A 42268-nucleotide genomic window follows, 5' to 3' on the forward strand; every position below is an offset into this window, starting at 1 on the left:
CAAGTCCAAGCTGACCTTTCTAAAGTTTTATTGGCCGGTGTTAGAGGTCTTGTCATAATAATTAGTTATTGGGCATCGGGCATGGGGCATGGGGCATCGGGCATGGGGCATCGGGCATGGGGCATCGGGCATCGGGCATCGCCAATTGCGACTCGCACACTCTCCCCCAGTCGAACACTCTCCCCATCTGGCACTCTCCCCCAACCGACATCCGGAATCACGGCCAACCTGTCGAAGAACATACTCAGATACCTTCTAGTAAGACAAGATAAATATCATGGCACTGAAACCCGAGGCTTATTTTGGGGTGACAGATCACGCAACTATTGAAATTCCTCAAGAAAATTTTCGTTCTGTCCTCAGTCAAATAGAAGCTGAACTCCTCTGTAGCGAGACCTATAGCCAGGCTCTAGCTAGCTTGCAAACAATGTTGGGATCAGCAGCCTCCGCTGCCGAAATTTTAATTAGAGCAGTTAGCAGAGAAGCCGTCAAGCTCGCATTTGACCTGTTTCCCCAAGAAAACAAAATTGAACTGCAACTAGCCGAAGAGAGTTGGGCTACTGTAAGTCCCGCCATTGGGACGGAGACAGAATTTAGAGAATTGGAGCCACCAGTACCTGTTCCTGTCTTCTATTGGCGCACCGCTAGTGTGGAAGCGCCCCCCAAAACCGAATCCGACACTGAAAATTCCGCTCAAGACACTAACACTTCTGAAGACAGCAAGCAAGCGCCCCAAGACGAAAATAAAATCGAGTCGGCTGCACCGGAAACTGTCACCGTCCCCGGAAAATCCTTCCCAGGGTTCGGTTTTCCCAAGAAGCCGAAAAAACTCACCAAGGAAGAAGAAGCAGCAAAAGCAGTTCAACAGCGAGAAGAGTGCCTGCGGGAGTTGGGTAGAGAATTGCGCAAGGGACGGCAAATTCGCTCCCTATCCCTCCAACAACTCCACAGTCAAACTCTCGTGCCGCTGCACCACATCGAAGCGATCGAAAATGGGGAAATCGAGAAACTACCCCAAGATATTTACGTTAGAGGTTTTATCCGCAGGCTCGGCGACGCCTTGGGACTAGACGGTAGCGCGATGGCGAATGCTTTGCCCAAACCTGCTCCGAGCCCAATTCCCAGTATGTATTTGTCAGTTTCCGATTCCGAGTCAGCCGAAGGCTTTCAAATGCGTCCGGTGCATTTGTACGTCGGCTACACCGCTTTGATGGCTGGGGCTGTAGGGGGTTTGGGTTGGCTGTCGCAGCAACCCCTGATGCCAGGAGCACAGGCAGTACCTCAAACGCAGGTGACACCGCCAGCCTCAGTTGCACCGGCTCAGAAAAGCCAAGAAAAAGCACCTCAACCAGGTTTGAAGAAGTCTAGCAACGGGGGAATGATTGTGGGGGCTGACATGGCGCCGCCGGAGGTGATTTTTGGTTAGTGTTTGTCGGGCGATTGATCGCCCGACAACATTCCTCGCCTAGGCCCAGTCTCAGAAACCCGGTTTCCTGGCTTACCTGCATATGGATACTTGCTTGAAGACTTGACATCCTCCCCCACCTCAAAGGTAGGGGAATTCCGAAACATCACTATTTGGGTTTCTGCTTCATAGCAACTGCAGCTGAAGAAAGAAAGAGATTTGGTCTTATGTTCGCTCCACAGACGCTCCACGGTGTGTCCCACCGCAAAAAAAAGGAAACAAAGCAATGCTTATTCAGTTAACGTGATTCAGGGATGTTTGCCACCCCTCCCGCTTATCCTGGTGTGCCAATTTTTCTTCGTCGCTGCCAGTCTCGCAGGCTTTGGTGTTAGGCTTTATGTCTCCATTGTCCAGGTCGGCCCGCGACCACAATTATTGTACTATGCATTAAAAAGCCCTCTTAGAAAGACGGGGTTTGGGCCCTCCGCTTCGCTCCGCCCATTTTCTTGATGAGTGGTGGAGAGCGATCGCGATTTAAATTTTAGTTCAATCTCCCACTTTCATCGATCGGTGGAGTCAAATCTCAAATCTCAAATCTCAAATCGTCCAGCCTGGCACCCAAAGTGAATTTTAAACTGCATCAGGAAACTCGATATGTGCGATAAACTATCTATTTGACCACTGCTAAAAGAGGTTTCCGATAAGGTCAGTAACTCAGCCCTAAAGGGATTGAGCTTGTAAGAGAGATCGAAGCAAGCTGTACTGACCCGCCTAAGTCTTAACTGACTACGTTATTTGGGTCACGACACCGGAGAATGCGACGCTAGTTTTCCGCCCTGTCGCTTGTAGTTAAACAGTCTTAAAGTCACTGAGATAGTGCTGCAAGCTTAACAAGCCTTTATAACATTGGCAAAGCGAACGTTACCTAGAAATAGGCCGGAGACAACCATATCTCCTTGAGGGGCAACCATACCCCTCTCCCCGTAAGGGGATTCAAGGCGGTTGAAACCGCCAGGTCGTTTCCCTCTCTAGGCTCAAGCCGCTGAGTTTCGCACTTACCGAGTATTTTTTATGAGTTCCCCAGCCACCGCTGCTTTCTCCGATCTCGATCCGCTATCTACTCAGTCCCCAACAGTCACGAGTTTGGCGCCACCAGACAGTGCTTTGGTAACGGCGGCTCCACTGCCACAAAAATCTTGGACAATAGAAGATAGTGAGAAACTCTACCGAATTCAAGGTTGGGGCGAACCGTATTTTTCGATCAATGCAGCCGGTCACGTTACCGTCTCTCCCAAGGGCGATCGCGGCGGTTCCCTCGACTTATGCGAACTGGTAGAATCCCTCAAACAACGAAATTTGGCTTTGCCCCTGCTGATTCGATTTTCTGATATTTTGGAAGACCGAATCGAGCGCTTAAATTCGTGTTTTGCCAGAGCGATCGCTCGCTACAATTACAAAAATGTGTATCGCGGTGTTTTTCCAGTCAAATGCAACCAGCACCGACAATTAATTCAAGATTTGGTGCGATTCGGTCAACCCCATCACTTCGGATTGGAAGCCGGCTCGAAACCGGAATTAATGATAGCTTTGGCGACTTTAAAAACCCCAGGCGCTTTGTTAATTTGTAACGGTTACAAAGACCGCGAATACATCGAAACTGCTATTTTGGCGCAGCGGCTAGGGCAAACTTCCGTAATTGTGCTGGAGCAAATTGAGGAAGTAGAACTCGCAATCGCCGCGAGCATTGCATTAGGAATTAAACCGATTTTGGGAGTGCGAGCAAAACTCACTACCAAAGGCGTTGGCCGCTGGGGAGGCTCCACGGGCGATCGGGCAAAATTTGGCTTGACAATTCCTGAAATTATCCGCGCAGTGGGCGAACTAAAAAAAGCTGGAATGCTCGATTGTTTGCAGTTACTGCACTTCCACATCGGCTCTCAAATTTCCTCAATTAGCGTCATTAAAGACGCCATTCGAGAAGCCAGCCACATTTATGTAGAATTAGCTAAATTGGGAGCTAATATGAACTACTTGGACGTAGGCGGCGGACTCGGCGTTGACTACGACGGCTCTAAAACCAACTTCCACGCTTCCAAAAACTACAATATGCAAAACTACGCTAACGACGTAGTAGCGGGAGTGAAAGATGCCTGCGACGAGCGGAAAATCCAGGTACCAATTATCATTAGCGAAAGCGGGCGGGCGATCGCTTCTCACCAATCAGTGTTAGTTTTTGACGTACTTGGTACTAGCGATGTCCCCAGAGAAGTACCAGAACCAGTAGACGAAAACGCCCACCAAATTCCGCGCAATCTCTACGAAATTTACCAATCTATCAGTCCAGAAAATTACCAAGAAGTTTATCACGATGCTATCCAATTCAAGGAAGAAGCAGTCAGTTTATTTAACTTAGGCTATTTGGGAATTGCGGAACGGGCGAAAACCGAACAGTTGTACTGGGCTTGCTGCAATAAAATACAGGCGATCGCGCGGCAAAAAGAATATGTATCGGAGGATTTGGAAGATTTAGAAAAGGTGATGGCGTCCATTTATTACATCAACTTATCTGTTTTCCAGTCAGTACCGGACAGTTGGGCAATTAACCAATTGTTCCCAATTATGCCAATTAACAGACTCGACGAAGAACCAACTCAGCGCGGTATTTTAGCCGATCTCACCTGCGACAGCGATGGCAAAATCGACCAATTTATTGATTTGCGAGATGTGAAGTCGGTTTTGGAACTGCATACTCTCAAACCTGGAGAACCTTACTATTTGGCGCTATTTTTGGGAGGTGCTTATCAAGAAATTATGGGCAATCTTCACAACTTATTCGGCGATGCAAATGCAGTTCACATTCAGCTAACACCTTCTGGCTATCATATCGAACACGTTGTGAAAGGAGACACTATGAAAGAAGTCCTCAGCTACGTACAGTACGATGCAGAAAGTTTGGTTGAAAGCATCCGCCGTCAGACAGAAGCAGCTTTGCAGCAAAATAAAATTACTCTTTCCGAGTCCCAACTTTTGCTGCAAAATTATGAGCGGAGTCTCAGCCAATATACTTATCTTCAGTCTTAAAATGTAGGGTGCAACCCAAGCACCTTACCAGAATTGAAAGGTGACATAATAACTGTAAAAGTAGGGTGCGCACTGCGCACCTTACTTTGAGTAATTAGCAATTACCAATTAGCAATTACCAATTATCCACTATGACCGAGAATTTCAGATATCGCGCGCCGCTCTTCTCCGTGGTGAGTCGGTAAAACTTGGCGAGCGTCAGTAATCAGCCAATCGAGAGCCGCCGCTTGCAAATCGATCGCAGCCCCGGTTTTATCAACGCAGTAGCGCCCGAACACCAGTTTATCAACCAACCGCACATCGGAACCCAAACGGGAATACTCAAAAATCACGCTGTTTTCCACAGTCGCGCCCTTGCAAAGCCAACAATTTGGGCCGATCATTGTCGGGCCGACAATTTTTGCTCCATCCTCAATGATCGTCATCCCGCCAATGTAAACAGGTCCAGTAATATCAACCTTATCCCAGTTGACAGCTACATTCAAACCAGCGTAAATGCCGGGGCGCACTTCAATTCCCGGAATCGAAACATTTTTAACTTGTCCCAGCAGCACGCTCTGAATTGCCCGCCAATAGTCAGGAACTTTGCCGATATCCACCCACTCAAAGTCCATGCTAATCCCGTAAAAAGGCGCGCCTTCTGCTACTAGCGCTGGGAATAACTGCGAACCGATATCGTACTCCTGGCCCGAAGGGATGTATTTGAATATTTCTGGTTCAAAAATATAAATACCCGTGTTGATGTCGGTACTCAGAGCTTCTTCTACAGAAGGTTTTTCTTGGAAAGCTTTAATTTTGCCAGACTCGTCTGTTACCACGACTCCATAACTGGGAACCTCCTCGCGGGGAACCGATTTCATAACAATAGTAGCAATCGCCCCTTTTTCCCGATGCCACTTCACAGCAGCAGTCAAGTCTAAGTCAATCAAAGCGTCGCCGCACAGCACCACGAAAGTATCGTCAAAAAACGGCGAGAAGTCCTGAATCCGTTTCATGCCACCAGCCGAACCGAGAGCCTCTCCAATCATTTCTCCCTCCTCAATTCGCCCTTCAAAAGAATAGGCAATTTGTACCCCAAACTTTTGACCGTCGCGGAAGTAGTTTTCAATCACGTCTGCCAGGTGGGAAACATTGACCATAATCTGGTCAAATCCGTGCTGGCGGAGCAATTCAACCAAAAACTCCATCACTGGCTTTTGCAGGATGGGAATCATCGGTTTGGGTATTGTCTGAGTAATGGGACGGACGCGAGTGCCTTTACCGGCCGCCAGAATCATCGCTTTCATTATTAACTTCCTCAACCCTGTGTTAAGTGATATCAGCTCAACAATTAGATGCTAGCGGTTGCGATCGAATCGATCCATCGCGGCAAAATCCTGACCTGTTTATAGGCCACATCGTACCAGGCTATCAATCATTTATTCCTAATTTACCTAGATTTAACTAACCAGAAATCAGAAATAATATCAAGTCCGGGTGAATGCACGTACAATTGGCCCGGGAGCGGGTTCGCCCGGATAGCTCTCAAGAGTTCCAGAGACTGGTAAACCCGCCCCGAAACCCGATCTGATGCCGCTCCAAGCTCAAAGCGCCCGGATTTTGAGGTCTTGGTAAAACTCCTCTTGAAGCAACTCTACTTTAGACTGAGCCGACAGCAGTAAAAGTGCCCAAAAAATGCCCACGCGGTCATAATTTGACAAGTGAACTTCCCCAGTCGATACGGGGAGTTCTGGGTTGACAGGAGAGTGCAAATCGTTATGATGCCAGAGTTCGAGCAATTTGTCCAAGTCGAGCCAACCCTCGTCTATTTCCGGGCCCCGCTGAGCCAGAAACCGCTCGAGTTCGCTAGCAGTTTCTACGAGGTTTTCTTGGTGAGCTAGGTCAAAGATAGCCTGGGCTGCTTGCGATCGCATTTTTGAGGTAGGGCGACGCCGGGGGGCCACTGTCTGCTCCATTGCTGCTTTCATCAGCTGCAACTGCTCAATCATTTCTGGCAGAGTCACCGGGCGTTTTTGCGGTAGTTGAGCTACACCGCGACGGCGCAATTGCCGCTCCAAATGCTGCGGCAAGTGTCGCCCTCCTGAGTGCTCTGCGTCTTCGAGTGCCGGCTCGTCGGCAGAGTCGGGATTCGCGGGGGGTTCTGAGAGGACGATACTTTCTGCTTTGAGCAACACCAGCATTGAAGCGTACAAAAACGCTTGGCCGGAGTGGGATAAATCGGAGAAATCCTTACTCGGATCGGCATCGCAGGCGTTCGTAAGCTTGCTCAAACATCGATCGAACACTTCAATTACCTTAACGTCCCAAGGATCGATTTCTCCCCGTTCTGCTAGGTCAATTAAAATTGCGATCCCCTCGGAAATCGTTTCTAAGCCATTTTGGTCTCGGGAAACGGCCATTCGATTTTAGATTTTAGATTTTAGATTTTAGATTTTCCCTCTCCGGAAACGAGAGAGCATATCAAGTTAATTGGCGGTCATTGAAGCCGCTTTGACCTCAGTCGCTGCTGTTTCTAAACTTGTGGTTTCTGCACTTTCTAACAAAGGTTGTTTGCCTTCTACTTCGGCTTTATAGCGTTCAAGATTTTGTTCTAATTCCTGAATCCGCTGCTCTTTTTCGCGAACTTGGCGCAGTTCTTGGCGCGACGCGAGGGTTCGCTGCATTCTCGACCACAGACTGAACAGCCAGGCTAGAATTGCTCCCAATCCGGTCGCTACAATTAGTTCTACGCACAGCGGAGCTTTAACTTGGACGCCTTTAATAACTTGAATCGCGATCGGCTGTGTATTTTCGATGCTGAAAAATACTAGAGCCAAGCAAATCAGAAAGATGAAGAAGAAATTTAGCGCTCGCATTTTCTCTGTTCCTAATTCTCAATTCAGGTTAAGCAAATTCTTAGCCCTTTGTCAACTGTTTTTTGGCAGATACTGCCAGTTTTTTTGATAATATCAAATCTGGTCAATTAACCATAATATCCGGGGATGGGCGGGTTTATTGGAACTCTGAGAGTTGATTGAAGAGATTGGTTAACCCGCCCCGGGAAGACCTATCCTCTTTAGGTTTGACCGATGTTTTGGGGTTTCTTGCCGATTCCCAACGCTGGCAATATTTGATATTTCAAAGCAATGCCCGCCGCCACAAATAAGGCAATAATCAGCGCCCCAATTCCTACGGGGCTGGGAATCCAGAATATCGCCTCCAAATAGTTAATTTCCCCTGGTTTGAGCTTCCACACTAACTGTTTTCCCTGCTGATAGCTTTCGGGAACCAGCGCACCGGCGACTGTTTCAATACTTTTTGCGCCCCAAGGTGTGTTCAAGCTAAAGTCTAGCTCCAAAAGTCCCCCCGGACTCAGCAGCAGACTGCCGTTAGAAGAAAGCAGAGAAAGAGAGCGCAAATCCAATTCCAAACTCAACCTATTTCGCAGCACCAATAACAAATTATTCTGCTTGACATTCAGGTGAGATTCAAATTTCGGCAAATCGGTTTCTAGCGGACTTGCAACCCGAGATTTTGCGGTTTGTGCGATCGGATTGTAAAATTGGTTGAACTTGTCTTGCAACTCGGCTCCATTATTGAAAGGAATCCTCACTAGAACTTCTGTCTGGGAAAGCCGTTTAGTTTTTCCGTCGAGCAACCTCACCCTGCGTTCTACGCTTTTCAACCATTCTGCAACTGTTTCGCTGCTGAAGCTCGTCAACCTTTCCCCTAGTTTAATGTGCTGCACGATTTCGCCGCGAGTTTGACTCTCAAAGTTTACCCCGACATCGTACTGAACGCATCCAGTCACTAGATTTAAAACGCAAAAAACCAAAGGTAAAAGAAAGAAAAAATTCTTTTTCTTCTTCCCTGTTCCATCCTTGACATTTTGCTCTTTCATGATACATTTTTTCCTATTTTTACCTATTTGCATGAATTAGCAAAGCGTTGAATTGCCGATACTGTTTCTATGTTTGTTTAACTGGTTCCTAGGCTCTGCCTGGGAACCAATGTCCAGAGGCTTTGCCTCGCAAGCTTTCATCCAAATTCGAGGCAGAGCCTCATCATCTGTATTACCAGGCAGAGCCTGGTAACGAGTAAATTAACCGCACTGAGTTTGTTTTGCACGTTAACTGGTTCCTAGGCTCTGCCTGGGAACCAATGTCCAGAGGCTTTGCCTCGCAAGCTTTCATCCAAATTCGAGGCAGAGCCTCATGATATGTATTACCAGGCAGAGCCTGGTAACGAGTAAAACTGCACTGAACTTATTGCCTGGAAGCTACACCCAAATGTTGAAACAGCATACTCGGCAAATATGCCGCACCGCCTACCCATTCGGCTTCGCTGCTCAAATCTGCCAAATTTTTAAAGGCTTCAAAAATGCTGCCTGCGACCATTGTATTCTTGACGCGACCGACTATTTTGCCTTTTTCTACTTTATAGCCTAAGTCCAAATTGACAGAAAATTCGCCAGCTAACTGATTGGACTGACCGGCTCCTAAAACCTGCTCTACTATTAGACCTTCGTCCATGCTAGCTATCAAGTCTTGAGTGGGGGTATTTCCGGGGGAAATGCAAAAGTTAGTCAAATCAGGGCCTGGGCGAGACAATCCGCCACGAAAACCGTTGCCGGTTGATTGTACACCGGCGCGAGCGGCCCACCTGCGATCCCAATAAAATCCGGTGACAGTACCTTTGTCTATCAAGATTTTGCGGGTGGTGGGGGTACCTTCGTCGTCAAAGGGACAAGCAGAAGGGCCTAAAGTGGGGTCTTCAAAAAAGGTAAAGCGTGTGTCAAATAAGGTTTCGCCGATTTTGTCGGCTAGGGGAGAGGCTTTTTGAACTACTGTTTGACCTGAAAGGATGGTATCAAACAAGCTGCCGAGGGTGCTAGCGGCGGCTCTGGGGGTAAATAATACTGGGTAGGAACCGCTGGTGATGGTGGCTGATTGTTCGGCGAGGCGGTATTTTTCGAGGAGTGATTGGAGGATGCTGTTGGTGTCTAGGGGACGATCGCGCGCTAGGTCGTAACTGTATGCTTGCATAAAGTCTTCTCCCTGTACCAAATTTCCCGCGATCGAGCCGCTGACTATTTGGCTGCTTCTTTCGGCATACAGGTCTTGCGTGGTGGCAATTTTCACTCTGCCGCTGCGGACGTGAAAGCCGACATCTACCATAATATCGGGATTGTAGGCGTGAACTTGCTCGATGAGGTTTTTGCCGTTTTCGACTAATTCTTGAGTTGTGGGTGGAGTGTAGGTGGTTTCCGGGCCTTTTAGGTGGAAGTTGGAGGCGAGTTCAAATTCTGCGGGATCGCCGATTTCGGCTGTTTGAATCGCTGCATCGACTAAATCGTCTACCCGCGTTAAATCGGTGGAACTAGCAAAGCCGATTTTGCCTTGGTAAATCAGGCGGAGTGCTACGCCTTGCAGTGCTTTGGTTTGCAGGGATTTGAGGCGATTGTTTTCAAATTCGATGGGGGTGTCTTGACTCGACAGGTAGTATACTTCCGCGGCATCGGCGCGTTGAGAGGCCAATTTCAAAATCTGGTCTACGGTTGAATCGCTCACAATAATCGCCTTTCTGGTGTGGTCTTTTTTTTATTTTAGCAATTATCGCTATTCAACTTCTGACTCCTGCCTCATGCTCGATAATTAATCGGTGTATCCGTGTCAAAATCAGTGTCGTTCCTTACTTCTTCCTTCTCCTATAATTGTAATTCACACTGTTTAAAAACATAGTTAACGGCTGCAAACAGTCGCTCTAAGTCCTGAATTGTATAGAAAAATTTATTTTGAGTAAACATTTCTAATTTCAGCTTGCCAAACTGCCACATTGCCCCATTAGAAACTATACCAAAGATTGTTTGTTCTGGTTCATTGTTAAGTCGCTGCACGGCGACCATTTCTGCCAAACACTGCCCCCATCCTTCATCAAAGGCGCTCTCTTTCTTGGCTTCAACTAATATGAAATAGGGCTTGTCAAAAACTACTGTGCCGAGGGGTGAGCGCTTCGCCAATATATAATCTGGAATTCCGGACAGATTCTCATTATAGACTAAGGTTTGGTGACTCCAGAGGAGAAAATTACTTCGATAATTTTTCCAAACTTCTTTTAATACAGGATAAATGATATTTTCACAAATGGCGATTTCCGAGTTGTCAAATACTCCGTCATTGAAAATCAATTCTAATTCATTCCGAAAAACTTCGCTGACTGCAAATTCTGTTTCGACAATGAAATTATGCCGTAGGCAATTAATTTGGAATTCTTTGGCGACTGCGCTGATACTTTTATAATTGCTAAAAGGCATTGCTGAATTTCTCTCAGTAGGGGTGAGGCGCGCGGCCAGGCGCACCCTAGAGATACAGTTTGTGCGAAGGAAAAAATGATTAATAACTAAGAAATAAGCCGCCTAAAATTAGCCCGATCGCAATTAACGCCACCCAAATAAACCTATTATCTTTCGTATTAACCTGACTCAAATCTACGGGTTCTGGTACGGCGGGCTTGGGTTTAGCGTACTTGATATCAGCGTTCGGATTGGCTTGAAAACTGATTGATTGATTTTCATCTAAAGCTGCCAAATCAGGGATTTTCACCATCCATTCAGGAGGGATAGTGAGTTTGGGAGCTTCGAGAATGTACAGCAAGCGCTTTGCTTGCTGGCGGGTTTCTTGGCGGGGATGGCGGGTGAGCTTGCGGCAAAGCTCGATCGCCTTTTCTGTATTGCCAGAGGCTTCGTAGGCTGTCACTAGCCACATCTGCACCTCACCGCCCAACCGGGAATTTCGATCGACTAAACCGGTAGCTGTTTCTAAACTCTGCACAGCTTGAGCATACCGGCCACTCTCAAAAGCTACTTGCCCAGCTTGGTACTCAGTTTGAACTATTTCTAACTTTTCTGAGGTCACGAGCACCTACCCAATTCACAAATATTACTTCCCAAATTCCCCAAACGCTAGAATTCGCTGTTGTGTTGCGACATACCCGACTCGTTGTCGCGTTTGGAACCCAGCAAGTCTAACTGGTCTACTCTAATTACTGGCATTGAGCGATTAGCTCCTGTACTGCGGTCTTGCCAGCGATCGAACTTCAAAGAGCCTGTCACCCCAATTTGAGCGCCTTTGCGAACGTAATCAGCAGCGATTTGCGCTGTTTTGCCCCAGATTTCTAGAGTAAACCAGTCTGGTTCGTCGTTATTGCGCGATCGTCTTCTCACTGCCAGCGTCAACTTGCACTTAACTGTACCCGACTCAAAATACTTCACGTCCGGGTCGCCGCCGACGCGGCCTACTAAAGTCACAACATTAAGACTCATAAACTTTTTTAGAAATGTGGTCGATCGGTGATGTAGTTAAACAGTCAACACGCGCACTAGCCTCCAAACTGAAATTGGAACAGCGCTTGTGAGAGCTTCATCCTGATTTTACACCCAGTTACCAGAACATATTGATGGTGGATGATTGGCGAGTCTGCGCTCAACCTGATCTCGACAATGTACATTTCTGACTAGACTCAGGATGAAAAACGTAATAGAATCCACCTCGGTTACACTTTTGTAACAACATTATTGCACACAATAGTATTTTAGTTTTGGGGGGGGGTACGAATCAGTGGGTCTTCTCAATCGATTTTCGTTATCTAGAGATATGGGTATCGACCTCGGTACTGCTAACACGCTCGTTTATGTATCCGGCAAAGGTATTGTTCTGCAGGAACCTTCTGTAGTGGCGATCGACCAAGACTTAAAAATACCGCTGGCTGTTGGAGAAGAAGCTAAAAAAATGCTCGGGCGCACGCCAGGGAACGTCATAGCACTGCGCCCGCTTCGCGACGGGGTAATCGCAGACTTCGATACAGCCGAACTGATGCTCAAGACTTTTATCCGCAGGGTTCACGAAGGCCGAAGCTTAGTTTCGCCGCGGATAATTATTGGCATCCCCAGCGGTGTCACCGGAGTCGAAAGGCGTGCTGTCATTGAGGCGGCGACTCAGGCCGGTGCTAGAGAAGTGCGGTTAATTGATGAACCCATCGCTGCGGCGATCGGAGCTGGACTGCCTGTTGCTGAGGCGACTGGCAATATGATTATAGATATCGGCGGAGGTACGACGGAAGTTGCGGTTTTGAGTTTGCAAGGTACGGTGATCAGTGAGTCTGTGCGGGTAGCCGGCGACGAACTCAATGAGGCGATCGTCCAATACATGAAAAAAGTTCACAATTTGGTCATCGGCGAACGCACTGCTGAAGAAATTAAGATTCAGGTGGGTTCTGCATATCCAACTCCAGAGGATGACGACGTAATGATGGAAGTGCGAGGCTTGCACTTACTGTCTGGTCTGCCGCGAACTGTTACGATCAAAGGCCCAGAAATTCGCGAAAGTATGTCGGAACCGCTTTCAGTAATTGTGGAAGCTGTCAAGCGTACTTTGGAACGCACCCCCCCGGAATTAGCAGCAGATATTATTGACAGGGGAATTATGCTGGCTGGTGGTGGCGCGCTGATGAAAGGTTTAGATACTCTGATCAGTCACGAAACAGGAATTGTCACTCACGTGGCGGCAGATCCGCTGTGCTGCGTGGTTTTGGGAACAGGTAGGGTATTGGAAAACAAACAGTTGGAACGGGTTTTCAGCGGGCAGTCGTCGCGCAATATGTAGTTAACTAATTTGGGATTTTGGATTTAGAAATAGGGCTGCCATCTCAAATCTAAAATCCTGACATAACAATTTTAGATTACTGAAATTATGCTAAAAAATACATTCCGCAAGTGGTGGGATCTGCGACTGCAAATTGCTCTTTTAGGTTTAGCTATAACTGCCGCTTGGGGAGTTCGACAAACACAAGGTGCTGCACTGTTTGAAGTTTACAATTTGGTGACTCGTCCGTTTCAATCCGATGGCTCGGGGCAAGAGCAGCTTATCTCGGCGCGCACTCAAGAATTGCAAGCGCAGCTATTAGAATTAGAAACTCAAAATCAGAAGCTAAAAGAGCTTTTAGGTTACGTTTCGGCTAAGAAACCTCCAGGGATTGTAGCTCCTATTGTCGGCCGCAGTGCCGGCCACTGGTGGCAGCAAGTAACCTTGGGGCGCGGCAGTAACGATGGCATTAAAACAGATTTTACTGTGATGGGCCCGGGCGGTTTGGTAGGCCGGGTTGTCAGCGTTACTCCTAATACTAGCTTGGTGCTGTTAGTCAGCGACGCTACGAGTCAATTGGGTGTGGGAATTACCCGCACTCGCCACATGGGTTTTATGCGCGGGAAAGGCGGAAATCAGGCTGTGATGGAGTTTTTTGATAATGTTCCCAATGTCAAGCCTGGGGATGTGGTTTCAACTTCTTCTTTCAGTCAGTTGTTCCCTCCTGGTTTGCCGGTGGGAAAAGTGGTTTCGGTTGATATGAATAAATCTCCGGCTCCAGAAGCTGTTATTGAGTTCTCTGCACCGATGAATTCTCTGGAGTGGGCGGTGGTTTACCCCCACTCTAAGCAAGCTGAATCAAAGGATTCGCAGAGTCAATCTTCTGCACCATCTGGGGGAGTAGAGCAGCAATGAAAGCTTTATCTCGGATGTCTTCGCGATCGCGCCAATTTCTCAACTTCGGCGTTACATTTGTTTCTGTGATGCTGTGCATACTGATATTGCCTACTCGGCTGCCGGGAATGGAATTGCTGGGAATTGGGCCCAACTGGCTGTTAATTTGGTTGGTTGCTTGGAGTATTAAGCGGAAACGTACAGTTTGGGGAGCCGCTAGCATGGGCTTGGTTTTGGGGTTTCTTCAGGATGCGATGACGGCTCCCGATCCCACCCACGCTGTGAGTCTAGTTGTTGTAGGAGTCTTAACAGTTGTTTTGCAGAAAACCTGGTCGATTCCTGCAGATATTGTTGAGAGAGATCCGATTCCAATCGCGTTAATTGTGTTTGGGATGGCGGTGGTAGCGGAAACGGTGATGGGGCTGCAATTTTTTGCTATGGGCGATCGGGCTTTACTGGAAATTTGGACCTATCATCAGCGAGTGGCTTTGTGTTCTGCTATTCTTAGCAGTCTTTGGGCTCCGGTGATTTATTTTCCCCTCAATCGCTTGTGGGAAATGACCAGGAATTTAGAAAAGCCTTAGTCAGTCATCAGTTAACTGTTGACTGTTAACTGTTGACTGTTAACTGTTAACTAATTACTCTTAACTGTAGTCATTCTACTATTACTTGTTGGCCTGAACCTAATAAGTGAGGAACGGCAATAATCAAGTCGCTTAGAATTAAATTAGGCTGATGCTGTTGCAGTTGATAGCGGCTGCGAATTCCGCAGGTAACGGCAATTGTAGGTATTCCCAATGCTTTTCCTGCGAGGATGTCTGCTTCTGTATCTCCGATCATCCAAGCCGAACCCAGCGATGACTCAAATTCTTGGGCAACTTCAGCCAACAATTCAGTTTTTAAGGCTGTATAGTTGTGATAAGCGGCATCCGCCATCTGAGTTCCGCTAATGCAGGTAAACAGTCTGGCTAAACCGTAATTTTGCAACAGTTGAACGGCTTGATTTCTCGGCCGCAGGGTGACTAAAATCAGGCGCACGCCGCGAGAGTGCAGAAGTGCGATCGCCCATTGCACTCCCGGCTGGATGCGATCTAAGTGCAACAAGTCTGGCTGATTGACAATCCGACTCACGCATCCGAGAAAAACGTGAATTTCTTCTCCCGACAAGCCGGAAATTTTGGCTATTTCAGCATCGGGCACTCGGTTTTGTTTCATTTGCCAAAACTGCTGTTTGCTGAGGATTTGGAGGTTGAGGTTGATTCCCCTAGCAAGATAAGCTGCTTGAGTGTCGGCTAATCCCTGTTGATATGTGGCGTAGTAGCGATCGGACACATCGACTATCGGCCCGTCTAAATCGCAAAATACTGTCATTCGGGGGGAGGAGTCAGCCTCTAATGGTAGCTTGTACTGAAGGTTTTCGGAGTCTGGGGCGACAGCAGTTAACATAAAACGTTAAGTAAATCAAGGGAGTTATACATTTCTTGACTTTAGCAAGAAATGTATAAGTTATAATACAAAATTTTAAATAAAATTATTAAAAAAACCTATTAATTTTTGGAGGATTGGGCTCAATAAGGGCGATCGCTCCAGCCTGCGCGTCGATAAAATCCAGGGAAAAAGTGATTTTTGTGGCTGTTGATATGTGCTTTAGCCATTAAAGTTTAGAATTAAGTGTTTAGTCTTTTGTAATTTACCCATGCTCAAACAAAGCGATTTTGTTAGGAATTCGGACACTAATCGAGTAGAGGTGCTGTCCGAAGCACTGCCTTACATTCAACACTTTACTGGTCGCACCATTGTGGTCAAATATGGCGGTGCGGCGATGAAAGATAGCACTCTCAAAGACAAGGTAGTCCGGGATATTGTGCTGCTAGCTTGCGTGGGGATGCGTCCGGTTGTGGTTCACGGCGGCGGCCCGGAAATTAATATTTGGCTGGAAAAATTGGGAATTGAGCCGCAATTCAAAGATGGTTTGAGAGTGACTGATGCGGCGACGATGGAAGTTGTAGAAATGGTTTTGGTGGGGAAGGTAAATAAGGAAATTGTTTCGTTAATCAACCAAGCTGGCGGCAAAGCAGTGGGATTGTGCGGCAAGGATGCCAATCTGATTCAAGCTCGCCCGGACGGCCGGGAGGGAATTGGGTTTGTTGGTGAAGTCAGCGGCGTGAAAACCCAGATTTTGGAGTCTTTGGTGAACAGCGGTTATATTCCGGTGGTGTCGAGCGTGGCGGCGGATGAACACGGTCAATCTTACAACATTAATGCTGACACGGTGGCTGGGGAAATTGCGGCTGGTTTGGGAGCAGAAAAGTTGATTTTGATGACGGATACTGCGGGAATTTTGGAGGATTATCACAAGCCTGAGAGTCTGATTGCTAAGTTGGATATTCAGGAAGCGAGACAGTTGGTTGAGTCGGGAGTTGTGTCTGGGGGAATGATTCCGAAGGTTAATTGTTGTGTGCGGAGTTTGGCTCAGGGTGTTAAGGGTGCTCACATTATTGACGGTCGAATTCCTCACGCTTTGCTGCAAGAAATATTTACGGATGCGGGGATTGGGTCGATGATTGTGGCTTCTGAGTTTAGCACCGCGAACTTAAGGCCTAAGTAAGGCGTAAATCCTAGGGTGGGGAGGGCGGGTGCGTGAAAGGGGTAAACTCGCTGCGATCGCGTATATCCTAAATAAACCTGCCCCTACCAACCTTTAGAAGGTACTTCTGGGAAATTACTTCAACTAATTCTAACCGTTGTTGGATTTCAGCTTTTGTTAAACTATGATCAAAAACTTTAGACTTTTGGATTCTGTTGGGCTTCTCAAGCCGATTTCAAATACGCGATTAGCGCTAGTGGGCTCAGAATACGCATCTATTTCTAGTTTGCCAGTTGGACTTGTGGGAACTATTATTGAAGTGTATGATACGGGAAAGGAATGTCAGTATTTAGTGGAGTTTGCTGAGAGTCAAGGGATTGAATATGCTATGGCTATGTTGAAAGCCGATGAAATTTTAGTTCTGCAATATGAACTTGCATTTGCTTAGTAATGTGAGGAGAAGAGAAGTTAGATAAGGGATCTCGCACTTTGGGAAGGAAAGGGCGAGATGCTTTTAGTTTTGTACTTAAATCGCGCCATCATTTAACGTGCAGTTTCAGCTTGAATTTCTCGAATAATAGTTGATATTTCTTCGGCTGACTCCAGGTGTCTAGCCAAAACTTGAGCAGTTTTGTCCAGCAAGCGTTCTGAAAAGACTTTAGCTAAGTCTTCCCGTAAGCCTTGCCCTATATAAAACTTAAGCAATGCTTCTACAGACATATCTCGATTTGCCGCTATTTTCTCAAGTGATGCTAAAGTATCTATTGGAATGTTTAGCGAGACTATTTCCGCTGTACGAGGTCGCAATTGCAATTTTATTTCTTCTTCAGAATTGTTCATATAATTTCCTTTCTGTGCGGGTAGCAGGACGGGAAGAAATGATGCGTATTCGCAAGCTGCGTTCTACATAAACAACCAGTAAGAGGCGTGGAGTGCGGGAATAACCCAGGATAAAGTTACGCTGTTCGTCATTAGCCGTTGCATCTCCCTCCTGATAGAATGGATCGAAGAAAACTTCTGCGGCTTCTTCAAAGCTAACGCCATGCTTTTCTAGGTTAATCTGGAATTTGTTTGTGTCCCATTCAAACTCAACGCCTTGCAGTCTGTACACACTATCCATGCTTCGATATTAACATTATTTAAATAAGAGCGATCGCACTTTGGGAAGGAAAGGGCGATTCCCTACGGGATAGCTACGCACGCGCGTACTTTGAAAAAGCAACAATTGCGCTACGCCCAAGACATTATTAGACTGCTTTGAGGTATTGCGTTACAGGCTTCAAATCGATGTCATCGTTGTCAGTCAGTATTTTAAATAAATGACGCGGGATGCCGGCTGCAATCAAAACTTCCAAATCGCGATCGAGCTTTGACCAGTCCTCGTAGATGCCGACAAACTGACTTACGCAAGCTAAAGATGAATCTTTCGGGTCATTGACTCCCGTGTATTTGTACTGAATATCAAAACCTGCTTTTTCGCCAATTTCTTCGATATCCCAGTCTACAAGTGCCATATCCGTCACTTCAACAGCTAGGGCAATATGACCGGGCGGTATGGGGTCAAGAGGCTCGCAGCACCAACCCTGAGAATGGTTCCAGACACTTTGACCAACTGATTCTCGAATTTTCATGTATTTTCCCTCACTGAAAGTAGCAGCGAAACCAGGCTTTGCCTTCAGGGCGAACATCTGCAAGAGACCGTTCATATTCAGTTGCTAGCTGTTGGCATTTCTTTTTCGCTTCTTTTAGGTTATACGCTTGTACGGGTTCGTTGATGGGATTGCCAAGCTCTTCTTTTTCCCGTTCTGGATCTCTCACTCGTCCCCCTTTTTGCTGCTCTTGCTGGATGAGGGGGCTTGCTGAGCCTGGAACCACATCTCTATTGCTTCTTCCAACCCTTCTCCTATATTTAGCTGCTTCAGAGTACACGCAGCTTTAAACTGAAGTCCTAGTTCTTTTCGGACATCTCCCGATAGCTGTATGTAATTTGGGTTGTGTCGCTTCGCTGGCACTTCTGTACTTTTTCCCATTTAGGCTTCCTCCAATTTTTATATTCTCACGATCGTACACCTGTTCTGCTGATATGTTATCATGTTAACAAGTAGAATATGTGCGCGAGTGAATAAAAAAAGGGCGCTCGCTTTTGGGATAGGTGGATGGAAAGGAGCGATCGCAATTCAGGGATTCGGCATGGGAAAGGGGCGATCGCACTTTGGGAAAAAAGGGCGATTCCCTACGGGATAGCTACGCACGCGCGTACTTTGAAAAAGCAACAATTGCGCTACGCCCAAAACATTATCAGACTGGACTGATTCATTCCGACTAAAGAAACCGGGTTTTTTACCGAATCTGCAGGCTATAACGAAGTATTTTGATAAAAAACCCGGTTTCTGGGCCTCATGGGTAAGTCCTATTAAATAGATGACAAGGGATGCCGGTCACAATCAAAGCTTCGAAAGGGCGATCAAGCTTTGAGGAGTCTTCATAAATGCCGACAAACTGACTTACACAATCTAAAGATGAATCTTTCGGGTAATTGACTCCCGTGTATTTGTACTGAATATCAAAACCTACTTTATAGGCAATTTCTTCGATATCCCAGTCTACAATGTCTAGGGCTATGGTGACCAAATACTAAAGTAAGCTTAACAATAGAAAAGTGAAAGTTAGGTTATGTTAAAATGTTCTCAACAAGACCGCTTTTCCACCATACCGCACAGCAATCAGTGCCATGTCTATTTCTCAACCTGAAAAGCCACAGTATTTAAAACCGATTAATCCCCCGGATCTTCAAATGCGAGCGATCGCCTACAGTTTAGATACTTTAATTCCAGGGCTATACATTTGGCTGGGTGCTATCAAAATTAGGATTGGGGGTAGCTTGACAAAAGAAAGCTATCCGGGGAAAATTCAGAGTCCAATTGGCATGGCTTTTGTACTCCCTGGCTACCGCATCTACAGAACTTACCAAGGTAGCTATGACCCTTGAATTGACTCTTTGCTATAATGGCATAATAATACTATTGATGGCGATCGCACAAACAATGAGCAAAGAAAACATGATGCTGACACTGGACAGCGAGAAAAAAGCAGCACTTTCTGCGATCGCTACCCTGATGAATCGAGATTTAAGCGACGTAGTGAATGAAGCAATCTCGACCTATCTGGAAATGAATCAAAGGCTACTTGCAGAAATTACAACAAATCAGGAAGAATCAAAACTTGGCGACTTTATTGACGAGGGACAAAAAAAGGGAGCTATAGATTTACAATCTCGCGGTATAAATCGAGAACAAGCAGCAAATCTGCGTGCTAGACTGCAAAGTTTTGCTGAAGATTGGAACTGTCCAGAAATGGATGTGTACGATGCCTTATAATCGTGGCGAAGTGGTGTTAGTTTTGTTTCCCAATTCTAGCCTGCGAACCGCTAAGCGGCGACCGGCTTTGGTCATTCAGGCTAATAGTATAGGAACTAATTTGTCGCAGACTATTGTGGCAATGATTACGAGTAATCTGGCTCGTGCTGGGCATCCCAGTCGAGTGTTGGTAGATATCACAACGTCTGAAGGACAGCAAACGGGATTAATAACAAATTCGGTGATTATGACTGATAATATTGTCACTGTTCTCGATTCAGAAATTGATAGAGCGATCGGTATTTGGTCAGATATGGTATCTGTAGATGCTGCACTCAGACACACATTAGGACTGTAGCAATCGCTTGGGGATGAAAGGATGATAGAGAGGGAATGCGATCGCCCTTTTGGTTATTTCGGGAAAAGGGCGATCGCACTTTCCGACAATAAGGGCGATCGCACTTTCGGAACATAAGGGCGATCTTTTTTGGGATAGCTGGATGGAATGGAAAGGAGCGATCGCAATGCAGGGATTCGGCATGGGAAAGGCGATCGCCCTTTTAGTTATTTGGGGGAAAAGGGCGATCGCTATCAATTTTTATACTCGAATGCGAATTCTGTAAACTTCTACCAGTAGTAATTTACCTCGATAATGCTCCTCACTATCGTGCAATGATAAGTATTCTGTCAGCCTTGCCATCAACTGAGGAATAATTTCAGGGTGATTTCTCAGTTGAATAGAAATGATTCCTTGATATGAACTTGGCGGATAAGTCACAATATCTGCGAAGTCTCCATTGAGAGAAACAAGTATGGCATTTAATTCCTGAGCTTTGGCAATGACAATAGTATCTGGAGATTCAATTGGGATGTAATCTCCTAATACAAAAACTTCATGCTCGGTATCACGAAGTATTTGAATAATAGACTTAGGAACGCATTGATCGATGAACAATTTTAAACTCATTAGGCAACTGTTTCAAAATCCGACAAATCGCGAGCATAATCAAGACAAGCAGCTATCTGTTCTTTGGCGATATCTGGAAACTCGTCCATGATTTGTTCGACAGTGTTATTTGATGCTAAATATCCTAAAATCAGACCAACGGGAATTCTAGTCCCTTTGATTCTTGGTTTACCTCGCAGTACATCGGGGGTACTAACGATATGTTCTCTCCAGTTTACAGGCATAAGTTGTCCTTTCTGAATCTGATAAGTTATATTATCTAATCTGACAAGTTATATTTTAACTTAAGGAAAGGCGATCGCACTTTCGGAAAATAAGGGCGATCGAGCTTTGAAAAGTCCTCATAGATGCCGACAAACTGGCTTACGCAAGCTAAAGATTCATCTTTCGGGTCATTGGTAGTAATGTCGGTAATTTATTTGCTATACTTAAAGCATCGTCCTAGAGCGTTTAAAAGGAGCAACAGTGTCAGCAAAAGATTACTATCATCCAGTTGTGAAACAGGCACTTGTTAAAGCTGGCTGGAAAGTTACTCATGACCCGTTGTTGTTGAAATGGGCTAAGCGAAAACTATTTGTAGATATCGGAGCAGAAAAACTGATTGGCGCTGAAAATAATCAGTCTAAGATAGCTGTTGAAGTTAAAAGTTTTATCAGTGACTCTAAAATTTTAGATTTAGAGAAGGCTTTGGGACAATACATTCTTTATCAGAGAATTTTAGAACAAACTGAACCGGAAAGAACGCTCTATCTTGCCATACCTGCGATGTCTTTTGAGGAGCTTTTTATTGAAGATAAGTTTGCCGATATTTTATTGGTCGATAATCATTTGAAGTTGATTGTTTTTAATCCACAAATAGAGGAGATTGTTAAATGGATACCCTAGTAGATTGCCGCCAGATTGTTAAAGGGATTCTCAATGAATACTCAGGGTTTTTTGCTTCTGAAAGTGAGGTACAAAGTCAAGTAATTTTCGATTTAGAAAACGATCGGTATATGTTACTATCAATGGGATGGTTTCAGGGGAAAAGAATTCACGATTGTGTTATACACATGGATATTATCGAGGGTCAAGTTTGGATTCAATCTAATAATACCGATCGCTCGATCGCTGAAGAATTAGTAGCAGCGGGCATTCCCCCTAAGTTAATTGTTTTAGGACTTCAACCGCCAGAAGTAAGAGCTTATACAGCTTATGGCGTACCAAATTCAATACAGTCTCAAGAATTATTGCAAGTGGGTTAAATTTGCAGGGGAAGAGCGATCGCCCTTTTGGTTATTTGGGAAAATAAGGTAGATCGCACTTTCGGACAAAAAGGGCGATCGAGCTTTGACCAGTCCTCGTAGATGCCGACAAACTGAGTTACGCAAGCTAAAGATGAATCTTTCGGGTCATTCACTCCCGTGTATCTGTACTGAATATCAAAACCTGCTTTTTCGCCAATTTCTTCGATATCCCAGTCTACAATATCTAGGGCGATCGCTTCAACGGCTAGGGCAATATGACCGGGCGGTATGGGGTCAAGAGGCTCACAGCACCAAACCTGAGAATGGTTCCAGATGCTCTTACCTTGAGATTCTCGAATTTTCATGAGTTTCTGAGCATAAAATTTTACAAACTTGGCTATGATAATTAAGAAAGGACGATAGTTAATTTATTAACTTAAATGTACCAGATTGAATACACTCCGCAAGCAATAGAAGACTTAAAATACTTTAAGAAGCACGAGCAACAACAAATCTTGAGCGAAATTCCAGTGCAATTGCGATATGAACCTAGTGTTGAGACTCGCAACCGCAAGCGCACTCGACCTAATAGTATTGCAGGTTGGGAATTGCGGATTGCGGAGTTTCGAGTCTTTTACAATGTTGAAGAACAGGTACAGATTGTAGAAATTAAGCGTATTGGCGAGAAAGAGGGCAATAATTTTTTATTTCGCGGACAGCAGGAGGATGTATGACAATTAAATGGAATTATCGAGTGTTTCTGGAAGATAACGGCGATTATATCATTCGGGAAGTGTTTTATGAATCAGATGGAGCGATCGCGGGATGTACTGAAAATGCTGTGGAACCTTGGGGAAAAAGCTTGGAAGAATTAGCAAAAAACATTGAGTGGTTTAAAGAAGCATTGACGTTACCCGTTTTGACACTGGCTGACATTCCCGAACCGCTTCGGAAATCAGAGTCAAAGCAAGTGCGAAGTGGCAATGTTTCTCACGAGCAACTGATGGCAGAGTTAGGTTTAGCTGAGTCATCTCCCGTGAATTAAATGCAGAGGGCGATCGCCCTTTTGGTTATTTGGGCAAAAGGGCGATCGCAATGCAGGGAAAAAAGGGCGATCTTTTTACGCACTCAGAACAAAGAAACCGGGTTTTTACAGAATTCGCGGGCTACGGCAAAGTATTTTCATAAAAACCCGGTTTCTGGGCATTTATCTATTAGACTGCTTTGAGATATTGGGTTACAGGCTTTAAATCGATGTCATCGTTGGAAGTGAGTATTTTAAATAGATGACGCGGGATGCCTGCTGCCATCAAAGCTTCCATAGCATGATCGAGTCGTAGCTGATGAGCCAGAGGAATGGGGGCGATCACTTGAGATAAAGTAATCATCAAGCAACTTATTTCCATTGGAATGCCATGGTTTGTCTCTGCCACATATTGTTCTGATTTCCATTAAGCTTGTTGACCTCTGCGTGCAAGTGAACTCCCTGGGATATACCATTGTAACCAACTTTTCCTATTGGCTCATTTGTTTCTACACGCGCACCAACTCTTTTGAATTTCGATGGTATTGAGCCTTGCTGCAAGTGCAAGTACATGGTGCGATAACCGTCATCTACACCGTCATTATCATCCAATTTGACTACTAAAAAATTAGCAGTTGTTCCTTGCCTGCCATCATCAATACTGCTCAAATTTCGGCTTTTGTCAGGGGTACTATCATTCCAGTTAACTACTGTTCCGGAACGCATTGCGTATACTTGTGCGCCAAAATAACCACCCGAGTTAGCGCCTAAGTCAATTGCATATTGTTGTCCAAACGACTGATTATGATTCCCAATAGTAATCGGACTTGGTTGGCTTTGACCCAAAGGATGAGCGAATCCTCGTAACGGATTAGAAGGTGATGGATTAGAAAATAGACGAGGCAGAGTTTGTTGTGTTGTAAGCGTGACTTTAGCCGTACCATTATTCAGCCATTCTAGAGTTCCCTTCTCAAAACTTTGTCGCCAATTACCGTTGCCAATATGCGATTCTTCACTGGTAGGTAAGCCTAGCTGACTATTTTGGCCTCCTAAATTCAGGTAATGCCTGCCCAAACTACCGCGAACAGAGTAAGTACCCTGGGCTGAGTGAAATATTGCACCGTTTTGGAAGTTTTGTCGCCATTTACTAGATACAAATTGGTATTCAGCACCCGTAGGTTGACCCAAAGCCTGAGCTATAGCTGGATTTCTGTTGTAAAAAGAACCAATGCTACCTTGGATCGGAAATGAACTCAACTGCTTCTCTACTAGATATTGGTGTCCATCTAATAGAACAGTCGCAGTATCGTCCTCACTCTTCAACCCCTGAATCTCACCCTGACTCAACTCCTTCCCCTGAACAACCGCCGCAAAAATTGCTCCCTCATCTCCCGGTGCATCCGTAACATTCAACCGCGCATCAACAGAGTGTCCTATCTCTTCCAGCAAAACATCCGCAACCGCCGCCGGATTCGCCGCATTCTGAGTCAAAAATTCCTTCGATAAATAAATCGTATTAGTCGCCGCTGCAAAAGCCCCATTCGCCCCGCCAATCTCAGCAGACGAGACAACCTTCACAGGCGGGATATCACTAAAATCCCCATGAAACCATCCTTCGGCTAAGGCTTTCGCACCCGCAGCATCCCAGTTTTCGCCAAAAGCCACATTCATCTTAGCCACGAAATCTGGCCCGGCCGCAAACTTACTCAGATCCCCATAAACCTCAGACATCGCCTGACCTGTTAGCAAATCGACAGAGCTATCCGGTAAACTGCTGTTGGAGTCCGTGCTCACTGCACTAGCCATCCGGGTTAGCAAATCGTCAGGCAAGATGATATTGTCATAGGCTTCTGGCGTTAAAGTCGGGATATTAACTTCCTGACTAACACCCCCGGTTAGGACGCGGTTAGCATCTAGCTGCGGGATAATAGCCTTAGTCGGTTCTAGGCTGGCATTCCAAGGAGCGATCGCACTTTCGTTATTAAATTCAGGCGTGAAAAAATTAGACACGTTATTCTCCCGTGTTGATTAGAGACAAGTACATAGACTTGCCCTGTGTTTGCTTGGATTAAATAAACTCTTTGTGGTAAAAGCCGATCAGCCGATCGCCCTAATGAACCCTTAGCCCCGATGAACCGCAACAGTAGCGGTACTTCTAAAGCTCTATTTATCTATCAGGCTGAGTCCACAAGTTTTATGCAAAATATGGCGTTTTTCTTACGAAACTTTACCTAACGTTGTCAGACGTTCGCAGATAGTAGCTTTGAGGTGAGTTGAAGCGATCGCGCCCATTACTGACTCTGAGTATTCCTACTCGGCGTCACACCGCCCCAACAAACTCAACTATATCTGATGTATATAACAATACAATCAGCACAGCTAGCAAGTAACTAACAAACGCTAGCAGTTTTGGTTATGCTGTCGTTAGCCACATCTCAACACACCCGACAATGGCATCAAAAGAAGATTTATTTGCCGAAGCCGCCAAACACTGGGACTTAGAAAGGCTGTACCAAGCTTTTGCAGAAGCTAAACGCCAAATCTCACCTCGATCGCGCAGGGGACTAACAGAAACAGAAAAACTCTACCTCCGAGGATTGCTTTCCGGTTGCAGTCCCGCCGAAATCGCCCGCCAACTGTTTCAGAGTTCCAAAAGTGCAGAGGTTTATTTATGTAAAACTTTATACCAATATGTTAAAAAAATCGCAGATGTACCTAACGAACCTGTAGGAAATTGGCGCAATATTTGCGATCGGCTACAGGAAGCCGGATATAAAACTCAGTCTTCTCCTGAATTTAAAATAAATAATTCTGTACCTACAGAAGCATTAATAAAGATAGTTAATATAGGTTGGCTGGAGCAAAGTACAATATCAATGGATATTAACATCCAATTAACATTCCCCTCAACTTCAGAAGCTCCAAAAACAGAAGACTTGGATAAAGACGGTTAGATGGGCGATCGCCCCTAGAGTAACTAATCTAACTGAAGGGCGATCGGCCTAATAATACTTACGATGGGGCCCAGAAACCGGGTTTTTTCCGAGATACTTCGTTGTGACTCGCAGATCAGGTAAAAAACCCGGTTTCTTTGTCGGAGTCCATAAGTCCAGAAACCGGTTTTTTTCCGAGATACTTCGTTGTTACCCGCAGATCAGGTAAAAAACCCGGTTTCTTTGTCGGAGTCCATAAGTTTTGTTATTGATGATTTTAGGCGATCGCCCCTCAACCACCAATCTTATAGAAAAGCTTTGCGCTCTAATCATATCCTCAACCAAAGAGCATAAATGCTATAATCTTAATCCAGAGCGATTCCTTCACAGTCGAGGTTTCAAAAATGAGATTTATCAATCCCAAAACAGATTTTGCCTTTAAAAAAATATTCGGCGACGAACAAAACAAAGAAATCCTCATCAGTTTTCTCAACGCCATTCTCTACCAAGGTAATTCTGCGATCGAATCTTTAGAAATCCTCAATCCCTATCAAGCCCCCAAAATTAGAGGAGTTAAAGATTCTTACTTAGATATCCGAGCCAAGCTGAATAACGAGCAAACAGTCATTATCGAAATGCAGGTATTGAATGTAGAAGGCTTTGAAAAGCGGATTTTGTACAATGCTGCTAAAGCTTATTCGATTCAACTCGACACGGGAGAAGATTACACGCTACTAAATCCGATAATCGCCTTAACTATTACTGACTTTGAAATGTTTCCCAATCTCGACAAAGTAATTTCCCGCTTTGTCCTCAAAGAAAGAGATTATCTGGTTGACTATCTAATTTACGATATCGAGTTAGTGTTTGTTGAATTACCTAAATTCGACAAAAAATTAGAGGAATTAGAAACTCTAACCGATAAATGGATCTATTTTCTGAAAAATGCCAGGAGTTTAGAAGTTGTACCGGAAAAGATGGGAGAAGTCCAGGCAATTCAGAAAGCTTTTGAAGTTGCGAATCGCGCTGATTTAACTCGCGAAGAGTTGGAAGATTTAGAACATCAGGAAATTTACATACAAGACCAGCGGAATGCTACTATTAAAGCTGTGAAACAGGCTGTTTCAAAAGCTGTGAAACAGGCTGTGAAAGAAAAAGCGATCGACATTGCCAAAGGACTTCTGGATGTGTTAGATGAAGCAACAATTAGTCAAACAACAGGATTGACTATGGAGGAAATTCAAAAGTTGAAACAAGCAAGGTAAAAAGCGATCGACTCTCAAGAATCCTTCGACACTTCCTCAAAATCTTCAGCATCCCCCGGCAAACCAGAACCCTCGCTACTCCTCAACCTGGGCGATTCCCCATTATTCGTACCCGCACCGTAACCCCCAGAATACCTGTCCTCCAAACCCGAATCCCTCAGCGAAAGCGCACTTCTTTGACTGGGGGATAATCTATCCGTCGATCGGCGATTTGTCCCAGAAATCGGCGGCTTCCGAGTTAAAGTTTTCCAAGCAGCCTTCATCCCACTCACCACGCTGCGAGTTGTAACCTGCACGTTTTGCGCCTGCTTTTTCGCGCTAACAATACTTCGATCGACCTGTTTGACAACCTCCCCCGCACTTTGCACCCCATCGCTAACATCATCCGTCAACTCGCTAATTTCCAGCCCCGTCAACCGAATCGCCTCCAAAGTCGGCGGAAACTCGCGAGAAAGCGTATCAGCGAGCTTTTCCACGCTGCGGGCCGCCCGGGCCAGCGCTTGCACCGCAGGTATTAAAGTCACTAAAACAGCAGTCAGGCTAACTGCTACTAGCAAAATCGAAAGTCCTAGCCAAAATATGGGATCGCTCACTTGAATCTAAGATTTGGGGTTGAGGATTTCATGTGATTTAGCGGATGGGAGGGCGCGACGGGGGACTGACTTCGGCTTCAGTTTCCGCCAGTGTTTGGCGTTCCCGCTGAGTCGCTTCCAAACCGGCCGCGATCGCCTCTTTGAGTCTCATCAAAGTTTCGTCCCAATTTCGGATTGCACTTTCAGAAAGTCGATCGGCCTGCAACTGCACGCTAGTCGATAAATCCTCCGCCAACTCCGGCAAAGCATCAGCCGATTTTTTCAATATCTGTCGCGTCTCCTTGCCCGTTCGCGGTGCCATCAGCAACCCAGTCACGGCCCCGATCGCAGAACCCACAAGCAAACCGCCAATAAATAATCCTGAACGTTTAGTTGACATTTTTATAACTTCTCTCCATAGACTAATTTTAGGGACGTTTGCCCGATCGCAGCCCTTTGCAAAGGTAGAAATCTTGTTGAAAATCCTAGGGAGTCAGCAGGGGCAGCAGTTTTAGGATAGCTTACCTCAAAGGTCGATCGCGCCGGAGCCAAAACATCCGTCCCAAACCCAGCAATCCCAAAAGTTGCTGAACCTGTTGCAGTTGCAGTTCCAGTTGTTGATAGCGCCGTCGCAGTTGGCGGGTACCTTGCTGCCTTTTAGCAAGGAAATCCGGCGATTTGCTGAGGACATTGCTGCTGCGGCGTTCCATAGCTGCAATCCGCATTTCAAAACCTGCGATCGTCCGCCGGATTTTCCCCACCTTCGCAGCTATATAAAAGCAGACCACAGATATTAGTAGATTGATAATTACAACAGCAGTCAGCATTTATTACCTGTTTTTAAACTACTAACATATTCGGCTTTTTAGGGCGGGCTATAAGCCCGCTCCACCGGATATTTTGTAGGGACACAAGAATGTTTTGTCCAGATTTATTGTGTAGGGACAAAACATTCTTGTGTCCTAAACTATAGCGGTTCTCAAGCGTGGTGAGGTATGAGGGCGAGTCCTATGCCTATGCCTATGCCTATGCCCTATGCCCTATGCCCTATGCCCTATGCCCTATGAGCACCTCATGTTACTGAGAAAGCTATATGTGTCCCTCTCCCTAAAGCGCGTAAAGTTTTAAGCCTGAGACATAGCAGGCAAACAAACCTTAGTACCGCCCAAACCGCAATAACCGTTCGGGTTTTTAGCAAGATACTGCTGGTGATAGCTTTCTGCGTAATAAAACTCAGGAGCATCAATAATTTCAGTAGTAATCTTGCCGTAACCTGCAGCCGTCAGAGCCTGCTGGTAAGCATCGCGCGCAGCTTCAGCTAGCTGCCTTTGGCTGGCTGAATACGTGTAAATTCCCGATCGGTACTGAGTACCAGAATCATTACCCTGACGCATTCCTTGAGTAGGATTGTGACTTTCCCAAAAAACTTTTAGCAGCGTTTCGTAACTAATTACTTTCGGATCGAACACAACCAGAACTACTTCATTATGTCCCGTCATCCCGCTGCAAACTTCGTTGTAAGTAGGATTTGGAGTAATCCCGGCTGCGTAGCCAACAGCCGTCGAAAAAACTCCATTTTGCTGCCAAAATTTGCGTTCCGCTCCCCAAAAACAGCCCAAGCCAAACAAGGCAGTCTCCATGCCTTTTGGAAAGGGAGGTTTGAGCGGATTGCCGTTAACAAAGTGAGTTGTCGGTACCGACATCGACTCTGCCCGTCCCGGCAATGCCTCTTGGGGAGAGGGCAGGCTCGACTTTTTGCCAAATCCAAATAGCACCATAAGTTTGTGAGGGGATCTCTGATAAACGTCTTTACCTTACTTAATAATATCAGATATATACTGAAAATAGTGGCCCTCTTAAAGGTAGAAGGTAAAAGCCAGAAGACAGATGTTTGTTACGGAAGGTTTTTGGTGATACTGCTCACTGCCAACGCAGTTTTAAATCACCTTAGGCAGTGGTCTATGTCACCAAAGCATACCTAAAATATCACCTATTGTTGAGGTATAAATCACGCTGATTTTAGGCAAAACAGCCGATTATTAAAGGTATGGTGTTGTAGTAGTTATTCAATACCATTTATTGGGAGTGTGTAGAAATGGCCGCTAAACCTTGCAGTCAACCTTTAAAATCTAATCCGTTTATTACTTACCGCGACCCAATTACAGGCAAGTGGATTGTGGTAAATCAGATTTGGCCCAAAGCAGCAGAACAAGCACAGCTAGCAGCCGCTTGAGTTCTCATATTAATTTTTGACCTAAAAATTAACCATTCTTTCAAACTTCAGGACTTACGCAAAAAGTTATTGGACGCCCTACTTATATTCGTAAGGTGCTTACCTTGCACCTACCTAAGCACCTTACTTTGAAACATTTCTCATCTCTTTTTGCAGTTCCAAATACCGATAGAGATATTCCGCAATTATTCCGTGCAAAAACAAGTCGCGGGCCGCATTAAACGGACTGTTGGGCGCTAGGGGATGGCGATTGACAATTACATGATTCCAGTCGCAATTTCCGGTAATCTCGCTGACGTACACTCCGAAGTTTTCATCTAACTGAAGCGACATCACTGCTCGAGCAAATTCGTCGCTAGTCAAACACAGAGAATAAAAGACTTTAAACAATTCGATCGCCGATTCTAAATCCAGAATGTTTAGCCATCTGCGTTTTTCAAAATCTATGGCAACTTCTACTGGTTGAATGCTATCATAATTTATTCCCCGTTTTTTGACTACTTGCAACCAGTTAGGATTTGTGAGCATGGCCTGGTTGTAATCCCAGACAAAGTTATAGAGAATTAAGTCGTGTTCGAGAAACGCATTCTCAGCTAAATCGCTAACAGTGCGCGGATAAAGTTTTGACTTTTCTATCTGGGTGTCGGGGCCGTTGTCAATCAAGAAGTTGATAATGTTGGAGCCGATGCAGATGTGTCGGACAATTAAATAACAAGCTTCTGGCGAGACAAAGTTATTTAGGAAAAATGCAGCCGATTTGTGCATTAAAGTGTAAGCGCGAAATTGAAATGGCAACAGGCGCTTTGTTGTCATAATTACCGCTAGCAACAAGTTAGCAATTACTTTGATCGGGATAAGTAAATAATTGCGAGTCCAGTTTTGCAAATCCCGCATCATGTATGCTTTTGCCACTAAATCGACGGGAATAGCTCGATCGCAAAACAGCACATCCCAAACATTCGGATCTCGGCGGTTGTAGGGTTTGGTAGCGTAAGGAATTTTTCGCTCATCTGGGAGATTTTCGATATCTTGTTTTTGCAGCTTTTGCATTAGCGAATTTCCTCCAATTGCAGCAAATATAAACGAGCAGTGACGCGAGCGGTTTTGACAATGCGGCGGGCAATATCATCTGTCATCCATTCGGCATTAATCAAATTTTCCAGTTTGGCTAAATGGGACTCGTCATTAGAGCCGTGGTACGCTAAAAACGATACTTGTTCATCTTGCAAACCGAGCGTTTCTTGAATTTGTTTTGCCCACTTTCCCGCCAACTGATTTCCCAATCCTTCGATAATAAACATACTGCCAATTAAATCAACCGGATTGTCCCGCGATGCTTGGTGGAAGATAAAAGCTGATAGTGCTTCGCTGCCAATATTCTTATCATATTCCACAATTTTCGATAAATCGCCGCCCACAGAAACATAATTTTGTTCTAGCATTTGATAGTCGCGGTGTTCGTCTTGAGCATGACCGATAAAAGTCGATCGCAGGCGAAAGTCACTCATGTTAGAAGCAGCGCGAGCAATCCAGCGAGCTCCCTCTACAACTTGTGGCCGGAGATTGCACAGCAAAGTTTGATAATCTTCTATTGTAAACTCTCCCCGGTACAATTTGCGGACAATAGGAACGGAACGAATTTCGCGCTCAAACTTCAGCCAAATCCATGCTAACTCCCGCAACAAATAAGCTTGCGGAGAGTTGGGGTGTGCCGATTTTACACTTTCGAGAGGCGAAGCTTCGGGAACCTCATGAAAATGTGAAACTTGAGAACTCATAGGCTTATGGGTATTTTCCACAGCAGTTAACATAATATATGCCGTTGTAAAGCGGCCGCTTTCCGGCACGAAACAAAAGATTTTCTGTCCAGGCTGCAACTTGCCAGAATTGAACAATTCCTCTAACATTAAATAAATGGCGGCACAACCTGTATTTCCCCGACTGTATAAGTTGGTAAACCATTTTTCTTCAGGAATCATGCAGCCTGCTTGTGCCAGAAGTTCTACAATTTGTCCCCGGAAAAAGTGAGACGAATAGTGGCACAGCAGCCAGTCGATTTCCTGCGGACAAACTCTCCCGGCTTTAATCAACCGCAGCCAACCTTCAACACCTAATTTCATTACATTGTCCAGCAAGCGAATATTTTGCCGCAAGTCAAAAGCTCCCGCTGTGGCTGCATCGAGGTAGGAGGAATAATCCAACCAGCTTTTAGTTGATGTTTCGTTTGCTAATCCTGAATACATACAAACAGGATAGGCGTTGGCGTGGGAAATTAGCTCAATCCATTCTATTTTTAAACTAATTCCCCTGGAGTTAGGATGGTTTTGGAGCAACAATGCTCCGGCACCGTCGGAGAGCATCCAGCGCAGAAATTCTGTATCGAAAGGCAGGGATTTGCCCGCTTGCACCGAAGTCTCTGCTTCAAATTTGGTGTTTTTGAACAGGCGCGAGGGAAATTCGGAAGCGACGGCAATTGCTGTTTGTTTTTTGCCGAGTTCGATTTGAGAGGCGGCGTAATTTAAAGCACTAACTCCGGCACAGCAAACTCCTTGAGTGGACACTATTTCTAGGGGAGATAATTCGGAAAGTTCCCCGTGTACTGTGCTGGCAAATCCCGGTACTAATAAGTCTGGTAAAGTGGTAGCGCAGGTCAGTAAGTCGATCGCCCCTGGTTCCAGATTTGACTGAGAAATCGCGTCACGGACGGCAAACGCTGCCATTTTGCTGTTAGAATATAGTGTTTGCTGCTGTTTGTCGATCGCGTAGTAGCGCTGTTGAATGCCGTTGCTGTTGAGAATTCGCTGCCTGACTCTCGAAGGGCGCGAGGCAATTTTGCCAAGATACTCTTCCATCTCATCATTATTAATCGGTTCTCCCGGCAAAAATTTTCCCATCCGATTGATATAAGCACTGTACATAGCGTAAACCTCTAAAGTTGCTAATTTACTCGGGTTCGTTGGTTTCTTAAATCAAGCCAGAAAATATCTAAAATTAATGGTGCTTTGTGAAGCAGTGAACTTGCAAGGAGGAACCAGCTATCTTCTAGAGTCAGCCCAAATCACGCAAGTTGAGCAGCAGCAGCAACAAGTAACCGGAAGCAGGGTGAAGTTTTTTGTAATTGAGCCAATATGTAACTAGAGTTCCTTCGCTGCTTCTCGACTGAAATGGATATTGCAAAACTAGATACTTGGTATTCTCCATCTCAACGCCGCACGGCTGTTTCACTGTTGATGAAACGAGTAGGCGTAACCCGCACTAGGGCTGAATGCTTTATCAGGCTGTGGATTTACTTATTGGTGAAACAGCTTCAGGAAAGCCAGCCCCGTCTCCAACCACCCCTGGCGAAACTCGAATTGCCAGCAACAGAAGTGCAGTGCACTCACCGGGAAGCCGCCGAACTATTTTACTGCGATTCTGATCGCGGGAGCTCTCGCGCGGCCGGAATGATGTTAGATAAATTAGCAGCACTCGGATTGATCGCCAAACACTTTGATGGTAACGCTACGGCAATTGAAATTAAACCAGTTTCAGAAATTTTAGATGTCGCGTCGCCGGCAAATCCGGTAAAACTCAAATTAGATGATTTCAACCCTCGGTGCGACGCGATTCCCGTCGCAAATTTATTAGCCACCAATTACAACTGGATGAACCGCAACACTAACGCCGTTCCCTACAAGATTGCTAAAATCCTCCGGCTTTTGGCTAGTCAATACTCAAAAGGAATGCGAGTTTTGCGCCGCTGCGATAATCTCAACCCAGTCGGGTTTTACTTACTTTATCCCACCGCTAGCGAATCAGAAGTAAATTTTTTTAACGCTCCTAGCAAAAGCCTTCATTTAAGTTCACTTTCCGATATCGATCCTTTCAATATGGCGCTACCAGGAGATAAAAATTGCCAGTCAGTATTTATCCGCAGTTGGATGATAGATCCGCAGTATTTGTCAGAATACCGAATTGCTTTCCTCGAAGACACACAGAAAGTTTTAGTTGAAATGCAAACAGATTTTCCCAATCTTTGCGACTTGCACACGCTGATAATTCACCCCCTGTACGAAAAACAGGCCCTGGCTTTGGGATTTCATAAGACTAGCAGCGATAGTCAGTCATCTGTTTATTGGATTTATCTAGCATTGGATAGATTTTTGGCGCTGGATATCAAGGAAACATTGGTAAACTGTAAGTAATATCAATTCCGGTTGCACCGTCCGTGACTGTTGACTGTTGACTGTTGAGTGTTGAGTGTTGAGTGTTGAGTGTTGAGTGTTGACTGTTGACTGATGACTGTTGACTGTTGACTAATGACTAATGACTAATGACTAATGACTAATGACTAATGACTAATGACTGTTGACTGCCACCAACTCTGGACACGGCGGCGTGCCGTTTCCCTACCCCAAAATAATCAATCTTCCTGGATAAAAGATGTAACTATCGCTCGATTAATTTTCGGAAAACGGCACGCCCCCCTGTCCTGACTGTCGGTAATATCAATTCCGATGCCACCGGATTTGATCTAATATTAAATCTCATTTCGTAGTAAGAACTTTAGTCCTAATTAACTGGTTCGTAGTAAGAACTTTAGTCCTGATTTCTTCTTCGATGAAGGCTGAAGCCCTCACTACGAAATTGTTTACAAAACCTCGCGACCTAAATAGGGTTGTAAGGCTTCCGGCACTTTTACAGTCCCGTCCGGCTGCTGGTAATTCTCCAAAATTGCCGCCATTGTCCGGCCTATAGCTAAACCGGAACCGTTAAGGGCGTGAACGAATTGAGTCCCTTTTTTCCCCGTTTCTTTAAAGCGAATATTTGCCCGTCGCGCCTGAAAATCTGCGACGTTGGAACAACTGGAAATCTCGCGGTATTTGCCAGCAGATGGCAGCCACACCTCTAAATCGTAGGTTTTGGCTGCCGCGAAACCCAAGTCGCCTGTACATAGTGCGATCGCCCGATAAGGCAATTTCAGCGCCTGCAAAACTCCCTCAGCATCCTGCACTAACTTTTCGTGTTCTGCCTCGGAGGTACTCGGATGCACCAGTTTTACCAATTCAACTTTATTAAATTGGTGCAGTCGAATTAATCCCCTCGTATCTTTGCCGTAACTGCCAGCTTCGCGCCGAAAACAAGGAGTATAAGAACAGTGATAAATTGGCAACTGTTCGGCTGTCAAAATTTCACCTCTGTACAAATTGACAACCGAAACTTCGGAAGTAGGAATCAGCCACAAATCGTCTTGGTCACACTTGAAACTTTCTTCAGCAAATTTTGGCAATTGACCCGTAGCAGTGAGGGATTCGGTGTTAACTAAAAATGGGGGAATGACTTCTACATAACCGGCTTTTGTGTGGCGGTCGAGCATGAATTGAATTATCGCTCTTTCCAGGGCTGCACCAGATCCAATTAAGGTGACAAAGCGGGGACCAGCGATTTTTACTGCCCGTTCAAAGTTGAGAATTCCTAATTTTTCGCCGATTTCCCAGTGGGGCAAAATATCGGGATTTTGGGGTATGTATTCCTCTCCCCAGCGCCGGATTTCGACGTTTTCCTCTTCATTTTTGCCGATCGGCGTTGAGGAGCCCGGCAAGTTTGGCAGCGGCAGCAATAAAGCTTCTATTTGAGCTTTTAGGTCTTTTTCCTTTGCTTGCAGTTGGTTTGACTCGGTGCCGACTTCGTTGCCTTCTGCTTGCAAAGTTTGAATTTCGGGAGATTCGAGGGGTAAACCCGATTTTCTTTTTTGGCCGATGAGTTTGGCGATTTCGTTGCTGCGGGCTTGCAGTTGCGATCGCTTGCCTTCCAACTCCCGCTGCTGTATGTCTAGTTGCAAAATCGGCTCGATTTCATAGTTACCTCCGCGCAGGTTGAGGCTTTGTTGCACGGCTTGCGGGTTTTCTCGGATTAATTTGAGGTCTAGCACAGATTTATTCTAAATCTTAAATTTTAGAGCGGCTGGGACAAAACCCGATGATATAGAAGCTTTGTCAATCATTGACCAACTCAATTATAACTTATTCTGATGAAAAGTTGCCGTTGGGTGTTACCCATGAAGGGTCACACCCCACAAAGGTATGCTATACTGGCAAATATTAGTAGATGCACCCTGATAATTTTTTACCCCAGCCAGCGATGGCAGGGGTTTTTTGTTGTGGCATGGAATTGAAGTCCTGGATCCATTATCCGTCTAAAAAACCCGGTTTCTCGCGATAGTCATCTCAAATGAGGCAATTACGTTAAGAAACTGGGTTTTTGCGTCCAGGACTAGGTTAAGCTGTTGCGGCATTTAAACTGTATGTCAAAAAAAAATCAAAGTCTTGTGGGGTGTCCCGCCCGCGGAGAATATACAATTTAAATGCGCGACAGCTTACTAAAATATCTTTCCCGTTAAAAGTTAAAGCCTGTGCGGAGCAACCAAACCCATTGAGTGTCGTTGCGGCTGTCATTCTCAGGATTAACAACGACCCAAGCAGCAGGGGTGATGGAAATGTTGTCGTTTACCTGAAAGCGATAGAAGGCTTCAATGTGATAGGAAGTATCTCGCTCGCGGCGCACATTACTGCTCGTCACCCGACCTGGTAAACCCACCAAAATCCCGGGTAGGTTGCCTTCACCTCCGACATCTGGGAAACTTATACCGATCGCCCCATACACAATATCAGCGCGATCGCCGCCGTCAACATTTAGCACAATCAAGCCACCTCTACCATCAGAAAGGCTGCTAACACCGGAATTTTCAGCATTGGCGCGAGTATAAACGACCCAACCGTGAACTTGGAAGCGGGGAGCAAGGCGGTAGAATCCTTGTACACCTACAGAATCGCTGGATGTAGCAATATTGTTCCCAAACGGTTGCGCAGCCAGAAAACTGCCCGTACCGCCTGTGATATCGGCTTTACCGCTTGGTGCAAAGGTACGAGAATAGGCTACGCCAATGGCTCCGCGATCGCGCCGGTAGGCAAGCTGAACCAAAGCGTTGTACGAACCGTTGAATAAACCGTTACTTGACTGCGAGAGATTGGGATTTCCTGCTATATAGCCTACAGTCAGGGTGAGGTTTTTGACGATCGTCCAGTTGACAGCAGCACCGCCACCTCCCCGGCGGTAGAGGGGATTGTATTGTCCGAACTTCGAGGGAATTCCCTCACTATCGGTGGCGATTGTGGGAGGAGTCAGCAAATCCGTAATATCGGGATACCCAACACCTGTGGGGCCGACGGTCAGCGCCAGATTAGAGGTCAGCGGCGTTACATATAATACGTGAGGGACGGTGATTGTGTTGTCGGTATTGCCATCAAAGTTCAAGGCCGTCATATTTGTACCCGTCTCATCGGCAATCCTCCTGCCCAAGTTGCCGAATTCCAAACGGGTTCTCAGCATATCGCGACCGGTGAAGCTGGTTTCAAAATTTAATCGGCCCCGGTTGGCAACAATAGTGTTGGTGCGATCGTCCGAATCCCCAACACGGTTGCCCGAGGTATCTGTTACCACCACGATAATTTCCGCATTCAGCTTAGTTGTCGTGGAGAACTGATTCGCTTCTAGTTGTGCTGTGCGTGCCTCTAGAGTATCGACTCGACCCCGCAACACCGATAATTCAGTGGCAAATTCTTCTTGGAGTTTTTGGACGATCGCTAAATCTTCCCCAGTAATCAGGTTGGTTGTTCCTGCGGCAATTAGTTCGCTGACTCGATCGAGACAGCTATTCAATCCTGCTGCAAATTCGTACCGCGTTATCGCCCGGTTTCCTCTGTAGGTGCCGTCGGGATAACCGGCAATGCAGCCGTAGCGTTCTACTAGAGATTGCAGCGCCTGAAACGCCCAGTCAGTGGGTTTTACATCCGAGAGTTTAGAGACAGAATTCACCTGCGCGAAGGGTTTTTCTACCAAGGTATTTAACGGTTCAGGAGCAACTAATCTATCAATGGGAACCGCCAAACTTGGGGATGATGTTAGTAGAAATACACCCGGTGTTCCCAGGAGAAAAGCAGTAATCAGGTGATAAAAATGCTGGATGTGCATAGGACAAAGCTCCGCATAAAGACCCGATCTTGCATCATTTTCAAGAACGGGCAAGATGCCCGTTCCACAATAAAATTCACTCTTTGTGGAACGGGCATCTTGCCCGTTCCTAAACAAGTAATTGAGAAAGGTGCAATATCTCAGTTACATCCGTTAAATTCGTTACAGAATCCTTTGCCGAACTTCCTTCTTCCTTTTCCCCCTTGGGGGGGCAGGGGGGGTTTGCTTCCCCTACGCTGCGCTTGAACCGGTGCGAACTTTGTCAATCGTCACTGCGATAATTATCACCAGACCTTTCACAACTAACTGCCAGAAGAAAGACACATTCATGAGAGTTAGTCCATTGTTGAGCAGGGCAATAATTAAAGCCCCGAGCAAAGTACCCCAAATAGTACCAATCCCACCTGTAAAACTCGTTCCTCCCAAAATTACAGCAGCGATCGCATCTAATTCGTAGCCTTGCCCCAACATCCCCGTCGCACTGTAGAGGCGCGACGCGCTCATAATTCCACCTAAACCAGAAAGCAACCCACTCACGCCATAGACAAATAACAGCACCCGACTCACCTTAATACCTGTCAATCGTGCTGCCCGAATGTTGCCTCCCACCGCGTAAATATGCCTCCCGAGAACAGTCCGCCGCAAGACAAACCAACTCGCTAAAACTGCGAGGAAAGCGATAATAACCAACCAGGGAATTGGACCGACATAATTGTTACCTACCCAAGCAAAATTCAGATTTCTATTGATAACGGTAGTGCCGTTAGCGACTAAATAAGCAACTCCCCGCAAAGCTGTGTAAGAACCGAGGGTGACGATGAACGGAGGCAAACCTAAATAGGCAACTAGCGAGCCGTTAAGCAATCCCAAAAAGACTCCGGCTATTAACGCAGCCGGTACGGCAAACCAACCCAGACCTGGAACTAAAGAAACCAGCACCCCGACAACTGCCGTCACGCCCAAAATTGACCCGACAGAAAGGTCTATTCCGCCAGTCAAAATCACAAAAGTCATGCCAGTAGCTAGGACAATATTGATTGATGCTTGCCGAATGACATTGATAAAATTTCCTAAGGAAAGAAAGTTGGGCGTTACCAGGGAAAAAATCACACAGATGGCAACCAAAATCGGCAGGATACCGGCAACTTGGATGAATTTTTTCCAAGCTACGACTTTGCTCGCTTTCTGCCGATCGCTCCCTGAACTTCTGCTGGTTTTTGTTTGCGTTTGACTCATGATTTTACTACCTCTTTTGCACCAGTGGCATAAGCCATAATGTTTTCTTGCGTAATCTTTTCCCCAGTCGATCCGCCTACTTCACCGACAAGGCTTCCTGCTCGCATCACTAAGACGCGATCGCTCATCCCGACAATTTCCGGCAGTTCGCTGGAAATCATCAAAATAGCTACACCTTTGGCTGCCAAATCGCTAATAATTCGATAAATTTCGCTTTTTGCGCCAATGTCCACACCCCGCGTCGGTTCATCTAGCAAAAGTACCTTTGGGTTGATAGCCAACCAACGGGCTAGCAGCAACTTCTGCTGATTTCCCCCAGAAAGATCCATTGCCCTGATGCTCGGACTTGCAAGGCGAATCTGCAAATTATTAATAGCATCATTGACAATTTTTAACAGAAAATTTGAGTTAATAATGCCAGCTTTTGCTTCTCGATCGAGGACATTCATGGTGATATTTTCACCCGAACTTGCCTCCAAAAATAGTCCTAGAGCCTTGCGATCTTCTGGCACGTAAGCAATTCCGGCTGCCATTGCTTCATTGGGTGTCGAGACATTGAGATGACGATTTTCGAGTTTGATTTCACCGCTTGTCTTTCGATCTGCACCAAAAATTAGGCGGGCAAGTTCTGTTCTGCCAGCGCCAACTAAACCCGCTAAACCCAGAATTTCGCCCGCATGAAGTTGAAAACTGGCTGACTTTACTTTTTTGTGGCCGTCGCTTAAATTTGTTACCTCAAGAACAACTGCACCCGGTGTTATTTGATGCTTGTTTTCGTACAAATCCTGTAAAGAACGACCCACCATCATTTCCACCAGGCGTTCGGCCGAAATTTCGTGCTTTTCAAGAGAGCCAATATACCCGCCATCTCGGATGACGCTCACGCGATCGGCAAGAGCATAAATTTCTGCCATTCTGTGGCTGATATAAATAATAGCAATGCCCTCATTCCGCAAGCGGCGAACCACTTCAAAAAGCTTATCTGTTTCCCGGTCTGAAAGCGCGGCTGTCGGCTCGTCCATCACTAAAATTCTGCTGTTGTCTTTGAGCGCCCTAGCTATTTCCACTTGCTGCTGTTCAGCAATTGAAAGTGTCGAAACCAGGTCTCCAGCCTCAAAATTTGCATCGAGGTTTTGTAATACCTCAGCGGCCCTACGCCGCATTTCATCTTGGTCTAGAAATGTACCTCCTTTCTTCAGCTCGCTGCCCATAAAAATGTTTTCAGCAACTGTCAGATTAGGGGCGAGATTGAGTTCTTGATAAATAATCGCTATCCCTAAATTTCTGGCTTGACCGGGGTCGGTCATCTTAACAGCTTCGCCGTCAATTCTGATTTCGCCTGCATCGGCTATGTAGGCTCCGGCCAGAATTTTCATCAGCGTACTTTTACCCGCGCCGTTTTCCCCCATGAGGGCGTGGACTTCGCCCGGGTAAACGGTGATATTTACATCGTGCAAGGCTACAAAACCGTTAAAGGTTTTTTTAATACCTTGCATTTCGAGGACTGGCTTAGTTTTAATTGAATCTTGAGTGCTATTTACCATCGCAAATACCGTAAGAAAATCTGCTTGACTATTAAACTTAGATCCCCCCTAGCCCCCCTTCTTAAGGGGGGGAGAAGATTCTTCTCAAAGTCCCCCTTCTTAAGGGGGATTTAGGGGGATCTAGACTCGGGAAAAAACGGGATTCCTCAAGGGTTTTAGTCTTAATTTGACACGAAGAAGGTCACTCGCTTGTCCAGCCTTTATGTTGATGGACGTTTTCGCGATCGATCAGCGCGACTGGAATCAGAATGTTTGGATTGGCTGGCTTTTTTCCTTTCCGAATGTCGTTCCCGACTTCAACTGCCTTGGCTGCCATGCGAAATGGATCTTGAGCTGCTGTAGCCACAAATAGACTGTTGTTCTGCTTGAGGGCATCTAAAGCTTCAGGTGCACCATCGACTCCCACAATAAAGAACTCGCTTCTTTGTGCTTGTTTGGCCGCTAATTCTGCACCAATGCCACAGGGGTCATTAATTGCAAAAACAGCATCAATTTTTGGGAAGGAAGTAAGGACATCGCTCATCACTCTCAATCCGCCATCGCGGCTGCCTTCTGCGTTCTGATCTTTGGAAAGAACCTTGATATCGGGATATTTGGAGAAGACACTCTGGCACCCCTGAACTCGCTCGACGACTGAAGCGACGGGAGGCCCGTTGATAATCACAACGCTGCCTTTTCCTTTCAAGCGATCGGCTATATATTGACAGCTTACTTCGCCAGCTTGCACGTTATTTGAAGTAACTGTGGCATCAACGCCTCCCTCGGCGGCGGTATCAACTGCAATTATCGGAATTCCGGCTTGCTTGGCTTTTTCGACAGCGGGTGCAATGCCTTTGGTGTCCGCAGCATTGAGTACAATCATGCCGACATTAGAGGCAATAAAGTTTTCGATTTGATTAAATTGCTGATTTAAATCGTCGCCGCTGGAAACGAGAGTTGTCCTCACGTTTGCACCGCCGATTTTCTTGGCTTCGGCCTCAGCGCCCTTGCCAACTTGTACGAAAAATGGATTGCCGAGGTCGCGGACTGCTACAGCAACTGATGAAAGTTCGGAGTTGCTTGGTTGTGTGCTGTTTTGAGCGTTCTGGGAAGCTGCGGTGCAACTTGCCAGGGTGCTGCTGAGTAGACTAAAAAGACTGAGTGCGATCGTTACTCGTTTCACCTCAAACTCCAATGAAGGCTGGTTTGGAGAGAGTCGCTCGTAAATATGACGTTGCCAACCTAACATTAGCTTTGTTAGGTTTAAGCTCGAATACCTAATGTTTTAGGTGAGCGGCTTTTCTTTGTACATGATTGTACGAGATCGTGTTTATTTTA

The 42268-nt window shown here is 45.8% G+C and carries 50 protein-coding genes; 20 read left to right on the top strand and 30 right to left on the bottom strand.

The window, feature by feature from the left end:
* The first annotated feature begins 277 nt into the window (after positions 1-277).
* Complete coding sequence (locus tag ACUVJL_RS14950; RefSeq protein ID WP_445246559.1) at positions 278-1426, top strand: helix-turn-helix domain-containing protein; 1149 nt, start codon at positions 278-280, stop codon at positions 1424-1426.
* A gap of 1050 nt (positions 1427-2476) precedes the next feature.
* Complete coding sequence (gene speA / locus ACUVJL_RS14955; protein WP_445246560.1) at positions 2477-4486, top strand: biosynthetic arginine decarboxylase; 2010 nt, start codon at positions 2477-2479, stop codon at positions 4484-4486.
* A 122-nt stretch (positions 4487-4608) separates the two neighbouring features.
* Here the strand turns inward: speA and ACUVJL_RS14960 are convergent, their stop codons facing one another.
* The 8 genes from ACUVJL_RS14960 to ACUVJL_RS14995 form a co-directional block, all read right to left on the bottom strand.
* Positions 4609-5772: a sugar phosphate nucleotidyltransferase gene (locus tag ACUVJL_RS14960; RefSeq protein ID WP_445246561.1), complete on the bottom strand. Its 1164-nt coding sequence runs from the start codon at positions 5770-5772 to the stop codon at positions 4609-4611.
* Positions 5773-6069: 297 nt separating this feature from the next.
* The gene (locus ACUVJL_RS14965) at positions 6070-6885 is read right to left on the bottom strand and encodes a segregation/condensation protein A (protein ID WP_445246562.1); all 816 of its coding nucleotides are present in this window, start codon (positions 6883-6885) and stop codon (positions 6070-6072) included.
* Between the two features lie 66 nt (positions 6886-6951).
* Positions 6952-7341 (bottom strand): lipopolysaccharide assembly protein LapA domain-containing protein, encoded by a 390-nt coding sequence (locus ACUVJL_RS14970; RefSeq protein WP_445246563.1) that lies wholly within the window; start codon positions 7339-7341, stop codon positions 6952-6954.
* A 200-nt stretch (positions 7342-7541) separates the two neighbouring features.
* On the bottom strand, positions 7542-8366 hold the full coding sequence (locus tag ACUVJL_RS14975) for a DUF3153 domain-containing protein (RefSeq protein ID WP_445246564.1): 825 nt from the start codon (positions 8364-8366) through the stop codon (positions 7542-7544).
* Positions 8367-8730: 364 nt separating this feature from the next.
* Positions 8731-10035 (bottom strand): TldD/PmbA family protein, encoded by a 1305-nt coding sequence (locus tag ACUVJL_RS14980; RefSeq protein WP_445246565.1) that lies wholly within the window; start codon positions 10033-10035, stop codon positions 8731-8733.
* A 137-nt stretch (positions 10036-10172) separates the two neighbouring features.
* Complete coding sequence (locus tag ACUVJL_RS14985) at positions 10173-10778, bottom strand: hypothetical protein (RefSeq protein WP_445246566.1); 606 nt, start codon at positions 10776-10778, stop codon at positions 10173-10175.
* Between the two features lie 79 nt (positions 10779-10857).
* Complete coding sequence (locus ACUVJL_RS14990; RefSeq protein WP_445246567.1) at positions 10858-11379, bottom strand: tetratricopeptide repeat protein; 522 nt, start codon at positions 11377-11379, stop codon at positions 10858-10860.
* A gap of 47 nt (positions 11380-11426) precedes the next feature.
* Positions 11427-11786 carry a single-stranded DNA-binding protein gene (locus tag ACUVJL_RS14995; protein WP_106148051.1) on the bottom strand — a complete coding sequence of 120 codons (360 nt, stop codon included), beginning with the start codon at positions 11784-11786 and terminating at the stop codon, positions 11427-11429.
* Positions 11787-12117: 331 nt separating this feature from the next.
* Between ACUVJL_RS14995 and ACUVJL_RS15000 the strand changes: the two genes are divergently transcribed.
* From ACUVJL_RS15000 to mreD, 3 genes are all read left to right on the top strand, one after another.
* Complete coding sequence (locus ACUVJL_RS15000) at positions 12118-13125, top strand: rod shape-determining protein (RefSeq protein ID WP_006632285.1); 1008 nt, start codon at positions 12118-12120, stop codon at positions 13123-13125.
* 87 nt (positions 13126-13212) lie between these two features.
* Positions 13213-14019, top strand: coding sequence for a rod shape-determining protein MreC (mreC, locus tag ACUVJL_RS15005; RefSeq protein ID WP_445246568.1), 807 nt, complete (start codon positions 13213-13215; stop codon positions 14017-14019).
* Positions 14016-14582 (top strand): rod shape-determining protein MreD, encoded by a 567-nt coding sequence (gene mreD, locus ACUVJL_RS15010; protein WP_445246569.1) that lies wholly within the window; start codon positions 14016-14018, stop codon positions 14580-14582. Before mreC ends, mreD begins: the two co-directional genes overlap by 4 nt.
* A 70-nt stretch (positions 14583-14652) precedes the next feature.
* On the opposite strand, the gene ACUVJL_RS15015 is transcribed toward mreD, so the two are convergent.
* Complete coding sequence (locus tag ACUVJL_RS15015; protein ID WP_445246570.1) at positions 14653-15444, bottom strand: HAD family hydrolase; 792 nt, start codon at positions 15442-15444, stop codon at positions 14653-14655.
* Positions 15445-15694: 250 nt separating this feature from the next.
* Between ACUVJL_RS15015 and argB the strand changes: the two genes are divergently transcribed.
* A complete protein-coding gene (gene argB / locus ACUVJL_RS15020; protein WP_445246571.1) occupies positions 15695-16606 on the top strand; it encodes an acetylglutamate kinase in 912 nt (303 codons plus the stop codon).
* 163 nt (positions 16607-16769) lie between these two features.
* A complete protein-coding gene (locus ACUVJL_RS15025; protein ID WP_445246572.1) occupies positions 16770-17033 on the top strand; it encodes a DUF4926 domain-containing protein in 264 nt (87 codons plus the stop codon).
* 95 nt (positions 17034-17128) lie between these two features.
* Here the strand turns inward: ACUVJL_RS15025 and ACUVJL_RS15030 are convergent, their stop codons facing one another.
* The 5 genes from ACUVJL_RS15030 to ACUVJL_RS15050 all read right to left on the bottom strand — a co-directional run bounded on the left by ACUVJL_RS15030 (position 17129) and on the right by ACUVJL_RS15050 (position 18615).
* Entirely contained in the window at positions 17129-17425 is a 297-nt protein-coding gene (locus ACUVJL_RS15030) for a hypothetical protein (protein WP_333122947.1), read from the bottom strand.
* Positions 17412-17696 carry a BrnT family toxin gene (locus tag ACUVJL_RS15035; protein ID WP_445246573.1) on the bottom strand — a complete coding sequence of 95 codons (285 nt, stop codon included), beginning with the start codon at positions 17694-17696 and terminating at the stop codon, positions 17412-17414. Before ACUVJL_RS15035 ends, ACUVJL_RS15030 begins: the two co-directional genes overlap by 14 nt.
* 136 nt (positions 17697-17832) lie before the next feature.
* Positions 17833-18216 (bottom strand): hypothetical protein, encoded by a 384-nt coding sequence (locus tag ACUVJL_RS15040; RefSeq protein ID WP_445246574.1) that lies wholly within the window; start codon positions 18214-18216, stop codon positions 17833-17835.
* A gap of 10 nt (positions 18217-18226) precedes the next feature.
* Positions 18227-18403, bottom strand: coding sequence for a hypothetical protein (locus ACUVJL_RS15045; RefSeq protein WP_190738037.1), 177 nt, complete (start codon positions 18401-18403; stop codon positions 18227-18229).
* Complete coding sequence (locus ACUVJL_RS15050) at positions 18400-18615, bottom strand: hypothetical protein (protein WP_445246575.1); 216 nt, start codon at positions 18613-18615, stop codon at positions 18400-18402. The genes ACUVJL_RS15045 and ACUVJL_RS15050 overlap by 4 nt, the downstream gene beginning before the upstream one ends.
* Positions 18616-18741: 126 nt before the next feature.
* Between ACUVJL_RS15050 and ACUVJL_RS15055 the strand changes: the two genes are divergently transcribed.
* From ACUVJL_RS15055 to ACUVJL_RS15075, 5 genes are all read left to right on the top strand, one after another.
* Positions 18742-18897 (top strand): hypothetical protein, encoded by a 156-nt coding sequence (locus ACUVJL_RS15055; protein ID WP_445246576.1) that lies wholly within the window; start codon positions 18742-18744, stop codon positions 18895-18897.
* A gap of 419 nt (positions 18898-19316) precedes the next feature.
* On the top strand, positions 19317-19574 hold the full coding sequence (locus tag ACUVJL_RS15060; protein WP_445246577.1) for a hypothetical protein: 258 nt from the start codon (positions 19317-19319) through the stop codon (positions 19572-19574).
* Positions 19564-19962, top strand: a complete 399-nt coding sequence (locus tag ACUVJL_RS15065; protein WP_445246578.1) for a CopG family ribbon-helix-helix protein — start codon at positions 19564-19566, stop codon at positions 19960-19962. The genes ACUVJL_RS15060 and ACUVJL_RS15065 overlap by 11 nt, the downstream gene beginning before the upstream one ends.
* Positions 19952-20299 (top strand): type II toxin-antitoxin system PemK/MazF family toxin, encoded by a 348-nt coding sequence (locus tag ACUVJL_RS15070; RefSeq protein ID WP_445246579.1) that lies wholly within the window; start codon positions 19952-19954, stop codon positions 20297-20299. The genes ACUVJL_RS15065 and ACUVJL_RS15070 overlap by 11 nt, the downstream gene beginning before the upstream one ends.
* A 49-nt stretch (positions 20300-20348) precedes the next feature.
* Positions 20349-20564, top strand: coding sequence for a hypothetical protein (locus tag ACUVJL_RS15075; RefSeq protein WP_445246580.1), 216 nt, complete (start codon positions 20349-20351; stop codon positions 20562-20564).
* On the opposite strand, the gene ACUVJL_RS15080 is transcribed toward ACUVJL_RS15075, so the two are convergent.
* Both ACUVJL_RS15080 and ACUVJL_RS15085 read right to left on the bottom strand, forming a co-directional pair.
* On the bottom strand, positions 20540-20908 hold the full coding sequence (locus ACUVJL_RS15080) for a DUF5615 family PIN-like protein (RefSeq protein ID WP_445246581.1): 369 nt from the start codon (positions 20906-20908) through the stop codon (positions 20540-20542). The genes ACUVJL_RS15075 and ACUVJL_RS15080 overlap by 25 nt on opposite strands.
* Positions 20908-21132, bottom strand: coding sequence for a DUF433 domain-containing protein (locus ACUVJL_RS15085; protein ID WP_332977765.1), 225 nt, complete (start codon positions 21130-21132; stop codon positions 20908-20910). Before ACUVJL_RS15085 ends, ACUVJL_RS15080 begins: the two co-directional genes overlap by 1 nt.
* 241 nt (positions 21133-21373) lie before the next feature.
* Here ACUVJL_RS15085 and ACUVJL_RS15090 point away from each other — a divergent pair, with 241 nt between their 5' ends.
* Both ACUVJL_RS15090 and ACUVJL_RS15095 read left to right on the top strand, forming a co-directional pair.
* Positions 21374-21793 carry an element excision factor XisH family protein gene (locus ACUVJL_RS15090; RefSeq protein ID WP_445246582.1) on the top strand — a complete coding sequence of 140 codons (420 nt, stop codon included), beginning with the start codon at positions 21374-21376 and terminating at the stop codon, positions 21791-21793.
* Complete coding sequence (locus tag ACUVJL_RS15095; protein ID WP_445246583.1) at positions 21781-22152, top strand: XisI protein; 372 nt, start codon at positions 21781-21783, stop codon at positions 22150-22152. The genes ACUVJL_RS15090 and ACUVJL_RS15095 overlap by 13 nt, the downstream gene beginning before the upstream one ends.
* On the opposite strand, the gene ACUVJL_RS15100 is transcribed toward ACUVJL_RS15095, so the two are convergent.
* Positions 22149-22499: a hypothetical protein gene (locus tag ACUVJL_RS15100; protein WP_445246584.1), complete on the bottom strand. Its 351-nt coding sequence runs from the start codon at positions 22497-22499 to the stop codon at positions 22149-22151. The two genes, ACUVJL_RS15095 and ACUVJL_RS15100, sit on opposite strands and share 4 nt — an antisense overlap.
* Positions 22500-22574: 75 nt before the next feature.
* On the opposite strand from ACUVJL_RS15100, the gene ACUVJL_RS15105 reads away from it, so the two are divergent.
* A complete protein-coding gene (locus ACUVJL_RS15105) occupies positions 22575-22868 on the top strand; it encodes a type II toxin-antitoxin system RelE family toxin (protein WP_445246585.1) in 294 nt (97 codons plus the stop codon).
* A complete protein-coding gene (locus tag ACUVJL_RS15110; protein WP_445246586.1) occupies positions 22865-23179 on the top strand; it encodes a hypothetical protein in 315 nt (104 codons plus the stop codon). The genes ACUVJL_RS15105 and ACUVJL_RS15110 overlap by 4 nt, the downstream gene beginning before the upstream one ends.
* A gap of 169 nt (positions 23180-23348) precedes the next feature.
* Here the strand turns inward: ACUVJL_RS15110 and ACUVJL_RS15115 are convergent, their stop codons facing one another.
* Both ACUVJL_RS15115 and ACUVJL_RS15120 read right to left on the bottom strand, forming a co-directional pair.
* On the bottom strand, positions 23349-23522 hold the full coding sequence (locus tag ACUVJL_RS15115; protein ID WP_445246587.1) for a hypothetical protein: 174 nt from the start codon (positions 23520-23522) through the stop codon (positions 23349-23351).
* Between the two features lie 8 nt (positions 23523-23530).
* Positions 23531-25168, bottom strand: coding sequence for a peptidoglycan DD-metalloendopeptidase family protein (locus tag ACUVJL_RS15120; RefSeq protein ID WP_445246588.1), 1638 nt, complete (start codon positions 25166-25168; stop codon positions 23531-23533).
* 440 nt (positions 25169-25608) lie between these two features.
* Between ACUVJL_RS15120 and ACUVJL_RS15125 the strand changes: the two genes are divergently transcribed.
* Together ACUVJL_RS15125 and ACUVJL_RS15130 are read left to right on the top strand one after the other, a co-directional pair.
* Positions 25609-26112 carry a helix-turn-helix transcriptional regulator gene (locus tag ACUVJL_RS15125; protein WP_445246589.1) on the top strand — a complete coding sequence of 168 codons (504 nt, stop codon included), beginning with the start codon at positions 25609-25611 and terminating at the stop codon, positions 26110-26112.
* Positions 26113-26495: 383 nt separating this feature from the next.
* Positions 26496-27356, top strand: a complete 861-nt coding sequence (locus ACUVJL_RS15130) for an Rpn family recombination-promoting nuclease/putative transposase (protein WP_445246590.1) — start codon at positions 26496-26498, stop codon at positions 27354-27356.
* Between the two features lie 14 nt (positions 27357-27370).
* Here ACUVJL_RS15130 and ACUVJL_RS15135 read toward each other — a convergent pair whose 3' ends face one another.
* The 4 genes from ACUVJL_RS15135 to msrA all read right to left on the bottom strand — a co-directional run bounded on the left by ACUVJL_RS15135 (position 27371) and on the right by msrA (position 29706).
* Positions 27371-27949: a DUF948 domain-containing protein gene (locus ACUVJL_RS15135; RefSeq protein WP_445246591.1), complete on the bottom strand. Its 579-nt coding sequence runs from the start codon at positions 27947-27949 to the stop codon at positions 27371-27373.
* Between the two features lie 37 nt (positions 27950-27986).
* Complete coding sequence (locus tag ACUVJL_RS15140) at positions 27987-28328, bottom strand: YtxH domain-containing protein (RefSeq protein ID WP_445246592.1); 342 nt, start codon at positions 28326-28328, stop codon at positions 27987-27989.
* 121 nt (positions 28329-28449) lie between these two features.
* Positions 28450-28755 carry a hypothetical protein gene (locus ACUVJL_RS15145; protein ID WP_445246593.1) on the bottom strand — a complete coding sequence of 102 codons (306 nt, stop codon included), beginning with the start codon at positions 28753-28755 and terminating at the stop codon, positions 28450-28452.
* Positions 28756-29052: 297 nt separating this feature from the next.
* Entirely contained in the window at positions 29053-29706 is a 654-nt protein-coding gene (gene msrA / locus ACUVJL_RS15150; RefSeq protein ID WP_445246594.1) for a peptide-methionine (S)-S-oxide reductase MsrA, read from the bottom strand.
* Positions 29707-30023: 317 nt separating this feature from the next.
* Here msrA and ACUVJL_RS15155 point away from each other — a divergent pair, with 317 nt between their 5' ends.
* Positions 30024-30161 (top strand): hypothetical protein, encoded by a 138-nt coding sequence (locus ACUVJL_RS15155; RefSeq protein ID WP_445246595.1) that lies wholly within the window; start codon positions 30024-30026, stop codon positions 30159-30161.
* Between the two features lie 123 nt (positions 30162-30284).
* On the opposite strand, the gene ACUVJL_RS15160 is transcribed toward ACUVJL_RS15155, so the two are convergent.
* A complete protein-coding gene (locus ACUVJL_RS15160; RefSeq protein ID WP_445246596.1) occupies positions 30285-31211 on the bottom strand; it encodes a DUF6999 family protein in 927 nt (308 codons plus the stop codon).
* Entirely contained in the window at positions 31211-33079 is a 1869-nt protein-coding gene (locus ACUVJL_RS15165) for a 3-oxoacyl-[acyl-carrier-protein] synthase III C-terminal domain-containing protein (protein ID WP_445246597.1), read from the bottom strand. Before ACUVJL_RS15165 ends, ACUVJL_RS15160 begins: the two co-directional genes overlap by 1 nt.
* A 246-nt stretch (positions 33080-33325) precedes the next feature.
* On the opposite strand from ACUVJL_RS15165, the gene ACUVJL_RS15170 reads away from it, so the two are divergent.
* Positions 33326-34345: a hypothetical protein gene (locus ACUVJL_RS15170; RefSeq protein ID WP_445246598.1), complete on the top strand. Its 1020-nt coding sequence runs from the start codon at positions 33326-33328 to the stop codon at positions 34343-34345.
* Positions 34346-34791: 446 nt separating this feature from the next.
* Here the strand turns inward: ACUVJL_RS15170 and serS are convergent, their stop codons facing one another.
* The 5 genes from serS to ACUVJL_RS15195 all read right to left on the bottom strand — a co-directional run bounded on the left by serS (position 34792) and on the right by ACUVJL_RS15195 (position 42179).
* On the bottom strand, positions 34792-36072 hold the full coding sequence (gene serS, locus ACUVJL_RS15175; protein WP_445246599.1) for a serine--tRNA ligase: 1281 nt from the start codon (positions 36070-36072) through the stop codon (positions 34792-34794).
* A gap of 464 nt (positions 36073-36536) precedes the next feature.
* Complete coding sequence (locus ACUVJL_RS15180; protein ID WP_445246600.1) at positions 36537-38171, bottom strand: iron uptake porin; 1635 nt, start codon at positions 38169-38171, stop codon at positions 36537-36539.
* Between the two features lie 231 nt (positions 38172-38402).
* The gene (locus ACUVJL_RS15185; protein ID WP_445246601.1) at positions 38403-39407 is read right to left on the bottom strand and encodes an ABC transporter permease subunit; all 1005 of its coding nucleotides are present in this window, start codon (positions 39405-39407) and stop codon (positions 38403-38405) included.
* The gene (locus ACUVJL_RS15190; protein WP_445246602.1) at positions 39404-40951 is read right to left on the bottom strand and encodes a sugar ABC transporter ATP-binding protein; all 1548 of its coding nucleotides are present in this window, start codon (positions 40949-40951) and stop codon (positions 39404-39406) included. Before ACUVJL_RS15190 ends, ACUVJL_RS15185 begins: the two co-directional genes overlap by 4 nt.
* 181 nt (positions 40952-41132) lie before the next feature.
* Positions 41133-42179: an ABC transporter substrate-binding protein gene (locus ACUVJL_RS15195; protein ID WP_445246603.1), complete on the bottom strand. Its 1047-nt coding sequence runs from the start codon at positions 42177-42179 to the stop codon at positions 41133-41135.
* Between the last annotated feature and the right edge of the window lie 89 nt (positions 42180-42268).

The organism is Microcoleus sp. OTE_8_concoct_300, from assembly GCF_031383065.1.
Lineage (GTDB): Bacteria > Cyanobacteriota > Cyanobacteriia > Cyanobacteriales > Microcoleaceae > Microcoleus.

Coding starts and splice junctions, on each gene's coding strand:
- ACUVJL_RS14950 (WP_445246559.1), top strand. CDS start 278: ATGGCACTGAAACCCGAGGCTTATTTTGGGGTGACAGATCACGCAACT.
- speA (WP_445246560.1), top strand. CDS start 2,477: ATGAGTTCCCCAGCCACCGCTGCTTTCTCCGATCTCGATCCGCTATCT.
- ACUVJL_RS14960 (WP_445246561.1), bottom strand. CDS start 5,772: ATGAAAGCGATGATTCTGGCGGCCGGTAAAGGCACTCGCGTCCGTCCC.
- ACUVJL_RS14965 (WP_445246562.1), bottom strand. CDS start 6,885: ATGGCCGTTTCCCGAGACCAAAATGGCTTAGAAACGATTTCCGAGGGG.
- ACUVJL_RS14970 (WP_445246563.1), bottom strand. CDS start 7,341: ATGCGAGCGCTAAATTTCTTCTTCATCTTTCTGATTTGCTTGGCTCTA.
- ACUVJL_RS14975 (WP_445246564.1), bottom strand. CDS start 8,366: ATGAAAGAGCAAAATGTCAAGGATGGAACAGGGAAGAAGAAAAAGAAT.
- ACUVJL_RS14985 (WP_445246566.1), bottom strand. CDS start 10,778: ATGCCTTTTAGCAATTATAAAAGTATCAGCGCAGTCGCCAAAGAATTC.
- ACUVJL_RS14995 (WP_106148051.1), bottom strand. CDS start 11,786: ATGAGTCTTAATGTTGTGACTTTAGTAGGCCGCGTCGGCGGCGACCCG.
- ACUVJL_RS15000 (WP_006632285.1), top strand. CDS start 12,118: ATGGGTATCGACCTCGGTACTGCTAACACGCTCGTTTATGTATCCGGC.
- mreC (WP_445246568.1), top strand. CDS start 13,213: ATGCTAAAAAATACATTCCGCAAGTGGTGGGATCTGCGACTGCAAATT.
- mreD (WP_445246569.1), top strand. CDS start 14,016: ATGAAAGCTTTATCTCGGATGTCTTCGCGATCGCGCCAATTTCTCAAC.
- ACUVJL_RS15015 (WP_445246570.1), bottom strand. CDS start 15,444: ATGTTAACTGCTGTCGCCCCAGACTCCGAAAACCTTCAGTACAAGCTA.
- argB (WP_445246571.1), top strand. CDS start 15,695: ATGCTCAAACAAAGCGATTTTGTTAGGAATTCGGACACTAATCGAGTA.
- ACUVJL_RS15025 (WP_445246572.1), top strand. CDS start 16,770: ATGATCAAAAACTTTAGACTTTTGGATTCTGTTGGGCTTCTCAAGCCG.
- ACUVJL_RS15030 (WP_333122947.1), bottom strand. CDS start 17,425: ATGAACAATTCTGAAGAAGAAATAAAATTGCAATTGCGACCTCGTACA.
- ACUVJL_RS15040 (WP_445246574.1), bottom strand. CDS start 18,216: ATGAAAATTCGAGAATCAGTTGGTCAAAGTGTCTGGAACCATTCTCAG.
- ACUVJL_RS15050 (WP_445246575.1), bottom strand. CDS start 18,615: ATGGGAAAAAGTACAGAAGTGCCAGCGAAGCGACACAACCCAAATTAC.
- ACUVJL_RS15055 (WP_445246576.1), top strand. CDS start 18,742: ATGGAAAGGAGCGATCGCAATTCAGGGATTCGGCATGGGAAAGGGGCG.
- ACUVJL_RS15060 (WP_445246577.1), top strand. CDS start 19,317: ATGTCTATTTCTCAACCTGAAAAGCCACAGTATTTAAAACCGATTAAT.
- ACUVJL_RS15065 (WP_445246578.1), top strand. CDS start 19,564: ATGACCCTTGAATTGACTCTTTGCTATAATGGCATAATAATACTATTG.
- ACUVJL_RS15070 (WP_445246579.1), top strand. CDS start 19,952: ATGCCTTATAATCGTGGCGAAGTGGTGTTAGTTTTGTTTCCCAATTCT.
- ACUVJL_RS15080 (WP_445246581.1), bottom strand. CDS start 20,908: ATGAGTTTAAAATTGTTCATCGATCAATGCGTTCCTAAGTCTATTATT.
- ACUVJL_RS15085 (WP_332977765.1), bottom strand. CDS start 21,132: ATGCCTGTAAACTGGAGAGAACATATCGTTAGTACCCCCGATGTACTG.
- ACUVJL_RS15095 (WP_445246583.1), top strand. CDS start 21,781: ATGGATACCCTAGTAGATTGCCGCCAGATTGTTAAAGGGATTCTCAAT.
- ACUVJL_RS15100 (WP_445246584.1), bottom strand. CDS start 22,499: ATGAAAATTCGAGAATCTCAAGGTAAGAGCATCTGGAACCATTCTCAG.
- ACUVJL_RS15105 (WP_445246585.1), top strand. CDS start 22,575: ATGTACCAGATTGAATACACTCCGCAAGCAATAGAAGACTTAAAATAC.
- ACUVJL_RS15110 (WP_445246586.1), top strand. CDS start 22,865: ATGACAATTAAATGGAATTATCGAGTGTTTCTGGAAGATAACGGCGAT.
- ACUVJL_RS15115 (WP_445246587.1), bottom strand. CDS start 23,522: ATGATTACTTTATCTCAAGTGATCGCCCCCATTCCTCTGGCTCATCAG.
- ACUVJL_RS15125 (WP_445246589.1), top strand. CDS start 25,609: ATGGCATCAAAAGAAGATTTATTTGCCGAAGCCGCCAAACACTGGGAC.
- ACUVJL_RS15130 (WP_445246590.1), top strand. CDS start 26,496: ATGAGATTTATCAATCCCAAAACAGATTTTGCCTTTAAAAAAATATTC.
- ACUVJL_RS15140 (WP_445246592.1), bottom strand. CDS start 28,328: ATGTCAACTAAACGTTCAGGATTATTTATTGGCGGTTTGCTTGTGGGT.
- ACUVJL_RS15145 (WP_445246593.1), bottom strand. CDS start 28,755: ATGCTGACTGCTGTTGTAATTATCAATCTACTAATATCTGTGGTCTGC.
- msrA (WP_445246594.1), bottom strand. CDS start 29,706: ATGGTGCTATTTGGATTTGGCAAAAAGTCGAGCCTGCCCTCTCCCCAA.
- ACUVJL_RS15155 (WP_445246595.1), top strand. CDS start 30,024: ATGGCCGCTAAACCTTGCAGTCAACCTTTAAAATCTAATCCGTTTATT.
- ACUVJL_RS15160 (WP_445246596.1), bottom strand. CDS start 31,211: ATGCAAAAGCTGCAAAAACAAGATATCGAAAATCTCCCAGATGAGCGA.
- ACUVJL_RS15165 (WP_445246597.1), bottom strand. CDS start 33,079: ATGTACAGTGCTTATATCAATCGGATGGGAAAATTTTTGCCGGGAGAA.
- ACUVJL_RS15170 (WP_445246598.1), top strand. CDS start 33,326: ATGGATATTGCAAAACTAGATACTTGGTATTCTCCATCTCAACGCCGC.
- ACUVJL_RS15180 (WP_445246600.1), bottom strand. CDS start 38,171: ATGCACATCCAGCATTTTTATCACCTGATTACTGCTTTTCTCCTGGGA.
- ACUVJL_RS15185 (WP_445246601.1), bottom strand. CDS start 39,407: ATGAGTCAAACGCAAACAAAAACCAGCAGAAGTTCAGGGAGCGATCGG.
- ACUVJL_RS15190 (WP_445246602.1), bottom strand. CDS start 40,951: ATGGTAAATAGCACTCAAGATTCAATTAAAACTAAGCCAGTCCTCGAA.
- ACUVJL_RS15195 (WP_445246603.1), bottom strand. CDS start 42,179: ATGTTAGGTTGGCAACGTCATATTTACGAGCGACTCTCTCCAAACCAG.